This is a genomic window from Wohlfahrtiimonas sp. G9077 (assembly GCF_002252155.1).
Taxonomy (GTDB): Bacteria; Pseudomonadota; Gammaproteobacteria; order Cardiobacteriales; family Wohlfahrtiimonadaceae; genus Wohlfahrtiimonas.
Genome location: NZ_NEFD01000002.1, coordinates 173,015 through 230,149 on the forward strand (window position 1 = coordinate 173,015; position 57,135 = coordinate 230,149).

Consider the following 57,135-nt stretch of genomic DNA (forward strand, 5'->3'; position numbering starts at 1 on the left):
GTGATTGTGATGATCGCTTCGGTGGGATTTTCCACAGCATTGATGCTTTGTGTGATGCCAAGGCCAGAAAGCTCTGTTTGCTCATGAATGGGATTGAGATTGAGCACCGCTAAGAGTGGCGTTTTTGCAGCGTGGATTTCAACCGGAGCAAGATTTTTATCTTGATAAGCAATGTCTTCTGCGTTGGCTTGGGCAATGATGCTTGATAAGCAAAGTGTGAGCAATAAATATTTTTTCATGTCAGCTCCTTAGGCTTGGTCAATACAATATTGAAATGGATATGCTATAGTAAATACATATAATATTACTGTTTTATTTAATCAAAAACATAATATTATATTTTAAATGTTTTCTTGTCAGTATAGTATTGAAATTGAACAATCGATAACAATAAAAGGAGCTCGCATGAAAAAATTAGTCTTATTAACGGCTGCACTTTCCATCGTTGGTTTGGCAACGGCCAATGCCGAAACCCCTAAAGTTAAACCGAATAAACCTTTGTTTGAATGGACGTGTGCTGACTTTTTAGAAGTGAAAACAGATTATCGTCCTGTGGCGGTTGCTGTTGTGGACATGCTCAATAAACAGGGCAAAATTGAAGATGCCATTTTAGATTTAGAAGGCATTGAAAACATCTCTTCACAAGTGCGTACAGTGTGCGAGAGCGATCCTGATGTGCCATTTGCATTGACGCTCAAAGAGATTGCAGATTCCCAAGCAATCATGGCAGAGCGTCAAGCAAAAGAAGCAGCGCAAGCCCCCGCAAAATAATTGATCATTCTTAAATGCATGATGCCACACCTTCATCAGTCATTGATGAAGGTGTTTTTGTCTGTGCATCAAGAGGATGTTTTAAGGTGCTATACTCAAAGCATTGGCATTGACTTTATAAGGTGATTGTATGAAAAAATTTTCTCATCGTTTAGTGGCCACCGCACTTTTAGCGGCGAGTTTAACGGCAACTTTTTCCCATGCTTGTACGCGCGCAGTGTTTTTAGGTGACAATGATCGCATCATCACTGGTCGATCCATGGATTGGAAAGTGGATGTGGGCACCAATTTATGGATTTTGCCCAAAGGCATTCATCAACATGGGGGTGCAGGTCCGAACTCGATTGAATGGACATCGAAATATGGCAGCGTGATTGCCTCAGGTTTTGACATTGCCACCACAGATGGCGTCAATGAAAAGGGTTTGGTGGCCAATATGTTGTGGCTTGTGGAATCTGAATACCCAACGCCCACAGACGATAAAAAATTGCTCTCCATTTCCGCTTGGGCACAATATGTGCTCGATAACTTCGCCACCGTTGAAGAAGCCGTCAATGCATTGGCAAAAGAAGAGTTTATTGTGGTGACGGACAATGTGCCCGGTGAAGATCGTAAGGCAACGCTGCATCTCTCCATTTCAGATGCCACGGGCGACAGCGCCATCATTGAATACATCGAAGGCAAGCAAGTGATTCATCACAATCGTGCTTATCAAGTGATGACCAATTCTCCAACCTTTGAGAAACAATTGGCACTCAACACTTATTGGCAACAAATTGGCGGCACAGTGATGTTGCCGGGCACCAATCGTGCAGCGGATCGCTTTGCGCGTGCATCGTTTTACATCAATGCCATTCCCAAAGATCAAGACATGCGCACATCGGTTGCGAGCGTCTTTAGTGTAATCCGTAACGTTTCTGTGCCTTATGGCTTGAATACAGAAAATGAGCCAAACATCTCGTCGACCCGTTGGCGCTCTGTGGTGGATCAAAAATCATTGGTGTATTTCTTTGAATCAGCCTTAACGCCAAACACATTTTGGGTGGATTTAAAACAAGTGGATTTCAGTGAAGCAACGGGGAAAGTTAAAAAGTTGGATTTGGGGAAAAATCAAATGAATATCTTCTCAGGCGATGCCACGGGCGAGTTTAAAGATGCTAAACTTTTCAAATTTTTAGGCATCAATGAAGGACTCAAGCAGCATGATTAAACAGTGGTTATGCATTGCATTATGCAGTGTGAGCATTGCGGCGGCGGACATCAACATTCCGCCCGCTGCCCTCAATGAAATTGCGGGCAAAATTTATCGCAATGAAACGGGCGGCAAGCGTGAGAATTTAGTGGTTTGGAACAATGGAGAGAATTTTCCATCGCTTGGGATAGGGCATTTCATTTGGTACAAATACAATGAACCTGAGCGCTTTGAAGAGAGTTTTCCGGCGCTTGTGACATTTTATAAAACTAAAAACATCGAGCTGCCATGGATTTTACGCATGTATCGTTATGCACCTTGGAAAACGCAAGCCGAGTTTTTAAATGCAAAACACAATGATCCGGCCTTTAAGGATTTAGAAAACTTTTTGTACAACACGCAAGCGGTACAAATTGAGTTCATTGCCGAGCGCCTTAATGCATCATTGCCCAAAATTTTAGCGGCAACTTCGCAAAAAAAACGGGTTAAAGAGAATTTTAATCGCTTATTGAATACGCCAAGCGGCTTATATGCGCTCATTGATTACATCAATTTTAAAGGCGAAGGCATCAATCAAAATGAGCGTTATCAAGGACAAGGCTGGGGATTGTTGCAAGTGTTGGAAACCATGGATCCTAACGTTGCCCAAAAAGATTTGATGCAGAGCTTTAGAACGGCGGCGAAAACGGTCATGAGTAACCGCGTGAAAAATGCCCCTAAAGAGCGCAATGAAGAAAGATGGTTGGCCGGTTGGCACAATCGAATTGATACATATCAATGATTCTACTGTATAATTTCTGAATTATTCAGTACTACATTTTTGCATGGATCATTACACCTCTACTTTTTGTACACAAATTGCACCCATTTGGCGCATGATTCAGCAGCATTCGCGCATTGTCATCACAATGGTGATGCTGCCTTTGATTATTTTAGGCTACGGTTTGCCGTATTTATTGACCATTAACCTGCCAAAAAGTGCGCGGGTTGATGTAATTCAGGAACGTCCGCGCGCTTTAATGCAAGTGGACATGAGCCGCTTTTTTGGTTTAACGGGCGCGCTTCGCATGCTGCATGGGCATGATTTAGAGATTGCCCATAACACTTTAGATAACATCCAATATCGCCACTCATTGCGCCGCACAAAGCGCCAAATCATGACGCGCTATTTGGTCAATAATTATGGCATTGATGAGAAAAATGCCCGCATTTTAGTGCGAAGCGCCCAAAAAGCAGCATGGGCAAATCAGCTTGATTTAGAGTTTTTGCTTGCCATTATCTTTGTGGAATCCACGTATAATCCTGCTGCGAAAAGCAATAAAGGCGCCATTGGCCTCATGCAAGTGACGCCAAAGTGGCACTTAGATAAAATCAGCCAATATGGCGATGTGGATGTGTTGTATGACATTCCCACAAACATTGAGATTGGCACGGCGATTTTGGTGGAATATCTTAAAAAAGAGGGCAACATTCGGGCGGCACTCCATCGTTACAATGGCAGCAAAGATGATGCCACGTTTAAATATTCAAATCGTGTGTTTGATAAATATGTCGCCCTTAAAAAACGCACGTATCTAGAGAATGTGCGCCTGTTTCTTAACTTTGACATTGTGAAGTCGATGGACGCGTGTGCAATTGGCGATAGCGATCTGGTGTTGTGCCAGAGAGCGCCTGAAACATCGCGATGAAACTTGAGGCGGAACGATAACCCACTTTAAAGGCGATCTCCTCAATGGTTTCGCCTTGTTCAAGCAAAGCGGTGCCATGAATAAAACGCAACCGCTGACACCACTCATTAAAACTCATGCCAAGCTCCTTTTGAAAATGGCGCGCGAGCGTGCGCTCGGTGCTAAAGACTTTGTGTGCCCACTCTTTTAGGGTCAAACGATTGTCGGGGGATTGTTCTAGCGCCGTTAAAATGGGCTTTAACAGACGATGCTCTGAAGTTGGCAGATACGTGTGCCCAATCATGGCGCCTTGTAATTCATCAATCAAAACTTGGGCTTTGCGCTGATCTTGCGGCGTGGTTGGCATCTGTATTTTGGCATCAAAATAGTGATCGACAATGCCAAGGGCAATGTCACTGAATTTTAACAGGGAAGGGTGATCGGTTAAAAATTCAGAAGCTTGCATCGATAAATTGATGGCTCGAAAGCGCGTTGGCTGATGGCTATGGCAAGCGTGTGTACAAGCCGGCGGAATCCAAATGGCAAAGCCAGGCGGTGCAATGAAGCGCTCGCCTGCCACTTCAAGAGTGATGACACCACATTTGACGAAAATGATCTGTCCCCAATTGTGCTCATGCGGGAGATATTCACTCGCTTCATTGATGGCTTCGTCGGCAAGGGCAAGGAGTTGATCGGGGTGAAATTCAGTTGGGCGCATGCAGAGTTGTTTCATGGGTTTTGATGGATTGTCAGAAAAGTGGATCAAGATGTCTGATTACCATTATATACTTTATATCTGACAATCTATACTCTCAGACCCCGAATGAATGGAGGAAACTATGAATTGGGCTGCAATGCTGTATCCATTAGTTGCGGTAATGATCTGGGCGATGAATGCGGTCGTCAATAAATTGTCTGCGGGCGTCATTGAGCCTGCGGCCATCTCGTTTTATCGTTGGGTGTTGGCTTTTTTGATTCTGACACCTTTTTGTATTGTGGGCACATGGCGCAACTGGCAACAGTTAAAGCCATTGCTTTGGAAGTTTGCTGTGCTTGGTTTTCTTGGCATGGCGGTGTATCAATGCTTAGCGTATTACGCGGCGTACACCATTTCCGCCACGATGATTGGAATATTCCTTTCCTTGACACCACTACTCACCATCATTTTGAGTTTACTTATCCTACGTACGCCATTGACTGTCGGATTGTTGGTGGGTAGTGGGTTGTCTTTTTTTGGAATCACTTGGTTAATCAGCGGGGGCAACCCGGCCATTTTATTGGACATTGGCATTGGCAAAGGTGAATTGATGATGCTGATTGCCGCCTCTGCCTATGCGCTTTATGGCGTTTTGACAATGAAGTGGAAGATTCAAGCACAAGTATCGACATGGCAATCCCTCTATTGGCAGGTGATTTTTGGCGTGTTGATTTTAGTGCCGCTGTTTGTGATGACGGACAATGTTGCCATCACGCGTGAGAATGTGAATTTGATTTTATTTGCCGGCATTCCGGCTTCCATCATCGCTCCATTTTTATGGTTACAAGGTGTGGCGCGTTTAGGTGCGAGCAAAACATCGCTCTTTATGAACTTATCACCACTCTTTACGGCAATCATTTCGATTCTGTTTTTGCATGAAAACCTTGAGCCTTATCACATCATTGGCGGGGCGATCTGTTTGATCGGTGTGATCATTGCCCAACGTGTCAATAAAGTGGTGAGCTTAGAAACACTGCGTAAGCGCGCAAATAAAAAAGCTTTTGAGTAACTCAAAAGCTTTCTAAAACAGCAGTCACTGAGACTTTTATGCAATCGGCGCATCCGCAACATTGCAATGAGGATATTCAGTGGCTTTTTCTTTTTTGATTTTAAAGGGCGCGATCACTAAGATGGCGATCAACAATAAGCCTAAGTAACCGATCAATGGGTAGAAGTACGCCACTAAACCTGTAAAGCCTGCAAAGCTTGCCACAAAGCCCACTAAACCTGTCGCCCCTGCAAACATATATGAGCGCTTCGTTTGCATGGTGGTAAAGCGCGCCACAAATGCATAGTACATGGCAACGCCCGTGTTGTAGATCATGCCGAATAACACAATCGTCATCATGATGCCCAATGTTGGGGATAAATCTTGGATGATTTTTAATAAAGGTAAGCCCACATCTTTGACATCATGGATGTTTAAGAAGATGGCGTAATGAGCCACCACAATCAATGCACCGATCAATAAGCCACCGATTAAACCGCCCCATGTGGCAATTTTTTCGTTCTTTTCACTGCCGCCCATCACAAGTGCCATGCCTGCACCCACCGCGACGTTAAAGGAAACGTAGTTAATGGCAGCGATGAACCAGTTTGGCAATGAGCTTTTCACGGAGGTTGCCACAGGCTCTAACTCTTCAATGGTGGCGTGATGTGTAAATAAGCTATACACGCAGATGATGGCAAGCGCGATGATTAAAAATGGTGTGATCGCACCAATCAATGCAATCACGCGGTTGATTGGCAATAGAACTGTGGCAACCACCATGATGGTCATCAATAAGCTGCCTAACCAAGCGGGTATGTCATATTGTTGATTGAGCATGCTGCCTGCGCCGGCCACCATCACAACGCCCACACCAAAGAGTGTGAAGATGATGATGTAATCCACCGCTGTGCCTAAGAATTTACCGCTTAATTTGTAGATGGCTTCATCGTGCGAGGCTGTTTGTAAGCGGCTGCCCATTTTCATGAGCATCATGCCCAAATAGGCAAATAAACCTGTAGAGACGGCTGCACCAAATGTGCCCCATGTGCCAAAGCTTGTAAAATATTGCAAGATCTCTTGGCCAGATGCGAAGCCTGCACCAACGATCACGCCCACAAAGGCGAACGCCATTTGTATAATCTTAAACATGAAACTCTCCTCCAGTCGAATGATACAACCATTTATTATTTTGGTAGTTGTTTTGTAGATATTTAAAGCACATTTTTTTGTTCATTACAAATTTGTTGAGCTTTTCAAGCATCAATGCGCCATAAATAACCAGTATGCAACATACAATACAATGGATTTTTGAATTAATCTAGGGTTGAAACGATAATTTTGTAATATTTTTGTAGATCAATATTGATAAATAGATCAATGTATTTAGCGCTGTTTATGCAGTGAATAACGCTAAAACATTTTGATTTTGATGGAAAAATTCACAGTGCCAGATAAAAAAGCACAAAAGACAAAATATTCTCAAGCAAGCCTTGAATTTTGTAAAAATTTATAGGAATAATGAGGATCGATTTGAGATCGAGTTAATAATTAATGAATTACGATTAGGAAAAATACAGTATGTCAGCAACCAGCGAAACGACCATGGGCGCCCCCTCAGCGCGTCCGTTAAATAAAGAAGATTATAAAACATTGAGCTTAGCATCTCTTGGCGGAACTCTGGAATTCTATGATTTCGTCATTTATGCGCTCTATATTGAAACTGTGGTCAAAAAGCTGTTTCTGCCGGCAGATCTGCTCGGTACCGTTTGGGGTGATGTCTATGCATGGGGCGGTTTTGCCGCAGGTTACATTGCGCGTCCGATTGGTGGGATCATCATGGCGCACTTTGGGGACATTTTGGGCCGTAAAAAAATGTTCACATTGAGCGTTGCGATGATGGCATTGCCAACCTTTGTGATTGGTGTGATGCCAACGTATGAAACGATTGGTTTGATGGCGCCTGTGATTTTGATTTTAATGCGCATGTTCCAAGGTGCTGCCATCGGTGGTGAAATGCCGGGCGCTTGGGTATTCATTGCAGAGCATACGCCTAAAAATCGTTATGGTTTGGGCATTGGCGTGTTGACAAGTGGCATCACCGGCGGGATTTTACTCGGCTTTTTGATGTCCATCTTGATTGATGTTGTCTACACACGCGAGGAGATTTTAGATTACGCATGGCGCATTCCGTTCATCCTGGGTGGTTTGTTTGGCGTGTTGTCTGTCTATTTACGCCGTTATTTATCCGAAACGCCGATTTTCCAAGAGATGGCAGAACGCAAAGAGTTATCGAAAGAGATTCCTGTGGTCACCGTGATGAAAAAGCACAAATGGGCGTGCATCATTGTGGCATTACTCACTTGGTCATTGTCCACAACTGTGATGGTGGGTATTTTGATGACGCCAGTGAAAATTTTGGGCGGCATGTATCAATTGCCACCGATTGATGCGCGCATTACAGGCTGCATCATGGCATTGATGCTTACATTTGGCTGTATCTTGTTCGGTTATTTAGAAGATATGGTAAAAACGCGTGCGGTTTCCATCATCGCGTGGGGCGGCTTGGCGATTTCATCTTTTTGGTTCTACAGCATGTTGTCTGAAAAACCAACGGTTGAGATGATTTACATGGGCGCAGCCATTATGGGCTTATTCACAGGGGCGATTGCCATCACGCCAATCATTGCAACGCGTGCATTCCCTGCGAAAATCCGTTATTCCGGTTTATCTTTCTCTTATAACTTAGCCTATGCCGCCTTTAGTGCCATTACGCCAGCTTTGACCATTTGGTTATTGGGTCAAACCTCTTTAGGTGCAGCTTGGTACATTGGTTTTGTGGCGATCGTGGGCATTGTGGTCGCATTTTTGCCCCTTGCCTATAAAGGTTATCAAGAATAATCGATGATTTCACATGATAAAAGCGGCCTTGGCCGCTTTTTTTGTTTCTTATGTTTGCAATTTATCTTAAGCTGTCTTTTTAATATTAAAACATCATTATTAAATCATGAAAGAAAAAATAAATGATCAATCACTTTTATTGATCGATATTGAAAACTGCCCATCAAAAATTGAGGATTTGATTGAAGATTTTCAAATTTATCAGAAGGTTGTGATTTGTTATGCCCAAACAGGGGTTAAAATCCCGTTAGATTGGTTAATGGTCTTAAAAGATTGTGTGGCTAAAGATCGGCTTGAGCTTGTGAAAATGTCTGAAGTGGGCAATAACAGTGCAGATTTTGGCATCACATTTTTATTGGGGCGTTACTTTGATCAATTTGACCATTTTGTCATTTATTCCAATGACAAAGGGTTTGATGTGATCATTGAGTTGGTCAATCGAGCGGCGCATAAACAGGCTGAGAGAATCGGCAAGCAAGATACCGTTGCACCGGTGCCACCGGTGCGAGACATAGAGCCTAAAGTCATTAATATTAATTCTGAAGAATTACTGACCTTGCCACCTTTTAAACAGGCTGAGCAGGCAACTTTGGCCTATTTATCAAGGTTATTAATCAATGGTTCATGGCCGAGTAAATTACAGGGATTTTATAATTCTATCCGTACGCGTTTAAGATTCATGGCATGTGATGATCTCGCTCAAGACAAGCTTGCACATCAAATCATTGACTGCTTAATCAAAGCCAATGCAATCAGCGTGAATGATCAGCAAATTGTGTATCACAAGGGCAAGATTAAATCCTGGGTGGATGAAAATATTTGAGCCAATCTAATGGCTTAAAGAGTTGCATGTAACTTTTTTTGCTTCCCTTCCTAAAACTTTGGTAAGTTAATTTGATCGATCACACACATCAATAATACCGATCGAGTACCGAAGGAATGGAGGAAACATGAGTCGTTTATATTTACCGACAACGCATACCATGCGTTGTTTTCAGGTGTCGGCTAAGCATTTGAGTTTTACGTTAGCAGCACAAGAGCTGAATCTGACGCAAAGCGCCATCAGCAAGCAAGTGGCGCTGTTAGAGAGTAGTTTACAGGTGCAATTATTTGTTCGTCATCGCCAAAAGCTTGAGTTATCACCGGCGGGCAGCACCTATTTATCCCATGTGAACTCAATTTTAAGAAAAATTGAGGAGACCTCAAAAGAGATGCTCTCGTATGGCGTGTTTGAGGAGGTGATCCGCATTGCCTCTCATCCATCTTTGTGTGCCGCGTGGCTTGTCAGAGCGCTCAAAGGCTTTACGGCGCATTATGGCGATGTGCAGCTTGCCTTTTATGAACAAGTGATTCCGTATGATCCCTCTGATGTGGATGCCGATGTGGCATTTGTGTATGGTTATGGCGGTTGGCATGGCATGGAAGCGGTGGAGCTCTTTGATGAAGAGATGGTGCCGGTGTGCCATCCGGATGTTTTGGCAAACAATGCTGGGCAAGAGGAGATCGACATTTATTTTAAAACGCGCCTCATTGAGTGCCGCTCCCGTTTAAATACATGGGATCAATTTTTTGAACGCTTTAATCAGATTTATCCCAATGGTTATCGATCACTGTTGTTTGAGCGTTGGTCATCGTGCATCAGTGCCGCAAAAACAGGCTGTGGCATTGCGTTGGTGCCCAAAATTTTGGTGCAATCAGACTTAGACAATGGCTCATTGGTGGCAGCCTCGAGCCATCGTTTGACAGGCTTGGGTTCCTATTACATGGCGTATTTAAAGAGCCATTCGGCAGAGCCAAAAGTCAAAATGGTGCGCGATTGGGTGCTGAACTACTTAGGCAAGCCCAGCGAATTGGCGAAAATTTAACCGCTTTTTAAGAAAAAAACTCATCACCTCATTGCTAAATTTCGTTTTTCTTTATGGGATGCGCTCGTCATACTAAAGCTCTATCCCATAAGGAAAAAGCCCTATGCATGAAACGAAAATGCCGCGCACAGGTGGTGAAATATTGGTGGATCAACTGCTGATTCAAGGCATTGAGCAGGGCTTTTATGTGCTTGGTGATGCGCATGATCCACTTTTAGCACCCTTAGAAAGCGCAAACATTGAGCTCATCACGGCTTGGCAAACAAGCACCGCCTTAATGATGGCAGAAGCTTATGGGAAACTGTCATCGCATCCTGGCATTGCATTTGTCATGAGTGAGGCAATGGCGCAGGATGCCATCGATGGCATTCACATCGCGATGCAAGCAGCCACAGCGATGATCATATTGGTCAAAAGCGCGGCGCTCTCAGAAGGGCAAGCGGTGCTTTCAACGCTGCAGTGCCAAGTTAAATGGTCAGCCATCATTGAGGATGCCGCTGGCATTCCAAAGATCATCGGACGCGCATTTCATCAAGCGGTGACGGGGCGATCCGGGCCCGTTGTGATCGCCATTACGCATGATGCGCTCACAGAATGCATATCCATTGCCGATGGCATCGCCATCACGCCTGTAACGATTGCGCCTTCCATGAATGATTTAGCGCAGTTTGAACAGATGCTCAATTTTGCGCGTAACCCCATTTTAATTTTAGGTGGCAGTCAATGGCAGGCACAATCGGTGGCGCGCATTGAGCAATTTGCTGCCCGTTATGCATTGTCTACAGCGGTGGAAGCGCGCCGTCAAGTAATTTTTTCCTCGCGTCACGAAGCCTTTGTGGGTGAGATCACAGAATCTATGAATCCTGCATTGGCTAAACGGATTGCTCATGCTGACTTGGTCATATTATTGGGCGGCACCATGGATGAGCCATTGCTCAACGCGCCTGTGCCACTACAAACATTGATTCACATCCATCCAGACATTCAGGCGCTGAATGATGTTTATCATGCGGATTTGGCGATCAATGCAACGCCTGACGCATTCACGCAAGCATTGTTGAGCGTACGTTTGTACAACAATTGGCTCGACATTTTACAAAAAGATCGCGCGGATCATGCCGCGTGGCAGGTGAGTCATTCTGATCCTGGTCAATGGCTCAATGCATTGAGTGATGCTTTGCCGGATGATGTCATCGTCACGCATGGCATCGCTGCAGCTGTGGCAGCTAAAGCATGGCATCGAACGCGCCCGGTGCTTTGTGTGATGGATCAACATGATTTCGATGCATCTTCTGATGCATTGTTGAGCGCTCAGCACCATCATCTTGGCATTGTGCTGATGGTGGGGCAAACGATGACGCAAGATGAATTTTTCTCCGCATGGGCGGCTGCCGTTGAACAAGCAGCGCTTGGCACACCTGTGATCCTCCATTGTCTATTCACAGATCACGCTAAGTTGTCCATGCATTCTTTAAAGGAGGTGATGCACGCATTGTCCCAATGATAAGCGTTCCCCTTCGCTTATGATTGTCTCTGTTTTAAACGTTGTGATGACGTGTTGCCGAGGTTAATCCTCGGCTTTTTTTGTCCACAAAATGGTTAAAACAGCACAAAAAAAGGCCCAATCGAAATTGGGCAAAAGGGGTCGATGGATGTGGTGCGTCTAGCGAATGACTTTCAGGCATTGCCCTAAGTGATAGAGCGTGAAGCCCGATTCAATAAAGAGGGATTTGATGGGTGCATAGTTGCACTTTGATTGATCCACAGCTGAATAAAACGGCACAGGAATCGGCGCGGCTTTGGCATCTGTTAAGTGTTCTGCAAAGAGTTTGCCCATCAATGTGCCAGTTGTGATGCCGCGGCCATTGTAGCCAATGGCGGCGATCAAGCCTTGAGCAGGCTCAAAAATTTTCGGCGTATGGTTATCGGTAAAGCCAATGCGGCCGCACCAGCTGTATTCCCATGCCGTATTTTTTCCCAATTGTGGGAAATAGTGTTGCTGAATGCGATCGGCCCATGTTTTGAGGTACCATGCAGGTTTATTGATGGCTTTGCCCATGCTGCCTAAAATGAGGCGGCCATCTTTATCAAGGCGGATGCTGCTGAGCACCAAACGCGTATCCCATGAACCTTGCTTATAAGGCAGCACTGTTTTGCCGGCATCGCCCGTTAAAGGCTCGGACGCTACTTGATAGTAATAGCCGCTGTAAATGGATTGTCGGTAAGTGGCCAAATCGCCTTCTGCATAGGCATTGGTGGCGATGATCACTTTTTCTGCTGTGATGGTGTGATTGAGCGCTGTGACGCGCCATTGTCCGGGCGTTGTACAATTGACGGCAGAGACAGGGGAATTCTCATAAATCTTCACGCCAAGGGATGCTGCTGCCTTAGCCAAGCCTGTGGCATAAGCATATGGATTGATGGTGCCGGCGCGGTGATCGAGGAGTGCTGCCGGAATTTTTTGGCTGCCAGAATATTCAGCAATGCGATCGCCTTTTAATAACTCCACATTCACGCCGCGGCGCGTAAGCTGCTCATAACGATCTTCAATCTCGGCAATGCCTTGATTACTGTGCGCCATGTGCAACGTGCCAACTTCTTGCTGCTGGGCATCGATGCCATATTTATGGATGAGGGAGAACACAAGTTTTGGCGCATCGCCGAGCGCAGAAATGAGGCTTTCACCCATCTCTTTGCCGAGAATTTGCACCATGAAATCAGGTTTGTTCCATGTGCCTGCATTGACTAAACCGACATTGCGACCGCTGCCGCCATATGCCACATGATGGGCATCGAGCACCACGACTTTTTTGCCTTTTTCCGCCAAATGAATGGCTGCGGATAAACCGGTAAAGCCTGCACCCACAATGCACACATCTGCGGTGTCATCTTGATTGAGGGATGGAAAATTCACTTTATCTGATACCAATGTGCGCCAAAGATTTTCATGTTTGAGGGTCATATCGCCTCCTTAAAAGATTCAGTGCGAGGATGGATGAGGGCTTTGAGTTCTTCAATGAGATCATCATCGAGGGTGAGCTCGCCTGTTTGTAAGTTTTCATCGCGGGCAGTGAATCGTCGTTCGGAGGGCAATCGCACGCCGTGGTGGGTAAATTGGTTGAGGTAATCTTCAGCGCGTGCGCTTGCTTCACTGTATTCATCCCCAAGTAAAATGGTCGGATCAATGGCAATGATGAGCTCGCCGCCATAAGGCAATGCGGCGCCATTGGCCGATTGCTCTGAGCCTTGGCTCGTTAGATCATTAATTAAAGGGCCCGCCATCAACTCAATCATGGTGGCAAGGGCTGTGCCTTTGTGTTCGCCAAAGGTGCGCATGGCGCCTTTTAGAGCAGCATGAGGATCATTGGTGGGATTGCCATCAGCATCAATGGCAAAATGATCCGGTAAAGGTTGATTGTGTTCGGCTAAGAGCTGAATCTCGCCGCGTGCGGTGGCGCTGGTGGCAAAATCAAAAATATAAGGTCGATGGTGATCCGCGCGTGGCCAAGCAAAGGCAAAAGGATTGGTGCCAAGGAGCGGCGTTTTACCGCCACATGGGGCAACCCATGCATGGCTTGTGGTCATGCATAAACCCACAAGATTGGCTTTTGCGAGCATCTCAAGCTCCACCCACAATGCAGAAAAATGGATGCAATGGTTGATGGCAAGGAGCGCAATGCCAAATTCCTGCGCGCGCTCAATCAATAGCGGTATGCCCACATGATGACCATATTGCGCCGCTGCCATTTGGCAATCGATGCGAATGATCGCCCCTTTATTGTGGGTGACTTGCGGCACCGCTTGTGTGTTTAACATGCCTTTGTCTAAATTATCCATCAATGCGATCAAACGCCAAACCCCATGAGAATGGCATTCAGCAATTTGTGCGGCCATCAGATTATCGGTGATGGCATCGCGGTGCACGCGTGAGAATCCTCGACTGTCTAAGATCTCATGCACCAATGTTTGCAATTGATCAATAGAGATTTTCATGCTCTCCTCCTTGGTGATTAGTATGCTTTGGCTTTGTTGAAGCTCTTTTAATAAGCCCAGAGGGCACAAGAGATGGCCATGCCATCTCTTGGTGTCACGGTTTGAGATTAATCGAATTTCACGCCTTGCGCGAGTGGTAATTCACGTGAATAGTTGATGGTGTTCGTTTGACGGCGCATGTAACCTTTCCAAGAATCAGAACCAGATTCACGGCCGCCGCCTGTCTCTTTTTCACCACCAAATGCACCACCAATTTCAGCGCCACTGGTGCCAATATTGACGTTGGCAATGCCGCAATCGCTGCCGGCTGCGCTTTGGAAAAATTCCGCTTCGCGCACATCGTTGGTGAAGATGCAAGAGGATAAACCTTGTGGCACATCGTTGTTCATGGCCATCGCATCGCTGAAGTTTTCATATTCCATCACATAAAGAATTGGGGCAAAGGTTTCGGTTGCCACCACTTCATTTTGTGTGGGCATTTCCACAATGGCGGGTTTAACGTAGTAAGCATTGGGCATTTGATCGGCTAAGACGCGCTCGCCACCGTGGACAATGCCGCCTGTGGCTTTCGCATCGCTTAAGGCTTTTTGCATGGCGTTGAAGGAATCTTCATCCATCAGTGGCCCCACAAGATTTTGAGTGTCTAACGGCGAACCCACAGGAATGGTGCTGTAAGAGGCTTTGAGGCGCTCAAGCACTTGTGCTTTAACTGATTTATGAATGATCAGGCGGCGAAGCGTTGTGCAGCGCTGTCCTGCTGTGCCCACTGCACTGAAGACAATGGCGCGGACTGCTAAATCAAGATCTGCCGATTCTGTCAAAATCATGGCATTGTTGCCACCTAATTCTAAAATGGAGCGGCCAAAGCGTGCGGCGACTTTAGGTCCCACTTCACGACCCATGCGCGTGCTGCCTGTTGCGCTGACCAGTGCCACTTTGTGATTTTCCACCAATGCATTGCCGGCATCACGGGCGCCCACCACTAAACGGGCGATGTTTTTCGGTGCTTTACCAAAGCGCTCAAGGGCTTTTTCAAACACCGCTTGGCAGGCTAAAGCCGTCAATGGCGTTTTTTCTGAAGGTTTCCACACCACCGCATTACCACAAATGAGGGCAAGCGCTGTATTCCAAGACCAAACCGCCATCGGGAAGTTAAATGCAGTGATCACACCCACAACGCCTAGCGGATGCCAGGTTTCGCGCATGTGATGGCCCGGACGTTCTGAGGCGATCGTCAAACCATAAAGCTGACGCGATAAACCCACGGCAAAGTCACAGATGTCGATCATCTCTTGCACTTCGCCTAAGGCTTCAGACTGAATTTTACCAGCTTCCAATGTAATGACGGTGGCCAATGCTTCTTTGTGTTCGCGAAGTAATTCACCCAATACGCGCACCAATTCACCGCGGATGGGTGCAGGCACTGTGCGCCATTCTAAAAATGCATCGTGCGCTTCATCAATGATGGCATTTGTTTGTGTGGCATCAATGAAGGTAAGTTTTGCCAATGTTGAGCCATCAATTGGGCTACGAATGGCGTGATCGCCGCCATTTAACAATTCGTTGGACAGACCTAATTGGTTGAGTACAGAAATATTCATGGTAATCATCCTTTTTAATTCAATGGTTATGACGTGAGTGATTCTTATTGTGATTTGCCAAATGAAGGCATGAATCGATGCTACATCTAAGCCCATCGGCCTGACAAACGAACTAAATGCACAGCTTCATTCCTTTAAGGAATAGTTTTGGTGCCTAACGAAAATGGAAAAAAATTCATTACCTTCTGAATTCATATCTTTTGACACTTGTTGGTCATAAAAGCGACTATCAAGGCAACCCCATTGATACCGTTTTGTATAAAAACTGTATTCATAACAATGAGATGCTTGGCAGCATCCTGCAAAAAGTATCTGGGACACATCACTTAGGAGGATTGAAATGAAGAAGGTTTTAGAGGTTTTAATCGTGGCATTTGCCTATGCCAGTGTCGTTGTCGGAGCAGGAAATGCCTCAGGCATGGAGCCATTTTTTTACTACACATCTTTTGGCATTGAAGGCACCGCCGGCGTCATTTTAGCCACGGTGCTGTATGGTATTGTCGGTTATTTTGTCACCGGTTTAGGGCAGCGTTTACAGTCGAAAAACTATAAGGAAGCGGCCTATTTAGTGGGCGGTAAAGCCGTTGGTGGCTTTGTGGATGCATTGATCATCATCATGATGCTTGGCACCGGCATTATTATGCTTTCAGGCAGCGGTTCGCTCTTTCAGCAGCAATATAATATGCCCTTGTGGCAAGGCTCCCTCATCATGACATTATTGGTGGTGGGCACATTGATGCTGCGTTTACGTAAAATCATTTTGGTCATTGGCATGATCACGCCAATTTTAATTGGTTTATTGTCCATCGTGATTTATCAAGGTTTATCGAATCAAACAGAAAGCTTTGCAGAGCTCAATGATTATGTGATCGCTGTGGGTGACACATTGCCAGACACTTTGCCCAATTGGTGGGTGGCGGCCATTAACCATGTCACAATGATGACGGTGGCGGGTGTTGGCATGTCATTGGTGATTGGCGGGGAAGAGAAAGATCCAAAAGTGGCGCGTTGGGGCGGTGCATTGGGTGGTTTAATTATTGGCGGCGTATTGGCAATGGGGCACTTTGCACTCTTTGCACAGATCAAAACCATTGCGCCCACGGTGGATACTTTGGCACAAATGCCATCCTTACAAATCATGAATACATATGTACCTCACTTAAGTGGTTTATTGACGCTTGTGGCATTGGCCATGATTTATAGTACAGCGGTGAGCATGTTTTATGTGTTCATCTCGCGCTATGTGCCGATGGAAACGCCAAAATCACGTTGGATTGTATTGGGTGTATTGACGATGGGTTATGGCATCAGCTTTGTGGGCTTCATTCAGTTGATGGGTTACTTCTATCCGATCGCAGGTTATGTGGGCATTGTGTTGATCGCGTTGATTTTCTACGGTCCATTTAAAATTAAGAAATTGGAAGGCACAGGTTTGTTGGCAAAAGTTTCTTACAATTAATTCATGAATGATTTGAAATGAGCCTAAAAAAATCCCCCGCAATGCGGGGGATTTCTCATGGTGATCTATTTATTTTGCACAAACCCAATGGTGGTGCCTTTTGATTCTTTGAGTGTATTCTCTTTAACCAATTGCGTGACGATCTCTTCTGGCGTTGTGATGACACCCAATTTCGCTTGACGGGCAGAGATGGCAAAATCCCCCGGCGTCAAACGCGTCATTTTCTTAAACTCAGCCTCTAAATTCATGTCCACAGATTGAAAACCCAAATAGCGGCATTGTTCATTAAAGAGGAGCCAAGCTTGATCCGCTTTTAAGTAATCAAATTTCACTTTAAAGTCAAAACGGCGGAGCATCGCTTGATCAAGATGATCCATTAAGTTGGTGGTGGCGATGAAAATGCCGGAGAATTCTTCCATTTGCGTGAGCATCTCATTGACCATCGTAATCTCATAATTTTGCTGCGCAGAGCGGCGATCCCGTAAAAAGCTGTCCACTTCATCCATCAATAAAATGGCGCCGGTTGTGGTGGCTTCATAGAAGGCTTCGGCGATTTGCTTTTCCGTTTCCCCCACATATTTATCCATCAAGTCAGAAACTTTTTTGATGAGAAGAGGCTTATTCAAATAGTCCGCTAAATAGTGCGCAAATGCAGATTTACCGGTGCCAGAAGCACCATATAAACAGATGCGCGCTTCGTTGAACACTTTTAAGCGTTCTGCAAGGAGGGCTAAATTTGAATCCGTGTTGGTGAAGGCAGGATTATAAATGTCACTGAGCCCACCAATTTTGGCCACGCGAATTTCAGGGTTGCCTTGGGCTTTTAAGGTGCCATTGATGATTGTGGTGGCCGCTTCATCAAAGTTTTCTGCCACATCATCATAAATGGTGTTGAGCACTTTTGCGGTGCGATCAATGATGGCAGGCACCAACGCTTTAGACAGGGCAAGCGTATTTAATGTATTGGGGCTGAGTTTGCCTTTTAAGGCAGATTCAAGCATCGCTTTACGTTCAGATTTTGGCGGAGAAGCTAAATGGAAAGTAAAATCAAAACGGCGAATGATGGCAGGATCAATGTCATACGTATCATTACAGATCCAAATGGTGGGGATCTGATTGGTTTCTAAAATATGGTTGAACCACGCTTTAGAGAAATTTGGTAATCCATCTGCGCCTGCATCAAAAAAGACATCCTCAATTTCATCAAAAATGATCAGCGATTTTTGATTACAAAAGAAGTTTTGTGCCGCTAAATAGGCATATAAGCGTTGCTCGCCTTTTTCCACGCCTTCGCCATGAATGGATTCAGAGACAACTTCATATGCTGCCACTTGAAAATGCTCCACCAATGTGCGCGCAAGCTCTGTTTTACCTGTGCCAGGCTCACCATAAATGAGGATGTTGACGCCTTTTTGGTTGTGATCAAGCGCGTGCTGTAAATAGGGCACCAAAATATTGAGCTCAGTTTTTAAGTAGCCAAAATTGTCTAAAGACAAATCCGTGGGCTTACTTTTAGAGACCACATCTTTGAGGATGTTATAAGGCGTCGTTTCATGGGAGAACATCGCTTCAATGAAATTGCGGGACAACAAATCAATTTTGCCACGGAAAAAGAGCGAAGGACCATGATGCACGCGCATTAAACCTGTGCGGGCAAGGGCGCCATTTGAGGAGAGCGCCGCTTGAATCTCTTGCGGTGTTTTTTGCAATAAAAATGCCAAAATGCGATTGAGTTGATCTGAGCTGATTGCGCCAAGTTGATCTAACGCATTATTAAGCAAAGGCTCATTGTACGTGATGAGTGTGAACTCTAAGAGCGCACATTCCACATCCGATAAATGAATGAGGGCTTTGAGATTGTCTAAGTTGTGGGTCAGATCAAGATTGTAAGGCGTTGCAAACGTTGCCGGATCATTCAATAGTTTTTGTTGTTGATCACGCAAGGTTTTGAGGATGTCCGCACGGTTTAACGGCGGCTTACAATTGAGCCATTTATCTAAACCGATGGCGGTGGCCAGTTGATCATCACTGAAGAAATCTTTATGAATGAATTCACGATGCCCACCTAAATCTAAAATGGTGGTCAAAATCCAAGCATGCACAATTGGTGACAATTGTTGTGGATAGTCCAAAGCGGGCGTGGTAGTTTTTTTGGTTGTCATGTAACACTCGAAATTTTAATGAAGACTGATGCGTAACGCAAAAGCTGTAATCAATGGTGCAGCAGCAAGGGCGATCAAATCAAGGGCGGCGAATACGGCATAAAAACCAACCACAGAATGGCCTTCGATGATGCGTAATGTGGCTTGCACACCAAAAATTAAAACAGGTAAAAAGAGCGGCAAGGCGATGATGCTAAGGAGTAAACCTGCGCGCTTGAGTTGTAGGGTGAGTGCGGTGCAAATGGCGCCGATGCAGCTCAAGACAGGCGTGCCGATGAGCAGTAAAAATGTGGTTTCAAGGGCATCTGGCACCGAGAAATAGAGCATTAAGCCCAAAATAGGGGAAACAATGATGAGGGGCAGCGCCGTTAAACACCAATGGGCAACGATTTTAGCGAGCACCACAACCACAAGTGGCGAGCCTGAGATCATCAACTGTTCAAGGGAGCCATCATCATAATCACTTTTAAAAAGGCGATCCATAATGAGCATGTTTGAGAGCAGCGCGCCAATCCATAAAATGGCGGGCGAAACTTCATGGAGTACTTTTTGATTGTCTAACCCTAAACCGAGCGGAAAAAGACTCACCACAATCAAAAAGAAGATCATGGGGGTGAGCAATTCCGAGCGTTGGCGCATGCCTAATTGAAGGTCACGTTTGATGACCGCGGTAAAAACACTCATGAGGCTGATCTATTTCCTATAACTCTCTATCATTTCGTGCTTATTATACACACCTTCTGAAGGCGTTTGATGAGAAGTGAAGAGGATGGCGCCATTTTGTTGATGATGTTCAGTGATGGCATCTTCTAAAATCGCCACAGAGCGCTTATCTAAAGCGGTGAAGGGTTCATCTAAAATCCAGATGGCTTTTGGTTCAAGCCACAGGCGAGAGAGTGCAACGCGGCGGCGTTGTCCGGCCGATAAGTAGCGCATTGCACGGTTTTGCGTGGGGATTAATAAGGTTTCAAACACCGATAAAATTTCCGCCTCTGAGCGTTCAATGCCTTGGATTTTGAGCATTGCATCAATGTTTTCATAAGCGGTCAGATCATCTTTTAAGCCAAGGGCGTGCCCAACGTACAAAATATGACGATGATACGTATGGGCAAGCTCTTTGCGATTGAGGCCATTGAAGATGATTTCACCTTGATAGATGCTGTTTAAACCGGCAATCACGCGTAAAAATGTGGTTTTACCTGCACCATTTTCCCCTTCAATGTAGAGGCTGTCGCCATTTTTGAGGGTTAATGTGACCGGTGAGAACACTTTGCGATAATTGCGCGTTGCGCTCACTTGGTCAATCTGTAAGGTGAAATCATCAAACATTATGGGGCCACCGGTGAGGTTTTAGAGGTTTCACGGATTTGATCAAGCGTTAAAATAACGCTGGAATGCTCAGGTGCAATCGGCATTTTCACGCTTTCGATGTCACCGGCTTGACCAACGGCTTCAGAGCCTTGGCTTAAGCGCGCGCCCACAGTTAAATTTGGGGTGGCAAATAAGCTTGGATTACCGGCCATTAAGCGATCTTGATCAGTGATCTCAATGGTTAAAGGAAACGTTAAGCTGTTTGCTGAATCAATGGCTTTTGCGGCAAGCGGCATGCGTGAACCTTCTTGGGAAATGAAGAGGGTTAAACGTGCGCTCTCAGGCAATGTGCTTAAATCCACATCGGGCGCATTGACTTGCACTAAGTAACGGGCAGCGGTTTTGGCTTTGGCCGCATCGATGGTTTTTTGCATCACATCATTGATGGGGGAAGCTTCACTGCTTGGCATGAAGGTAATGGCACTTTCATAAGCACCTTTTGGCAATTCAACCACATCGGTGAGATACAGAATTTCATCGCCATCGACGGGTTTTAAGGTGCCAAATACAGCCAAATGCTCAAAGTTACGAATCGGCGTTGTGACAGCATCAAAGCGGTTAAAATCATTGAGCACCATTTGAGCAGGCACCGTTTGATTCGGGGCAATTAAACTTTCTTTAAAGGCAATCGGTGTGTTGTCTTCAAAGTCCATCATGTAAAGGGTCATGATGAGCGGGGATGTGATGTTTTGCCAATCAATTGGGGCATCGAGCGCCGTTTTGACATCAAAGTTACGCACTTGTGCAGTTTCCATCATGCCTTGCTCGATTGACGCAATGAATGTGTCCAAAGTTTTGAGCGCTTGCTCACCTTGCGGATTGCCTTTTGCGCTTTTGGCCAATAAGTCACGCATCTCTTTCCATTGGGCGATGGACTCTTTAAATTGTCCGCGCTCATAGAGGGCTTCTGCGTACAAAATGCGTAAATAAGTGTCGTTAGGATACATAGTGAAAAAGTGATCTAAGCGTTCAACCAAACGTTTAGGAATTTTCTTTTTCGCATTTTGTAGGTCGACTTCTAACACCGAAACATTGGCAATGTAATCATTTGGTGACAACGCCAAGACGCGGTTATAAGCATCGAGTGTGCCCGGTGTCCATTGTGCGCTGTAGGCAAGTTTACCCAACAGTTTTAAAAGTTTTGGATTGTCATGGGTTTGTTTTGCACTCATGTAAAAGAGCGTTGGGAACACATAACGCAAATCTTCAAACAATTCTGGTTTAGGTGGCTGCGGCTCCACTTCCACAATGCTTTTAAAGGTTTCTAATTCACTCTCTGGAATGCGATCTAACCAAGCTTGTAACTCAGGGGTGAGTTCACTGCGTTTTTGATCATACTCTTGCACATCTTGTGTGTAGGAATGCGCCCAAAAGCCGCCAATGGCCGCCACAGGAAAAATCAATGCCACCACAGAAATCGCGGTGCGCGCACCATTAGACAATTTGCTTTGATGCTTTTGTGTGAGCTTTAAGAGATCACGAGCCGCTTCTGCTTGTTGTTGATCATATTGTGTTTGCGTGATCACGCCATTGTCTAAACTCTTTTTCAAGCGCGCTTCGGTGGCCAAATAGTTTTTGGTATAGACATCTTGCAGCGTTGGCTCTGCGGCTGTTTTGGTTTGAAACAGCGGATAAAAGATGATGAGCATCGTCAAGACAAAGAGGATGATGGAAATAAAAATCATGGGTGCAAATCCTTTTTATTTAACAGCTCAGAAAGTTGCTGGGCTTCTGAAGGTGATAAGGGCTGAACAACTTCCTCGGTGGGCTTTTTACGGCGCGCAAAGACAATGATGAGCACAAGTAATAAAATCACCGCAGGGCCAAACCATAAAAACCAAGTGATGGGTTTGACAGGGGGCGTATACAGCACGAAATCACCGTAGCGATCCACCATAAAGGTTAGGATTTCACTGTCACTGCGGCCATCGTTGATCATTAAATAAACGCGATCTTTTAAATCTTTCGCAAGCGGCGCATCTGAATCGGCTAAGTTCTGATTTTGGCATTTCGGACAGCGTAAATCGGTGATTAAGTGATTAAAACGAGTCTCTTGCACTTTGTCAGAAAAGTTATACACATTGACATTGGCCAAGGTCAAACTGCTGATGAGCAGCAGCATCGATAACAATACTCTCATTACGATGGATCTCCTGTTTGCATGATCTCTTCATAGATGGCTTTCAGTTGCGTTTCCCAAATCTCAGGCAAAATTGCGCCCACGTGACGATAATGGATTACATTGTTTTGATCGATGAAGTAAGTTTCCGGTGCGCCATAAACGCCAAGCTCAATGCCAACGGCGCCGCTCATGTCCAAAAAGTTAAACAGATAAGGGTTGCCAAGTTCTTCGAGCCATTCATATGCTTTTTCAGGATCATCTTTATAATTGACGCCATAAATGCGCACGCCTTGATCTTTTAACACATTGAGGGTGGCATGTTCATCACGGCACGTTGGGCACCATGTCGCCCAAACATTGAGTAGGGCAGGGCCTTTGATGTCTTCATTGGTGATGATTTCTGCAATGTGCCCAGGTTCCACCAATTTACTGGCGCTGAACTCTGGCACAGGTTTGCCTTCACGCGTGGAGGGCAATTTGCTCGGATCATTGCCAAGGGTGATGAAGAAGAAGGCAAAGATCACAACCAATACGCTCACGGTGATGGCGATGATGACAGGCTTTTTCATACAATTCTCCTATTTTTCCGCACGTTCAGGACGGCGCAATGCCAACATGGCCAATAGCGCTGCAATCGAGATGATCACGCCGCCTAACCAAATCCAACGAATGAAAGGTTTGACATACAAGCGAATGGCCCAGCTTTGACCAGGGCGCTCTTCTGCCAATGCAATGTAGAGATCATCAAAGAGAGAAGCACGCAGTGCCACTTCACTGATGGGCATGCCGCTGGCTGCATAGATGCGTTTTTCAGGATGCATCATGCGTAAGAATTTGCCTTGGTAGCTCACAGAGAAGGTGCCTTTGGTGGCAAAGTAGTTCGGGCCTTTGATGTTTTCTAAATTCTCCAGCTTAAATTCATAGCCTTGCACCACTTCAGTTTGCCCAACTTTGAGTAAACGATCCGCTTCAACGCTGTAGTAACTGGTCATCGTAATGCCCACGATGGTGACCACAACACCTAAGTGACCTAAGTTCATGGCAACGCGGGACATGGACTGCGTAAAGAAGCCTTTAATGAAGCTTGCATTGCGGGGTTTGTGCATCGCAATTTCAGCCAAAATGCCGAAAAAGACCCAGTAACATAAAATGAGGCTCAATGTCACCATTGGATTGATGATTGGCATGCGATCAGCGTGGCCCGCGGGTAATAAACCATTGACATATAAAACATACGCAGCATTTGATAATGGGCCCATGATCACAGCGGCAATGGCCATGATGATCAGAGGCTTACGAATGCGGCTCAATTGATCTTTCTTGTAGCGCACAAGCGGCGTGATGCCAAGGATCACCAATAAAATCATCGCCAATGGATTGACGGTTTTATTAAAGAAGTTTGGCCCCACAGAGATTTTACCGATTTGCAGCATGTCCACGATGAGCGGATAAAGGGTGCCGAGCACCACAATAAAGCACACCACAGATAAGAAAATATTGTTGAGTAAAATGCCTGTTTCACGCGAAAAGAGCGCCACGTCATTGTGTTGACGAATGCGGCTTGAGCGCATGAGTAACAATGCAATCCCAAAGATCACAACGCAGGCTAAAATGATGAGGATGATGGCACCGCGACGAGGATCGGCAGCAAATGAATGCACCGAAGTCAACACGCCTGAGCGTACCAAGAATGTGCCCAATACACTCAATGAGAAGCAAAGGATCGCCATCAGCACAGACCAAACGGAGAAGACTTGGCGTTTTTCTGTAGTGATCAATGAGTGCAATAAAGCGGTGGATAAAATCCAAGGAATGAGGGATGCGTTTTCCACAGGATCCCAGAACCACCAGCCGCCCCAGCCCAATTCATAGTAAGCCCACCAGCTGCCAACGGTGATGCCGAGGGTTAAAAAGCCCCAAGCGGCCAATACCCAAGGGCGCAACCAACGCACCGTTGTGCGGTCAATGTAACCATTGATTAAAATGGCACAGACAAACGCATACGGAATGGCAAAGCCCACATAGCCCATATAGAGTAACGGTGGATGAATGATGAGCCCAACGTCTTGCAATAATGGATTTAAGTCGCGGCCATCAAAGACAATGCTGTTAATGGCGCGTTCAAATGGGTTGGATGTGAAGATCACAAAGGCGATGAAAGAGGCGATGATGGCGCCTAAAATCGCGAGCGTGGTGGCCGTCAATTCGATGGGTAATTTACGCATAAAGAAGATCGCCACAAACATCCATAAAGAGAGCGTGAAGACCCACAATAACATCGAACCTTCATGGCTACCCCAAATGGCCGTTAGGCGGAAAATGGCCGGCAGTTGCGTGTTTGAGTTACTAAAAACATACGCATAACTGAAGTCATTGGTATAAAACGCATAACCTAAACTCACAAACGAGGTGAGCAGCAGCACAAAGAGCCATAAGGTTAGCGGTTTGGCCGTTTGCATCAGTTTTGTGTTGTGTGTCACAAGTCCGATCAACGGCAGAAAGAGCAATAAAAGCGCTGTCGCGAGCGCAACGTAAAGTGTTAATTCACCAATGGGTAGCATGCTTATTCCTTCGGAGCGCCGGGGTGTCTAGAGTTTTCATCAATCACGATGCCTGATTTTTCAAGTGAAGCTTTCACTTCAGGTGGCATATAGGTTTCATCGTGTTTTGCAAGGATTTCTGTGGCGGTGAAGTGATGATTGTCATCTAATACACCTGTTGCAATCACGCCTTGACCTTCGCGGAATAAGTCTGGCAACATTTTGTCATAGGTGACATGCACGCGATCTTGACCATCCATGATGTCAAAGGCCACGTCAATCACTTCGTCACTTTTCACCAATGAGCCTGGTGCCACAAGTCCGCCAATGCGAATGGAACGATCTACAGGTGCTTTGCCTTCTTTAACTTCCACAGGCGAATAGTAATAGTTGAGTTCACTTCTTGATGCATAAATGAGTAAACCAATGGCGGCTAAGGTAATCACCACTAAACCCACCACAATGATGGCACGTTGTTTTTGCTTTGGCGTCATGAGTCAATCCCCTCTTGTTTCATAGTGTTGCGTAATTTTTTATTCTCGCTCAGTAGCGGAATCACAAGGCTGAGCAGACAGATCAAAAAGAATCCGTAGCTTAACCAGACGTAGAGACCATGCTTCCCCATTTGCAGAAATTCTGCAAAGCTCCCAAATGCAAATGTCATAGATACTCCGTGGGTTATTGATTTAAATAGTGCTTCATGAGTTTCTCTTTATAGATGAGGTTCACGCTCTTTTTGAGCACATACCCTGAAGTAAAGAGGCCATAAGCTAAGATCATTAAAATCAGTGGTAAAAACATCTCCATCTGAATCGACGGTCCGCCAGAGGCAAAGACTGTACTCTTTTGATGAAGCGAGTTAAAGAAAAAGACAGAAACTTTCACTAAAATGGCCACCGCAATGCCGATCACTGCAAGGATGGAGGTAAAAATATCTGCCGTTTGGCGATCTTCGATCGCATGGTCAAAGGCAATGTAGCCAATGTAGAAAAAGAGTAAGAGCAACTCTGAGGTTAAGCGAATGTCCCAAACCCACCAAGTGCCCCATGTGGGCGCGCCCCAAATGGCACCGGTGACCAAGGCGATAAGCGTACAGGTTGCGCCCACAACGGCAATGCTTCTGACCACTAACGTTAACAGTTTAACGCGCCAAATCAAAAAGCATAAACTCATCACCGCCATGGTGATGTATAGCGCAGTAGAGAGCATCGCGGCAGGCACATGAATGTAGATGATGCGAAAGCTGTTGCCTTGTTGATAATCAGCTGGGGCAAAGCCTAAGCCCAAAGTTAAACCCACAATGCCCAAGATTAAACTGAGCCATAAGCAATAAGGCGCAATGGCATTGGCCAATGGCACATAGTATTTATAGCTGGCATATTTTTTATACCAACTGACTTTTTTGGTGGTCACAGCCATAATTCACTCGATTTAAAAACATAATGCACAATTATAGCGAAGTTGCTAAATTTTGCAGTAGCTAAAAACGGATTCCCCGTCAATTTACAGAAGGTTTACAAATTAGTTTTGTGAGGGAAAATCCCAGATTTCAAAGGTAAATGGGTGGGCATGTTTTTCATCCATAGGATGATGTTCACGGCTCACTAAAGTGGCTGCGTCAAACGGTAAGTTGAGGATTTCAGGCAGTTGTGTATCCCCCATAATGTCTGCATCTACACGCGTGACATATAAACGATTCATCATCGGGATGGCTGCGCGATAAAGCTGGGCACCACCAATGATCATGATTTCAGGCGCATCATTAAAAGTTTCTATCGCTGTCATTAAATCTGTAAAGTAATGGACATTTTCTGGCAAATTTTCAGGGGCGCTTTGTGAGCTGATCACGATGTTTGGGCGTTTTGGCAATGGGCGGCCTAAAGATTCATAGGTTTTTCGTCCCATGATGATGGGTTTACCCACAGTGTTTTGTTTGAAAAATCCTAAGTCATCAGGCAAGTGCCAGGGCAAACGGTTGTTGATGCCAATGGTGCCATTATTGGCAATCGCCACGATTAAAGAGAGGGTTGAAGACGACATATGATCCTCATAAATGAATAGATGAGGCGCGATTATACTGAAAAATATGGTGCTGAACATGGTCAATTAGATTACAGTGCTTGCATTGACAGATGGTAGTGCAGGCAAAAAATCTTCAAATAAACATTGATTAATATTTAAAATCTTTTAAACTAAACACTGTTTTATTATTCTGCATGGTCAAATTTATGAGAACAATTTTAAGAGTCATTTTTAAGCTTTTCTTTAACATTCAAACAAAGCTCGACCCACAAGCATGTCAAACCCATGGCGTTGTGGTGTGTAACCATCAGTCCTTTTTAGATGGCGTGCTTCTAGGCGTCTTTTTACCGCAGCAGCCATTGTTTGTGATCAACACTGACATTGCCAATCGTTGGTATTTTAAACCCTTTTTAAAATTCATTGACCATGTAACCGTTGATCCTTTGCACCCGATGTCTGTTAAATTGCTGACAAAAGTGGTGGCCAGCGGCCGCACCATTGTGATCTTTCCAGAGGGGCGCATCACGTTGACAGGCAGCCTGATGAAGATTTACGAAGGGGCAGCCTTTGTGGCGAGTAAAGCAAAAGTGCCTTTGATTCCGGTGATGCTAGAGGGTGCAGAATACTCCTATTTCAGCCGCTTAAAAGGATTGGTGAAGCAGCGCCTATTTACGCCCATCGCCATTACGATGGGTGCACCGATTAATGTGCCAACGCCAGAGCATTTGCATGGCAAGGCGCGCCGCCAATATTTGGCAAAATACACCCATGAATTGATGATGGAGATGCGCATTGCGATTTTTGCGCCGACTTCCTTGTTTGACATGGTGCTACAATCGGCGCGTCGCTTTGGGATGGACACCATCTGTTTAGAAGACATTCAGCGTAAACCTGAATCTTATGGGCAGTTCATCACCAAGATTTTAGGCATCAGCCGCATTGTTGAGCGTTTGACAGAAAAAAATGAACATGTGGGCGTATTACTGCCCAATGCCAGCGGCTCAGTTGCAACGATTATGGCGCTCAATTTAACGGGTCGCGTTTCTGCATTATTGAATTACACCGCAGGCGTAGATGGTATGAATGCTGCGATCACAGCTGCGAATGTGAAAACCATTTTAACGTCACGCATCTTTTTAGAGAAAGGCAATTTGACACATTTAGTGGCAGCATTCCCTGAGATCCATTGGGTGTATGCAGAAGATTTACGTAAAGCAATTACAACCGAGGATAAACTTTGGGTGGTGAAAGCAAAACTCATGCCCAAGCGTTATTTGCCTGAACCTGACCCGGATGCAGAAGCTGTGATTTTATTCACATCAGGCTCTGAAGGTAAACCTAAAGGCGTTGTACATACCAACCGTTCATTATTGACGAATGTGGAGCAGCTCTTTACGGTGGCAGATTTCACCACAAAAGATATTTTCCTTTCAGCGTTACCGATTTTCCATGCTTTTGGTTTAACGGCAGGCACGCTTTTGGGTTTACGTTCGGGTTGCCGCATCTTTTTGTATCCATCGCCGCTTCATTATCGCGTCATTCCAGAGTTGGTGTATGACACGGGCGCAACGGTTCTCTTTGGCACCTCCACATTTTTACAAAATTATGCACGCTTTGCCAATCCGTATGATTTTCGCACATTGCGTTATGTGGTGGCAGGCGCCGAGCGCTTGTCTGAATCGGTGCGTGATGTGTGGTCAGAAAAGTTTGGCATCCGCATTTTAGAAGGTTATGGTGCGACTGAATGTTCCCCTGTGATCTCGATCAATGTGCCGATGAGTTATAAAGAGAACACCATTGGTAAAATTTTGCCAGGCATGCGCGCTCGTTTAGAAACCATAGATGGCATCGCAGAAGGCGGGCAATTGATCGTTCAAGGTGGCAATGTGATGAAAGGTTATCTCTTTTACAATGCGCCGAATCAATTGGTGCCAACGGAATATCAAGGTGAAAAAGGTTGGTACAACACGGGTGATGTGGTGGCCATGGATGAAGAAGGGTATTTAACCATCAAGGGGCGCGTCAAACGCTTTGCGAAGATTGCGGGTGAAATGGTGACATTAGAAACCACAGAGCGCCTGTTTAAATTGGCATATCCCGAGCATGATCATGCAGCTGTGGTACGCAAAGATGAGAGCAAAGGTGAGGCGATTGTCTTATTCACTACTGCGGATGAAATTGATCGCAAAACAGTGAGCACATTGGCAAAAGAGCTTGGTTTATCTGAATTATCAGTGGCGCGTGATGTGCGTTTTGTCAAAGAGATTGCCTTGCTTGGCTCAGGCAAGGTGGATTATGCTGCATTAAATCAACAGGTGATGGAAGAGAGCGTATGACAAAAGTGTCGGATCGTTTATTCAATCGGGGCGTATTGAGCGTTGTCAATGCGCAGTTTTTCTCAGCATTGGCGGACAATGCACTCTTTTTTGCCCTCCTAGAATTGCTCGACCATTTAGGTGCATTAAAAGAGAGCACGTATCTATTGCAAGCGTGCTTTTTAGCGGCATATATTTTGCTGGCTCCCTTTGTGGGATTATTTGCGGACAATCAGTCAAAATCCAGGGTGTTAATGCTGGGCAATGGTGCAAAATTGTTGGGTGTCGCGCTGTTATTCATGGGGGCATCACCATTTGTGGCATATGCCATTGTGGGCATTGGCGCGGCGATCTATTCACCTGCGAAATTTGGCATTTTAAGTGAATTGGTGACAACGCGTTTATTGGTTAAAGTCAATGGATTGGTGGAAGGTTCCACCATTTTAGCCATATTATTGGGCGCGTATGTGGGCGGCTTATTGGCAGAATGGAATATGACGATGGCTTTTTTATTTGCAGGCTTAATGTATGGCGTTGCCTTAATCTTTAATGTGTTCATTCCGAAAATTAAACGTGCGCGTCATGACAGCTTTACGCCTAGCGCATTGCTCAAAAGCTTTGGTGAGATTTTATGGTGCTTACTGAGAGATCCTGGCGCGCGTTTTGCCATTTTGGGCACCAGCCTATTTTGGGGCGCTGCCACCACGTTACGTTTATTGCTCAATGATTGGGTGCGCGAAGTGTTAGGCGGCGGCACAGAAATGGTGGCAGCTTTAAGTGCGATTGTCAGCATTGGCATTGTGGTGGGTGCACTGTTTGCAGCGCTTTTCATCACCATTGAGCGTTTGCGTTATTGCTTATGGGCAGGCTTGATGATGGGTATTTTGTGTGTGGTGTTCGCCCATCAAACTGAGATTGTGTGGGTGTATGCTTTGTTGATGTTGATTGGTGCAATGGGCGGTTTATTTGTGATTCCAATGAATGCCTTGCTGCAAACCCGCGGGCAATCTTTTAAAAGCACAGGCACTGCGATCGCTGTACAAAATTTTGCAGAAAACAGCGTCATGATCCTGATGATGTTGATCTTTGGTGCATTGGCAGCGTATCAAGTGCCCGTTCTTGCCTTGATGGTGAGTTTTGGCCTCTTTTTTATGTTCGGTGTTGTGGGGCTCTTTATCCATTTGCACCGCCATCGCACATGAAGCGCGCATTGAGTGCACTGCTTGCATTGAGCATGTGCGCGCCACTTTTAGCGGTGGAAGTGAATTTAGAGATCATTCATTATCCGGTTGTCATCGAAGATGGGCAATCAATCGATGATGCCATCTTAACGGCGGCTAAAGATGTGCCGAATTTAGCGCAATCATTGGTCAGTGATCAACATCATGCCGTGAGCAGTTATGTAGGTTCAGTCACACTTGCATCATTGGCGTATCATTATGAGGCGAGCAGTCAGCGCTGCGTATTGACGGATTTAGTGGTGTCATTAAATGGTGAGATGGTTTTACCCACGTTGTTCGCCGGTTCAAGTGAACAGCACGCGGCTTTCACACAAGAGTATCGCGCCCTTAAAGCCCATGAATGGCACCATCAAACGCTTTGGCAACAAGCGCTATTGTCCTATGAGGAGCGTTTGAAAGATTTGAATCTGGCCGATGATGAGATGTGCAGCGCATTATTTCATGAGATAAATCAAGAAATGGGCAAAACCTTAGCACAAATTGAGGCGGTGAATCTTGCCTATGATTGCGACAGCTATGGTGTGGCATTTGATCTTTCATTCTGTGAGCGTCACAGTGATGACGAAGGTGATTAATTTTTGTTATCATAGCCGCCGTATGCCGAATTATACTCAGAGGGTAAGATGACAATAAAAAGACAACAAGGCTCATTTCTGTTGGAGTTTTTAATCTCGCTGGCCATTTTTTCCATCGCATTGGTGGGGCTTGTGAAATTACAAAACAGAGCAGTCAAGGATCTTGGTGAAGTTCGCACAGAGATGGCAGTGCCCATTTTGATTGCCGATTTTACAGATCGCCTCAATTTACAGCCAAAAGACAATAATGTGTTAGATCCTGCGTCGGTTGCGGCACTGAAAAAGACGGCCAATGCATTATTAAAAGATGTGACAGTTAATGGCCCAATCATCACGATTATTGATTTAGATGATCCCGCCATTAAAACACCTTACACAGTGGTGCTTGATGATAGCCGTCGTGAACCGGAGCCTAATAAATAATGCGTATACTTCAAAAACAACAAGGATTCATCTTATACATTACGTTGATCATGTTGATCATTTTTGCCGTTATTGGTTTAGGACTGTATCAGCAAAACACCAGTGTCACTAGAAGTGTTCAGTATGTGAGCTTTAAGCAAGAAACGGAAGATCTTGCCATGCGTGCTTTGAATCAGATTGAAGAGACTCAAATCAGCGTAGACAATGCATGGAAAGAGTGCACAACAGAAACAGGTGTTTTGTGTGATGCCATTTCAGAAAATGCACTCAATAAAGCTGTGACAGAGATGCGAGAAGGTAAAGCGCCTTCAAAGATTGCTGATGGCGGAGAGTGGAAAAACCTCAAGATGAAAGGGGAGTTTTCTGGCAATGGACAAGTGTATTATGTGATCCAAAATTTGGGTTTAAATCCACAAGAAAAGCGTTATCGCATGTATCGCACCACAATCATTGCGCAAGTGCTCGATACATTCAGCGTGATCAGCTCAGTGATGGCAGCGCCGGCTCAACCTGCGAAAAAACCATAATGTGGATAAAAATTAACCCCTATGTGAGGGGTTAATTGTTTATTTAAAGAAAATTTTTGGCTCTTCGTGATTGCGCTTAAATAAGGTGATCACATTGCCAACGTGTTGAATCATCGTTGCGCCTAAGGCTTCTGTGATTTGTGCAGCAATGGCTTTTTTCGCATCGCGATCATCACCGGCAATACGAATTTTGATCAATTCATGGTATTCTATCGCACGTTCTGCTTCTGCTAAGAATGATTCTGTCACGCCTTTCTCGCCCATGATTAAAACTGGCTTCATGGAGTGAGCAAGACCTTTTAAAGAGTGAATGTGTTCTTTGGTTAATTTCATTTGAGTCATGAGTAACGATCCTAGTCAAAAAAAAGTGGAGGCAAGCTTATCGCAACCTCACAAAATCCAACAGCTTTTCTTAAGCTTAAGAATGCTTGCCGTGACATTTTTGGTTGCGGGCATAATCTTGGTGGCCATTTTACCATTCTTTTCTTTATCAAAACGAGATGAATTCATTCTATTAATTTTTTATGGATTGGTCAGTGGCGGTTTTTTAATGGCCAGGGCGCGTTCTTTTACATTAAAACAAAATAAAACCTCGAAACATTAATGAGATTGTTTCAACTGTTATTAGATGAAGGTTTTTCTAAAAAGCGCATTCATCAGCTGTTTAAAGGCGGCAAAGTCAGCATCAATGGTCAATGTGTGTTAGATGATGCCATTGAAGTTGATGGATTATTGCACACGGTGCACATTGATGGGCAGCCTTTATGCATTAAGCCGCATCACTATTATTTGATGAATAAAGCCAAAGGCGTGGTGTGTGCCGTGAAAGATGCAAATCATCCAACGGTGTGTGATCCATTGCCAAAGGGCGTGGTGCCAATCGGTCGCCTTGATCGCAATACAGAAGGTTTATTAATTTTAACGGACAATGGACAGCTTTGTTACCGCTTGCCATTGCCTGAGTATCACGTCACCAAACGCTATCGTGTGCAAGTCAATGGCACCTTGACGGAACAAATGGTGACACAATTTATGCAGGGCATTGAGTTTATCGGTGGGATCTGTTGTGTGCCTGCTAAACTTGATATTATAAGCAGTAGTGAAACGATGAGCGAAGCCTTTGTGACCTTAACAGAAGGCAAATTTCATCAAGTCAAAAAGATGTTTCTAGCCGTGGATCGTTATGTGCTAGAGCTTCAACGCATTGAGTATGGTCCACTTCGTTTGGGCCATGATTTACAACCGGGACAATTTCGGGCATTGACACTCAGCGAGGTCAAAATGCTCTGGGATTGTGCCCAATTGCAATATTAAAGTGAATAATTATGGGTAAAAAACGTACACCAAGCAGTTCAAGATGGCTTAAAGAGCATCATGATGATGAATATGTATTACGTGCACGCAAGGAAAACTGGCGTTCACGCGCGATCTATAAACTCTCTGAAATGGATGAGAAAGATCGCTTGTTTAAACCGGGCATGACGATTGTGGATTTAGGTGCGGCGCCTGGCAGTTGGTCACAATATGCGATGCATAAAGTGGGGCACAATGGTAAGGTTTTTGCCTTGGACATTTTGCCAATGAATCCTGTGGCAGGCGTGGATATCATCACCGGCGACTTTCGTGAAGAGAGCGTATTGCATGAATTAGAAGCTTTATTAGATGGCCGTAAAATTGATGTGGTGATCTCGGACATGGCGCCAAACACAAGCGGCATGAAAGGGGTGGATCAGCCACGCATGATGTATTTGTTAGATTTAGCCTTTGACTTCTCTTATCACCATTTAAAACCGGGCGGCGATTTCTTAATGAAAATCTTCCAAGGCGAAGGCTTTGAAGAGTATTTAAAGCAATTGCGTGAGAATTTTGACAAAGTCCTCACACGTAAGCCAAAAGCTTCACGTGCGCGCAGCTCAGAGATCTATTTATTAGCGCGTGGTTTTAAAGGCCGCAAAGAGTAACGCAGCCATTGAATTTAATATATTTAGCCCCATTCATGTGTCGATGGTGACTAAATTCAAGATATTCGGTATAGTTGCAGTTTGAAATTTATTCTCATAAACCACAATTTTTTAACTTAGCAAGAGGTTAATCTTTTGAAATATAACGGAAGAGATATCATTGTTTTGATCGTCGCAATACTTGGTGTATTGTTGGTGTTTCAAAACTTTGGCAGCACCCCAGGGCAAGGCATGGCGTATTCAGAGTTCTTGAATGCCATCGATGACGGGCGTGTGAAAGAAGTGACAATTGCAGGACCGGAAATCAATGGTACCTACAGCAGCGGTCAGCGTTTTACCACATATAATCCTGAAACCAATAATGGTATGTTGATCGATTTGTTGCGTGCAAAAGATGTAACGATCGTGGGTAAAGAGATGCGTTCACGCGGAATTTTGCTCTCCATTATCTTGAATTTATTGCCTGTATTGATTTTATTTGGCCTCATCATGTTCATGATGCGTCAATCAGGGGGCGGTGGTAAAAACCCGATGAGCTTTGGTAAATCTAAAGCGAAGATGCTCAACGCCGATGAAGTTAAAACCCGTTTTTCAGATGTTGCGGGCGCCGATGAAGCGAAGCAAGAAGTGGGCGAAGTGGTGGAATTCTTACGTGATCCCACGAAATTCCAACGCTTAGGCGGTAAAATGCCAAAAGGTATTTTGATGGTGGGCCCACCGGGTACCGGTAAAACGTTATTGGCCAAAGCCATTGCGGGTGAAGCGGGCGTACCATTTTTCACGATCTCAGGCTCTGACTTTATGGAGATGTTCGTGGGCGTGGGTGCAGCACGTGTGCGCGATATGTTTGAGCAAGCGAAAAAACACGCACCATGCATTATCTTCATCGATGAGATTGATGCGGTTGGTCGTCACCGTGGTTCAGGTTTAGGTGGCGGTCACGATGAACGCGAACAAACGTTGAACCAAATGTTGGTGGAAATGGATGGTTTTGGCGATAACTCAGGCATCATCATCATTGCGGCCACAAACCGCGTAGATGTCCTTGATCCTGCATTGTTGCGCCCAGGTCGTTTTGACCGTCAAGTGGTGGTGCCATTGCCTGACATTAAAGGCCGTGAAGCGATTTTAAAAGTGCATTTGCGTAAAGTGCCATTGGCATCTGATGTGGATGTATTGAGTTTAGCTAAAGGGACACCCGGTTTTTCAGGTGCGGATTTAGCGAACTTAGTCAACGAAGCTGCCTTGTTTGCTGCCCGTCAAAATAAAAATGATGTGGGCATGGATGACATGGAATCTGCGAAAGATAAAATCTTCATGGGGGCAGAGCGCCGCTCATTGATGATGACGGCAGATGAAATGCGTTTAACCGCCTATCATGAAGCGGGTCATGCCATTGTGGCGTATCGCTTGAAATCTGATCCTGTGTATAAAGTGACCATCATTCCACGCGGCCGTGCGTTGGGTGTGACATGGACATTGCCAGAAAATGACAGCGTGAGTAATTCACGTCAATGGCTCAACAACAAAATGGCGATGATCTTTGGCGGCCGCATTGCCGAAGAGCTCATTTTTGGTTATGACAAAGTGACCACCGGTGCCATGAGTGACATTCAGCACTCCACCAACATGGCGCGCAACATGGTGACAAAATGGGGTTTATCTGACAAGTTAGGTTTCCTATTTTATGCACCCGATGGTGATGGTGGCATGATGGGTCGCCCATCGCAAGGTCAAGACACCATGTCCAATGAAACGGCGTTATTGATCGATGAAGAAGTGCGTCGCATTGTGAACGAAAACTATGCCCGTGCGAAAAAAGTGTTAGAAGATGACATTGAGCGCTTACACCGTATGGCGAATGTGTTGTTAGATGTGGAAACCATCGATGCACAGCAAGTGGATGACATCATGCATGATCGCGAACTCAGTGATTCTTCATTAAACAGTAAGCCAAAAGATGATGGCGGTTCAGCCTCTGAGCCAACGCCACCGACTTTAGATTTCGTTTAATCTAAAAAGTGAAAAAGCGCCGAAAGGCGCTTTTTTTGTGCCACTAAATGGGCAAACTGTGGGTGAGTTTGACGGTATCCATCGGCACATCAGTTTTGACGCTTAAAATGGCTTTGATGGTGGTGAGTTTATTGGCATGAAAATGGCGATAGCTGTCCAAATCTTTCGTGACAATGCGAAGCCATGCATCACATTCACCGGCCATTAAGTGGCACTCGATGATCTCTGGCATGTCTTGAATGGCATCAATAAAGCTGTCAATGGTTTTGGCATCTTGTGCTTTAAACCACACGCGGGAAAATAAGGTTAAGCCCGCATCCACTTTAGCGCCATCAATGATGGCTACATAGCGCTTGATGACGCCCGCTTCTTGCAGTAACTTCACCCGGCGCAAACATGGGGAAGGCGACAATCCCACAAGTTTGGCAAGATCAGTATTCGCTAAGCTTGCATCCTTTTGTAATGCCCTTAAAATGCGGCGATCAATGCTGTCTAATTTTATCGGTGTCATGTGCTAATTTTTCATGAATTTTTGAAATAAAATTGCAAAATATCATTGATGGATGATAACTACAATCAAAAATTTCAACAATGAAAGACTACAATAGCAGCCGTTTTGTATTGGGGTGGAACTCATGGCTTTTGATAATGTGTTGTTGTTTGGAATCGCGGTTTTTCCTTTGGTGTGTACGCCAGGGCCGGATGTTTTATTCATTGCTTCTCAGGGTTTAACGGCAGGGAAGCGCGCGGTGATGATTGCCAATGCAGGGATTTTAACCGGTTATTGTGTGCATGCCATTTTAAGTGCCCTTGGCGTGGCGGCATTGGTGGCAGCCTCCCCGATTTTATTTAATGTGATCCGTTGGGTGGGCGTTGCATATTTACTATATTTAGCGGCATGTATGATCCGTTCTGCCATGAAGCGCGGGATTTTAGAGATTGCCAAAGATGCCAAAATCACGCAGCACCTTTTTCGTAAAGGCTTTTTAACGAGCTTTTTGAATCCGAAAGGTTTGCTCATTTATTTGGCGATTTTACCGAATTTTATTAAATCCTCAGAGCCTTATGCATTGCAAGCCTTAATGCTTGCGGGCATCTTCATTGTGAGCTGCGCCGTTGTTTATAGTTTAATTGGTTTAAGCTTAGCGAGCCTTGGCAATAAGGGCACGCCAAGCGATACGCGCCGCAGAGTTGTGGAAGGATTTTCAGGGAGTTTATTGTTAATTGCGGCAGGTTTCATTGCCATTAACTGATGCATTCAGTGTGTAAAAAAAAGCTGCAATTCTCAGGGTTGTGGCTTTTTTTTATGATTGACTTTCGAAAAAAGAGGCATAAAATACGAAACTTATTTTCCACTGAATACAGCGCACAAGGAAGAAAATGTTCTATCGCATTTTGATACCCCCAAAGATACCGCGACCGCGGGATCAGCATCGCTGTATCCTCCTCCTTTCTAACATTCGCTAGGCGACGCTAGATTAAATAGGTGAAGGAGGTGACTTAAAGACATACCCATAAGAAAAACAAACTTAAGTTACCTTCTCGCGCATCACACATGATGCAACATCTATTATCTAGGAGTCACCCGTGTTAGCTTTTATTGAGCGATACTTTGAACTAAAGCGCCACAATACATCCCTCAAGCAGGAACTCATCGCTGCTTTCACCACCTTCATTACGATGGTCTATATCGCGTTTGTGAACCCAAAAATCTTGGGCGCCGCCGGTATGGACACACAAGCTGTTTTTGTCACCACGGTGTTAATCACCGCCATTGCCTCTGTGTTGATGGGTGTGGTGGCAAAACTGCCGATTGCGCTTGCACCCGGTATGGGCATCAATGCTTACTTTGCTTATGTATTAGTGGGGTCAAATGGCCTCACTTGGCAAACAGGCATGACGCTCATTTTCCTAAGTGCCGTCTCTCTTTTTCTATTGTCGCTTTTTAAAATCCGTTATTGGATGGTTTCAAACATTCCTCATTCGCTGCGCATTGGCATCAGCGTGGGTTGTGGATTATTGATCACGTTGATTGGTCTACACAATGCCCACATCATTGTGGCCAATCCTGACACGATGGTGGCACTGGGTGATCCGAAAAGTTTGTCATTCATTTTGGGATCTTTAGGTTTCCTCATTGTGATTGCCTTAGCGCAGCGCAATGTGTATGCCTCTGTATTGATCTCCTTTGTGGTGATCACAGCCATTGCTTTAGTTGTAGATCCTGAGGTTTCTTATCATGGTTTAGTCAGCATGCCGCCGTCCATTGCGCCAGTTACCGGGCAATTGTCGTTTAAAGAGATCGCAAGTTTCTCGATGGTCGGCGTCATTGTGTCCGTCATGTTGATCAATCTATTTGAATCATCGGGCACGTTCATTGCCGTGACCACCAAAGCAGGTTTAGCTGATGACAAAGGACATTATCCGAATCAACAAAAATCCCTATTGATTGACAGCAGTGCTTCTGCCGTGGGCTCATACATGGGCACATCTGCGGTGACAGCATACATTGAAAGCGCCTCAGGCGTTGCGGTCGGTGGTCGCTCAGGTTTGATGTCTTTTGCAGTGGGCATTCTATTTTTGGCGCTCCTCTTTTTTTCACCCCTTGAGAAGATGATTCCCCTTTATGCCACCACAGGGGCATTGCTTTACATTGGCGTTTTGATGATCTCAGAGCTCTCTAAAATTGACTGGGATGATCTCACTGAAGCCACACCCTCTTTTGTCGCAGCTGTTGCGATGCCCTTTACTTTCACCATCACAGAAGGCATTGCCTTAGGTTTCATCACCTATGTGGTGCTGAAATTGGTGGCAGGAAAATTCAAAGACATTACGGTTTGTACCGGTTTAATGGCGCTCTTATTTTTGTTGCGCTACATTTTTTTATAAGTATTGATTGTTAGGAGTTCATAATGAGAAAAGAATCCATTCAAGAAATGATTGATGCAGGTGCTGCAAAAATCCCCGCAGATCGTGTCATTAAAAACGGTTTATTGGTGAATGTCACATCAAGCGAGATTTATCCCGCGGATGTGGCCATTTATAAAACACAAATTGTTGCCACTGGCAATGTGGATGCTTACATTGGGCAATCCACAGAAATCATCGATGCTAAAGGTAAATATTTGGTGCCAGGCTTAATTGATGGGCATTTGCACATTGAATGCAGCAAATTATCCATGACCAGTTTTGCTAAAGCGGTGGTTCCACATGGAACCACGAGCATTGTCTCTGGGCTTGATCAATATGTGGTGACCACAGGTTTAGAAGGCATCAAAGAGGTTTTGGCAGAAATTGATGCTTTGCCTTTGCATGTGTTTTGGGGTTTGCCATTTTTCACGCCTTATACATTGCCGCAAAGCAATGTGGCGTTCAATGTGACGGCAGAAGTGCACGAAACGGTACAAAAATGGCCAGAAGTGTATGGCGTTTGGGAAACTGTGTCCGAATTTGTGGAAAATAAGCATCCGGATGTGATGCGTGCTTTAGAGCTAGCACGTGACAATCGCTTGCCTATTTTTGGTTGTGCGCCCATGAATCGTGGGGAAAAGCTCAATTCAGTCTTATGCGCGGGCGTGCGTCTTGATCATGAAAGCTATAACCATGAAGAGATGATGGAAAAAGTGCGTAAAGGCATGTTTGTCATCATTCGTGAATCCTCCATTTCTCATTTTTTAGAAGAGAACATGAAGATCGTCACCCATTTAAATCCACGTGTGGCGCGCCGCGTGAGCTTTTGTACGGATGATGTGGTGGCTTCAGAAATTTTGGCCAATGGGCACATGGATAAATTGATCCGCATGGCCATTCAAAGCGGCGTTGATCCATTAACCGCCATTCAAATGGGGACATTAAACTCAGCCGAAGCGTATCGCATTGACCATTTAGTCGGTTCCATTAGCCCGGGGCGCTATGCTGATATTCTCTTGGTGGAAGATTTGGTGAAATTTGAGATCGATGGCGTGATTGCCAAAGGGGAAACAGTGGTCGCCGATGGCAAAATGAGCAAAACATTAACGCCGCCCGTGCGTAGCCCTCTCTTATTGAACACAATGAAGATGCAACCTGTTCAAGCTGCTGACATGTGTGTGCGCACAGAACTTGAGAGTGAACGCGTACATGCTTTATCGCTCGCTGTGGATTTTGATGTGCCCTTTGTGCGTAAAGCCCGCGATGTGGAATTGAATGTCGAAAATGGTATCGTCCTGCCAGACATTGAGCAAGATATATTATATGCCACGGTGATTGAGCGCTTTGGCATCACAAATGTGAAACCTGCAGTGGGTTTTGTCACAGGTTGGCAATTAAAGGCGGGTGCGATGGCAAGTTCATGTGCGCCTGATGACAATAATGTGGTGTGCATCGGTACAAACAGCGAAGACATGGCATTGGCCGTGAACCATTTGGCGAAAAATGGCGGCGGGCAAGTGATCGTGAAAGATGGCGAAATTTTAGGGTTTTTGCCCTTGCCGATTGCGGGCATTGTCTCAGATTTAGAACCTGAAGCGATGGCCAAAGAGGAAGAAAAACTCCTCATGCTCGCCCGTCAATTGGGTTGCAATTTACCGGATCCGCTCTTTTACATGTGTTGTTTACAAATTACGGCGATTCCAGATTTTGCCATTACAGATTTGGGCGTCATTGACTTTGCAGCCCAAGCGGTGACTGAACCTGTTTTAAAATGCAGCTGTAGCCATGGTCGCATCAAAGGTTAAGGAGGAGAATATGTTGGATAAAGAGAATCTCAATGCTGTGATTGACATGGCCGCTGGCCGTTTACCGGTGGATACGCTCATCATCAATTGTCAGGTGGTGGATGTGTATAACCAAGTGTTGATGGCAGGGCCTGTGGCCATTGGCAGCGGTAAAATTGTGGGCGTTGGTCATGAGTATGAGGCCAAAAACATTGTGGATGCCAAAGGTGGCATCGTGATGCCAGGGCTCATTGATGGACATGTGCACATTGAATCTTCCTCATTGACGCCGGCACAATTTGCGCGCACCATTTTACCGTTTGGCACCACAACCATCATTGCCGATCCACATGAAATTGCCAATGTTTGTGGTGTGAAGGGCATTCAATATATGCTCGATGCCAGTCGCCATTTACCGCTGCATGTAAAAATTCAGCTGCCATCTTGTGTGCCGGCAACGCCTTTTGAATCAGCAGGCGCTGTGTTAGAAGCAGAAGATCTTGAACCACTTTTTGCCGATGAAGGCATTTTAGGTTTAGGTGAAGTGATGGATTATCCAAGCGTCACGCACCATGAGGATAAAATGATGAACAAAATCATGATGGCAAAGCGTCACAATCGTGTGATTGATGGTCACAGTCCCGGCATGAAGGGATTGGATTTAACCGCTTATGTGGCAGCGGGCATCATGACCGATCATGAGTGTTCAGACACAGAAGGCATGTTAAAGCGCTTAACCATGGGGCAATACATTTTGTTGCGTGAAGGCTCAACGTGTAAGGATTTGTTGAATCTATTGCCTGCTGTGACGCCAAACAATGCGCGCCGCTGCGTTTTTTGTACCGATGACCGTGAGCCTGATGATATTTTAACCACAGGCCACATCAATAAAAGTCTGCGTTTAGCGGTGGAATATGGGGTCGATCCTTTATTGGCGGTGACGATGGCGACCCTCAATGGCGCAGAATGTTTCCGTTTATATGATAAAGGGGCGATTGCACCGGGCAAAGATGCCGATTTATTGATCGTCAATAACCTGACAGAATTTGCGCCGCGCCATGTGTTTTCAATGGGGCAAGAAGTGGCGCGCGATGGCAAAATGTTAGTGGAGTTGCCAGAATATCATTGTGAAGAGGTGCTCAATACCATCAACATTGCCCCCATTTGTGAGACAGATTTTACGTTGCCCTTAACGAGTGATCAAGTGCGTGCCATCGGCGTGATTCCTAAAAGTGTGGTGACCAAAAATCTCACATTGACGGTTGCACGCGATGCAGCCGGGCATTTTCAAGCTGATCTCAATCCTGGGCTCAATAAATTGGCTGTGATCGAGCGCCATCATGCCACCGGCAATATTGGCCTTGGCATTTTGTCCGGTTATGGGCTCAAAAATGGGGCGATTGCCATTTCTGTGGCACATGATTCCCATAATATTGTGGTGGTTGGGGACAATGATGCGGATATGCTGTGTGCGGTTAAAGACATCGAAGCGATGGGCGGCGGTTTTTCTTTAGTACAAAATGGGGAAGTGTTGGCGCATTTACCTTTGCCGATTGGTGGCTTGATGACGCATCAAAGTGCCGAAGAAGTTGCACGCATCATCGATCATCTGATTCATACAGCGCGTGAGCGGTTTGCATTGCCGGATGCATTTCATCCTTTGATGACGCTTGTCTTTATGACGCTGCCGGTGATTCCGGAAATTAAACTCACCGTCAATGGCTTGTTTGATGTTAAAGCCTTTGAGCTTGTGGATGTGTCCACATCTGTTTAGGTGCAAAAAAATCCATCAAAAGCGCTATCGGTGACCATTGATTTCATGGATAATCAATGGTCATTTTTATCGGAATTAAAGTCATGAAATTATTTAAAATCAGTGGTTTAATGTTGTCGATCACGCTTGTGTTGGGTGGATATGCCTCGGCCGTCGCACTGACTGAGTGTGCAAGTCTTAAAGCTGCGGCTGATGCTGGCAATGCAGCCGATCAAGTGCGTTATGGGCAGTGCCTTGCAGATAATACGCCTCGTGAATATGTGGAGTGTGACGCCGATACATTGTGCAGTCATGCGGATTATCGGGCAGGGGAGCAGTGGTTCAGTGTCGCGGCTCAGCAAAACAATGCAGAAGGGTGGATGGGTTTGGCACATGCACACTTTCAGCAAGCCGAAGGCATGGATGACGCATATCAAGCGGGCATGGCAGCACTACAAGCCGCGATGGCTTTAGGCTCGACACAAGCGGTGTATGAGTGGGCGCGCGTGCAATATTTTAACGGGGAGACTCAGCTTTCTAAAGAAGCGGCTGATGCTATGATCACTGCCTTAACACAAGCGGCACAGGCTGGGAACTATAATGCCGAGCGCATGCTTGGCATCATTTATGCAGAAGGGAAAATTGTGTCAAAGGATATGCATCAAGCTGATACTTTGTTCGAATCCTCCGCTAAAATGGGCGGCGCCCCTGCAATTGATCGCTTAATGGCACTCTTTGCATGGAGCCCGGATTGGTATTACCTCAATCCTTTAAATGATGGCAGTGAGATGGATGAGGGGCGTTTTTATACGTGGCTTGAGCGGGCAGCCGAAGCGGGTAATGTTGATGCATTAGAGCGTTTATTGACAGAAACCACTACGATCAATGGCACAATCCGAAGCGTTGCCCCGAAACATCAAGCATTGTTGGCTGCGCATTTAGCCAATATAGTGAACAGCAGTGATCCTTCAGCATTGATGAAAACGTATGAAGCATTGAGTGGTTATGTCTTCAGTCAAAATGATGTGGCAATGCAGCAGCAAATGTTGGGCATTGTGGAGAAGGCAGCGAATCTCAATCATGATCCCGCCCTTTATCATTTAGGCGGATTATATGAAATGGGCACAATTGTGTCGCAAAATGCAGACAAAGCACATGCGCTGTATGAACGCATTCAGTCCCCAGAGTGGCAATACAATGTGGCGATTGACGCTTTAATGATTGATGATCCCACCATGCAGCAACAAGGATTGATGTTTTTGAAAAAAGCCGCCGCTGGGCGGTATCCACGAGCTATGATGCGCTTATCAAGATATTACATTAATGGTGAAGGCGTGGCGCAAGATCTGAAACAAGCGCTACATTTGCAGGAAGGGGTTGCAACATCAGACGATGTCACTGTTAAGCATGAGTTGTTGTCTTTCTATTTAGATCAAGAATATGGGGATCATTTTGATGCAGAAAAGGGCATCTATTTTGCCAAACTCATGCAATGTGATCTTGAGGATGATGCATGGTATTGTTATCCATATTATGTGTTTTTGCGTGATCATTAGGGCTTGGGCTTAAAATTACGTAAAATCATCGTCAATATTTAAGGAGAGAGAAATGCAAAATTTCACCGTTGATCAACGTTTAAACAGCGCTGAAGCTTTATTGCATGAAGAGAAATATCTTGATGCCATTGCACTATTGAGTGATTTAGAGACTGAATTTCCCTTTGATTCTGCACGCCGTTACATGTTGCTTGGCATGGCGCATGCGAAAGCTCATGATGCAGAATCTGCCTTTGTGGCCTGGTGCATGATCGAGATGAGTTGGAGTTTACCCATTTATGCGGTGGCTCAGCTTTATCTTGGGGATTTGGCCGAATCTGCGGGCGATTTAGAGGGTGCAGAATATTATTGGCAAACGATTGCCCTTGAATGGGATGCCACTTGTTATGCTCGCGCACAGCTCAATTTAGGCGAGCTTGCACTTGATCGCGGTCATGAGGCTGAGGCGATTCACCATTGGCAATCAATTGATGCCGCGTGGGATCGCAATTGTTATGCCAAAGCGCTTTTCCATTTAAGTGAGTTAGAAGAGCAGCGCGGCAATTTGGAAAAAGCAGAACAATATTGGCGCGCGATTGATCGAAACGATGATGCCGAATCCTTTGCTTGGGCTCAACTCTATTTGGCAGATTTGGCAAAATCAAAGGATCAGATGGCAGAAGCTGTGCGCCATTGGCAGGCCATTGCCCTTGAGGATCAAGCATGGTGCTTTGGGCAGGCACAATTGAATTTAGGTAAACATTATCAAGCAGAAGGTGATTTAGCGGCCGCGCAGGCACATTTAAGCAGCATCCAACCTGAATGGAACGATACGGCGCATGCATGGGCTGAGCTCTATTTAAAACAATCAGCGCAAAATTAAGGTGAGCTTTGCGCCGCCCCATTCGCTGTCACTGACTTTAATGGTGCCTTGATGGGATTTGGCAATGAGTTCCACATAGGCAAGCCCAAGGCCATGGCCGCCGGTTTCTCGTGTGCGGCTGTTGTCTAAACGGGAAAATGGGCGAAAAATCTCATCATAAGCCTCTTTTGGGATGCCTGCACCATCATCACTGACGGCGATGTGTAATTCATCGTCCACCGTGAAGATGGCGAGTTTCACGCGGCTTGATGTGTATTTAAAGGCATTGAGCAGTAAATTATTGACCGCTAATGTGGCCAATTTCGTGTCGAGCATAAAGGACACATCTTCAATGGCAAGCGTCACTTGTACATGGCTTGGCTTCATGGGGATTAAGGCATCGCACAGTTGATGCGCCCATGTGACAATGTCCACCGATTGTTTTTTCGGTAACACATCTTGCTGCTGCATTTTAAAAAAGTTGAGGCTCGTATTGATGAGGGCTTCAAGCTCCTCTAAATCATGATGAATGCCCGGCAATTGACGGTTAAAGCTCTCTTTGCTCTCGGATTCTGCCATCATGGTGAGGCCAAAACGCAGGCGCGCAATCGGCGTACGCAGTTCATGCGCCATGGCATGGAAAATGATTTTACTGTTGCGCACCTGCTGATCTAAGCGATCTGCCATGGTGTTGACCACCTCGGTTAAGGTTTTAAAGAGCCAACTGTGTGCTTTGGGTGCTCTGGCAGAGAGATCGCCAATGGTGAGCTGAGCAGCAGTTGCCCGTAGACGCATGGCATCGCGCCATAATGGCAGCAGCGCCATGAACAACAAACAGACAAAGATCAAGGCGCTGACCACAGAACAGACCAAAATAAAAATGAGCAGGGCAGAAGTGTCGGCATCTAAAATGTCATTATTGGCAAGGGGGCCGATTTGCAGCAATTGTGCATTGGGGCCGTAACGAAGATAGAGCGTATTTAAGCGATCATCATAGGCTAAATTGTCCCCATTAAACTGGGCTAAAATCTCCGCAGGCAGCGCTGTATCTGTTGGCAAAATCTCCACATTAAAGTTAAAGCGGCTGGCAATGGTATCGACGACGGCTTGATCATGTGCCGCATCACCGGTGAATTGCTCGGCCAGTAATCGAGCGCTTTCACCCAACATTTTTTGATAAAATTCATAATCCTCACTGAGCCCTGTCCATTCAGGCGGCAGTGCCACAAAAATATGGAGAGCACCATAGACGATCACGCTTTGTGCCACAAGCATGATGAGCAAATACAAAATGATGCGTGATGTGAGGGATGGCTGCTGAGAATATTGTTGTGATTTGCCCATGCGATCCTTATGAAATGGTTAATTGTCTAGGGTAAAAAGGTAACCTTTTCCGCGCACGGTTTTGATCCATGTGGGATTGTCAGGATCTTCTTGAAGCTTTTTGCGCACGCGGGAGATTTTTGCATCAATGGAGCGATCATCGCCATCAAAAGTGATGCCGCGTAAATCATTGAGTAAATCATCGCGCGTTAAAATGGTGCCGGCGTGGCTGGCGAGTAACCACAATAGATCAAATTCTGCGGTGGTGAAATCTAACTCATTCTCTTTTAATTGTACGGTGCGATTGTTGCCATCGATGGTTAAATCACCAAACACTAAACGTTGCGGATGATTGGGCGCTTGGCGGCGCAATAACACTCGAATGCGCGCCAATAAGCGGCGGGGCTCAACGGGTTTGGTTAAATAGTCATCGGCGCCAAGTTCAAGGCCAATGATTTCATCAATGTTATCTTCGCTGGCGGTTAAAATTAAGATGGGCTTTGTGTAAAAAGGGCGAATGTCGCGGCAGATGTCAAAGCCTGATTTACCTGGCAGCAATACATCTAAAATCACCAAGTCAGGGGATAAATTTAAAATGGTGGCTTGTGCGGTGTCACCGCGCGCGTGGCACGTGACTGTAAAGCCATGCATTTGTAAGTACTCGCTGGTCAAAGCAGCAAGCCGTGTATCATCTTCAATAATGAGGATATGTTTGGACATAATGTTTCTCTTGCGATGATTTATCGTCGTGTTATCCATTGAGTATAGCACATCAAATTCGCCCTTTAAGGGATCAATGGTTACACAAACTACACAGAACAATCACAACAGCCGGCTGATTTTTTAGGATAATACAGCACAATTATTATTCAATAGGACCATTATTTGTGACAATCAGCAGTATTTTTTTGTGTGACTTTGATGGCACCATTAGCCTCAAAGATGTCACCGACACATTGATCGAATATTTTGGGCAAGATGGCTGCGATGCGCTAGAAGATGCGTGGGAAGCGGGCATGATTGGCTCACTTGAGTGCATGCAAGGACAAATTGCTTTATTAAAAGCCGATGAAGCTGCCCTCAATGCTTGTTTAGATACCATCGAGATTGATCCCACATTTGTGGATTTTTTAAATGCGATGGCAAAGGCTAATGTGCCGGTTGCGATTGTCAGTGATGGTTTAGATTATGCCATTGAGTACATTTTAAAACGCCACGGCATTACCAATGTACCGATTATGGCCAATCACTTGGTGTATGATGGGGATGAATCTTGGCACTTAGAATTCCCTTACGCCACCACATTTTGTAAAAAACAGAGCGGCAACTGTAAATGTCATCAAGCGGACATTTTGTATCAAACATATGATCAAGTGTTGTATGTGGGCGATGGCACATCCGACTTTTGTGTCTCCCATGTGATCGATTTTATCTATGCCAAAGGTAAACTCATCCATTATTGCGATAAACATGGATTGGCGCATCATGCCATTGTTGAGTTTGCAGACATTTTGCCCCATGTCGCACCGCTGCTAAAATGATTGAACATCAATACAAATAGATAAAGAGAAAAGAGAGTAGAAGTATGATTGAAGATGTGAGCTTTATGCTCGAAGGTGATCGCAAGATTGGCGTTTTATTGATTCATGGATTAACGGGAACGCCCAATGAAATGCGCATCATTGCCAAAGGACTCAATAAAGCGGGCTTTACGGTGTATGCAATGCAGCTGGCTGGCCATTGCGGCACAGAGGCCGATTTGTGTCAAACCACATGGCAAGATTGGTATCAAAGTGTTGAAGCGGCCGCAGAGCGTTTGAATCAAGAAGTGGATCACTTCTTTGTGGCCGGTTTATCTATGGGTGCTGTTTTATCATTAAAATTGGCAGAAATGCGCCCTGATTTGGTCAAAGGCGTGATGGCCTATGCCACCACGTTTCGTTACGACGGCTGGAGTTTGCCATTTTATGCCAAGCACCTATTTTTCCTTTTAACATGGTTTAAAAAATTGGGCATTTGTCAGGACAAAGCCTTTTTTGAAGAGCCGCCTTACGGTTTAAAAGATGAAAAAATCCGTAAAGTGGTTTCCGACAGTATGTTAGGCGGTGATGCGGCATCGGCAGGTTTAGCGAGCAATCCGTATCCTGCATTGGCAGAAATGCAGTGGCTTGCCAGAGATGTGCGTAAAAATCTTGCTAAAGTTACGGCGCCATGCCTCATTATGCATTCAAGCAATGATGACATTGCCAACATCAATACCAATGCCCGCGTGATTGAAAAAAATGTCAGCGGCCCAACGGTATTTATCCCGCTTGATGACAGTTATCACCTCATCACCATTGATCGAGAGCGCAAAGTGGTGATTGAGCATTCAGTGGACTTTGTGGAACGAGTGGTGCAAGGAGAACTATGACCGGATTGATCTTTGTTTTATGGATCGCAAATGTTGCCTTTGATACGTTAGGGCAGATTGCTTTTAAATATGCTGCAACCATCGAGACGAAAAATGACACCATGGCGAGCTATTGGCAAGGATTATTGCGTCAAAAGTGGCTGTGGATTGGTGTCATTGCTTATATTATTGAGTTCTTTTTGTGGTTGGCATTTTTAACCTTGGTGCCATTGTCAAAAGGCGTGCTGCTTGCGGCGATGAACATCATTACCATCATGATTGCAGGGCGCTTATTGTTCAATGAAAAACTGATTGCGCTGCGTGTGATTGGCATTGCCTTTATCACAGCGGGCGTAGCCATTGTGGGGATCTTTTAATGAAAAAATTCTATTTGATTGGTTTTGGCATTTTGTTGATTTTTGACACATTGGGGCAAACGAGTTTTAAATTGGCGGCAACGGCCGCAGAACCCTTAGCCATGAGCATGGATTGGGTGGTGCGTGTCTTTACGAATGTTTGGGTGTATGTGGCGATTTTTGGTTACATTGTCACCTTTTTGGCATGGATGACTCTACTTCGCCATGCGCCGGTTGGGCCGGCATTTGCCGCAGCTCATATGGAAGTGGTGACGGTGATGATTGTCTCCATTTGGCTCTTTAATGATCACATCACCTTTGGGCGCTTTTTAGGCGCTTTATTGATTGTGGTGGGCATCATCTGTTTGGCCTTTGCCGAAAAACAGGCAATGGCGCTAGAGGCCGCTGAAAAAGCAAAAGCCTCTGCCAATTAAGGCATTAAGCGATCTAAAATGCTTTGGTTAAAGGCATTTTGGGTTGCTTGCCAGGCAGTTAATTTTTCTAACGCAATGGGCGCTTGTTGATCTAAACGGCTTAAGAAGCGTTTCCAACCGGTTTGATAAGTGTATTCAGAAACATCGCCCGTGACATCCGATCCGATTAAGCGGGGCTTGATGGCATCAATCACCGCCATGATGTGGCGCGCTTCTAAAATCCCTTGATCCCAATTTGTTTGCACCACTTGATCACTTAAAGCATCTTTATCAATGGAGAGATAAACAGGGCGCGCACTGTGTGTTTGGGTTTGTAAAAACGCTGCGATCAAATCATCACTCGTATCAAAGGATCGAAAGGCATGTTTAAGCCCCATTACAGTTGCCCAGTGCGTATTGACCTTCATGGACCAATAAGTGAGTTTATTACCATACAGTGGGCGCAGATGATTTTCCCACGAGTGGGCAAGGCCAATGTCATTTGATGTGATGCCAAGCACATGAATGTGATGAACTTGCGGCAATTTGGCAATGTGCGCCACCCATGAGCCACAATGAATACCAAAGGGAAAGCGCATGTTATCAGGATGATTGTCAAAGATCACCACATCAAATGGCTCATCAGCGGGCATGCGCTCAATCAGCAGTGTGCTGATGTGATGATAATCCCCGCTGCCCATAAACACCGTGCCATAATGGGATGGCAAAATGCGTGTTAAATAGTGATTCAATTGTTGATATGTTTTCAGGCTTGAGCCAAAGCGGATGGCTTCTTGCCAGTTGGATAAATCAATTGTTGTGGCTTGATCTAACGATACGCTGTGATCAAAGTCGAGAATCAAAGGTGTTTTCATGCATTCTCCTGATTGAGTTGATCTAAGGTTTTTTGATCACTCTCAAAATAGCGGCTCAGGCGGCTCAAAATGGCACGCAACATGGGATTTTTAATGTACACAGCATGTTCTGTGAAGGTGAATTTCGCCCCAAGATACGCTTTGATCTGCGGATCGGTCCAACCTGCAATGTAATGGGTCAATTGATGCTTTGCTGCATAATCTAAATTATAAAACCAACTGAGATAATACAGATTGTGTTCACGGGCAGCGGGATAAACAAAGCCCACATATTTATCCACCAAGCGCTGATTGAGCACATAACAGATGTTGTAACCAATCAATTGATCCTTGTGATGATAGGTGAAAATGAGGCCGCCACTTTGATCATCTTGCAAAATGGTTTTGAAAAATTCACGGCTCAATTGATCAAAATGGATCTCGCTTTGATTAAAAACATTGAGATACAGATCATAATATTCATTGAGAATGGCGTCTTCTTGAAAGATGGCATCGCCTGTTTTGATTTGACGGATCTCAATGTCCGCCAAACTTTTGAGTTTGCGGCGCATGTCTTTTCTGCGGGATTTAGAGAGGCGCGCGATGTATTCTTCTGAGTTTTTAAAATCAATCGGCACCCATGCTAAGGCTTGGCCAGAGAGTGTGATGAAATTTTCTGCCATCAATGCGGCTTTTAATTCAGCGGCTTTTTGATTGGCCTCATCACTCAATAAGGGCGATTGATTCGGAATGTCTTTGACAATGGTGAGTGCGGTTTTTTGACCATACGCAGCACGAATGGCACGAGCGGTTTGTGTGGCATCGTCATCATTGATTAAGCAATACTCAGACACTGTGGTGCCAATAAACGTGGTTTGCCACGTCAGTGCGCGGTGGATCAGCTTTTGGAGTGGCAGGCGCGCAATTTTTTCAAGGGCATCGGCCTCAAGCGTGGTCAATAGATTAAAGGGTGCGCGAAAGGCAGGCACATTGGGCACGTCCGTTTGCACCACAAAATGGTAGGGCGGAGATTGCTCAAAGGCTCTGATGAGTGAATCAGGTTCTAATTGTGTGAGGTACTGCACTGTCATCCCCCTTGTTGATGGTTCTACAATGCAAATGGATCATAAGTGACTTATGATCCATCTGAAACGCGTCAATGATTAGCTATTTTTAGCGCGTGTTAATAATTGATCTAATAAGGCTAAACCTTGATCAATCTCTTCAGTTGAAATGTGAAGGGATGGCGCTAAGGTGATGACGTTTTTATAGTAACCGCCCACATCGAGCACTAAGCCCATTTTTTTGCCATTCCAATCTAAATCACCGGCTAAACCAATGTCCACCATTTTATCTAACAATGGTTTGTTTGGTGTAAAGCCATCTTCTGTACAGATTTCTGCACGAAGCGCTAAACCTAAGCCATCGACATCACCAATCTCTTTGTGACGTTTTTGAAGATCACGCAAACCTTCTAAGAAATGCTCCCCTTTCTTCATCACCATGGTTTCATAGTCAGTTTCTTGGGTCATTTTCATCACTTCTAAACCAAGAGCAGTGCCAAGTGGGTTAGAGGCAAAGGTTGAGTGAGTGGAGCCTGGAGGGAAAACATCTGGGTTGATGAGTTCTTCGCGTGCCCATAAGCCGCCCAGTGGATTTAAACCATTGGTTAAGGCTTTGGCAAATACCAATACATCTGGCGTCACATCAAAGTGCTCGATTGCCCATAATTTACCTGTGCGGTAAAAGCCCATTTGAATTTCATCCACCACCAATAAAATGCCGTATTGATCCAAGACTTTTTTCAAGCCTTTAAAGAAGTTGCGTGGTGGAATCACATAACCGCCGGTGCCTTGAATGGCTTCAACGTAAAATGCAGCATATTCTGCTTCTTTAACTTTAGGGTCCCAAACGCCGTTGTATTCTGTTTCAAAGAGGCGCGCAAAATCATTCACACAATGTTCGCCATACTCTTCTGCCGTCATGCCTTTCGGGCGACGGAATGGATAAGGGAATGGGATGAATTGTGCACGTTCACCAAAGTGACCATAGCGGCGGCGATAACGATAGCTCGATGTGATGGAAGAAGCGCCCAATGTACGGCCGTGATAGCCGCCTTCAAAGGCAAACATTAAGCTTTTACCATTTGTGGCGTTGCGCACCAATTTTAAGGAATCTTCAATACATTGAGAGCCGCCCACGTTAAAGTGTACGCGGCCTTCTTTACCAAATTTGCGTTCCATATCGGTGGCAATGGCTTTGGCCAATTCGATTTTCGTTGGGTGCAAATATTGGCTGGCCATTTGTGGCAATGTATCGATTTGGTGTTTTAACACATTGTCTAAACGTTCGTTTTTATAGCCAAAGTTAACGGCGGAATACCACATTTGAAGGTCAAGGTATTGAACGTCATTGGCATCATATAAATAGCTGCCGTTACAATCTGTGAAGATTTTTGGGGGATTGACATAGTGAACGGTGTCACCAAATGAGCAATATTTAGCTTCATCTTTCAGTAATTGTTGTTCATCGATAGAATGTTTTTCCATGTGCAAAGCTCCATGTTGTCAATGAATGAAATGTTGTTATTGTTGCCAATTGTTGTTCTAAAAACCGCACCATTATCAGAAATCTGATGCGGTTTGTGTATTATGATTGTGTGTGACTTTTGTAACATGAGCCCAAAATTGAGTTAAAACTCATAGGCAATGCCCAGTTGAAATGAGTATAAATCGCTTTTATCCACCATTGGACTGTGGCGAATGTTTTTATGTAAATGATCATAGCGGCCGGTGGCCATGATTTCCCATTTCGGCGTCACTTGATAGCTTAAGTTGAGCTCTAAATAGGGATTGACACCTTGTTTGCTGGTGTATTCAGGCAAGCCAGAACGCATTGATTCACTGTGATTGATGCCGTAGTAATAGTTGTTGTAACGCTTGTTGTGCCACTCAAGGCCAATCACAGGCATTACAGTTAAGTCTTGCATGGTCAATGCCGCTGAATAATTGATGGCAAATGTGGTGCCTTTATTGCGCCCAAGCAGATCCGTGTTAAGGGTTGCGCCAAAGCCGCCAAAATCTGTGATCAATGTGTAATCAAGGGTGGCCATCACGCTCTCTTTGCGGCGATTGAGCTGTTTGATGCGCCAATCATCGCTGTCTTTTGGCTTAAAGCCCGTTTGATCATAGAGTGCACCGAGCGTCAATTGCTGCGTGTCTGAATGGAGAATGTAAACGCCCGCTTCTAAACCATCGATGTAGAACACAGGACTTTCATAGTTGATGTAAGGCTGTACGCTGTTGTCATGATCGATGCCTTTATAGGGGGAACGGTCAATTTCGCCTAAGACCCCCAGTTTAAATGAATCTGCAAGGGCAACGCTGCCGATGCTGCCAATGAGCGCAATTGTGCATAAACGAGAAAGTAACATAATCATTATTCCATTAAAGTGATGAAAATGATGGGTTATGGTTATTGTACTGAATTTTCTCTCTCTTCGCTAAACTCATCGACAATCATCATGTTTGGCAGCTGCAAAAAAGCATCGGGAAACAGATACTGCCCTTGAAAAGGCCCAACATCAATTGATTGCCAAGTGAGCTTGAGCTCAGGTTTTAGGCTGATTAAGGGTTGCTCAATGAGCGTGGTGCAATAGAGATTCTCTTCGGTGCGTGCTTTTAGAACATAGGGTGCGCCGATTTGATCTTTAATGTGTTTGCTTAATTGCGCACGTTCAGAGATGGATAAAAAGGCAGGGCGCACGATCACATAATCTTTGGCCATGTGCGTGGCCAAAAAATCTGTCAGTGGCGTTGTGATCACTTGATTAGGATGCAGCGGATCATCATCGGTGGTGGAATGTGTGACCATGATCGGCTCAAGATCGGTGATGATGCCGATGTGAGAAAACCTACCGCCACTTAATTTTTGGATGATCAGGCTATCAACATGATTACCGGTGCGCAGCACAATGTCCCCAAGGGCAAGTGTTTTCGCACTGACGCTTGGGCATAAAAAAAGTGCTGTGAGGCTCACAACACTGATTTTAATCCATGATGCAATGATCATCTTAAAGTGCGATTTTCCAGCCTTTTGCTGTTTTCACTGTCGTCATGTCGCCAGCGTCTTCTTCACCTTTTTTGAATGTCACAACAAAATTCACAGTGGCACGTGATTTATCGTCATTAAGATATTTCACATCTTTGATGTCAATTTTAGAGATGCCGCCTTGTGCTTCGCTGTTTGCTTTAGCTTCAGCCGCTGCCATGCCCATTTTACCGACGATCATTTGTTGAACCATAGGATCTTCGCCATCTTTACCTAAATCTAATGCTTTAACCATCGCTTCAGCATCGCCTTTATAGGTGCTTTCGATGAAATGCTTGGTAATGCCTTCAGGAGAATCACTGTCTGAACAGGCAACAATGAAGAATGAAAATAAGATAACCAAAGGATATAAAAGGATTTTTCTCATGCTTTAATACTCGTTATGTATAAAATAAATGACTGAATGCGCATCATATCACGATTGTTAATTTTATATGCAGCAAATATATCGCTATTCTGTTAAATGGTATATACTTAATGGTTTGTTAAATAGTCAATCCGTGGAGTTTTGAATGGTTGTTATTACCCTGCCAGATGGTAGTCAAAGAGAGTACCCAAATCCTGTTTCAGGTTTTGATATTGTAGAAAGTATTGGCCCAGGTCTTGCAAAAGCCGCTGTGGCAATGGTTGTTGACGGTACCCAAAAAGATCTCTCCACGGTAATAACGGGAAACGCAACGGTCAAAATTCTCACGCCGAAAGATGAGGAAGGTTTAGATGTTGTTCGTCACACATTAGCGGCGCAAGTTTTAGCGCGTGCCGTGAAAACCTTGTATCCAGATGCATTGCTGGCCATTGGCCCAACCATCGACAACGGTTTTTATTACGACATCGATTTTAAAGCGCCCATCACGCCTGAAGATTTACCCGCCATTGAAGCAAAAATGCGCGAAATCATCAAAGAAGGTTTAGATGTGACGCGTGAAATGCATCCACGTGCAAAAGCGATTGAATACTTTGCAGCACGCGGTGAAACATACAAAGTGGACATCATTACACGCGCCCCTGAAGATCAAACAGAGATCTCATTGTATCGTCAAGGCGACAATGGGGAAGATGTCTTTACCGATTTATGTGTGGGTCCTCATTTACCGAGCATCAAAAAAGCAAACATTGCCTTTAAATTGATGAACGTTGCCGGTGCTTATTGGCGCGGTGACTCAAACAACAAAATGCTCACGCGCATTTATGCGGTGGCATTTGCCTCTGAGAAAGAGTTAAAAGCACATTTGGCCTTCTTAGAAGAAGTTTCTAAGCGTGATCATCGCCGCATTGGTAAAGCACAAGAGTTGTTCCATTTACAAGAAGAAGCGCCTGGCATGGTGTTTTGGCATCCAAATGGTTGGCAGCTTTGGCAGATCATCGAGCAATACATGCGCGAGCGCCAAAAAGAAGAAGGCTATTTAGAAATTAAAACCCCAATGGTTGTGGATCGTTCATTGTGGGAAAAATCGGGTCACTGGGAAAACTATCGTGAAAACATGTTCACGACGGCTTCTGAAAACCGCGATTATGCAGTGAAACCGATGAACTGCCCATGTCACGTTCAAGTGTTTAACCATGGTTTGCACTCGTATCGTGATTTACCTTTGCGTTTGGCTGAGTTTGGCTCATGTCATCGCAATGAACCATCGGGTGCCCTTCACGGCATCATGCGCGTGCGCGGCTTTGTGCAAGATGATGCGCACATTTTCTGTCGCATTGATCAAGTGGTGAGCGAAGTAGAGAACTTCCACCGTTTTGCCATGAGTGTGTATGATCGCTTTGGCTTTGAAAACATTGCCATCAAATTGAGCCTTCGCCCTGAAGAGCGCGCTGGTTCTGATGAAGTGTGGGACAAAGCAGAAGAGGGTTTACGTGTTGCATTGAGTGCAGCCGGCGTTGAGTGGGAAGAGTTGCCTGGTGAAGGCGCATTCTACGGCCCGAAAGTTGAATACCACATCAAAGATGCCATCGGCCGTTCTTGGCAAGTGGGCACAATTCAGTTAGACTTTGTATTACCAGAACGTTTAGACGCAGAATTTGTAGATGAAGATAATACGCGCAAACGTCCTGTTATGCTTCACAGAGCAATTTTAGGCTCATTTGAACGCTTCATTGGCATTTTAATTGAGCATCATGCAGGATCTTTCCCATTCTGGTTAGCGCCTGTCCAAGCATTTGTGGCAGGGATCACAAGTCATCAAGACGACTACGTCAAAGAGATTGAAGCGAAGCTCAAAAAAGCGAACATCCGTACGAAAATTGACTTGAGAAATGAAAAGATTGGATATAAAATCCGTGAAGCTACGATTGGTCGAATCCCTTACCTTTTAGTTGTTGGTAAGCGTGAGGCAGAAGAAGGCTTAGTGTCCGTGAGAACTCGCGAAGGCGAAGA

Annotated in this window: 57 protein-coding genes (2 of these 57 only partly in view); 30 read left to right on the plus strand and 27 right to left on the minus strand. The window is 45.2% G+C overall.

Annotated features, from left to right (window positions below):
- On the minus strand, window positions 1–239 hold the 5' portion of the coding sequence (locus B9T20_RS04095) for a hypothetical protein (RefSeq protein ID WP_094489932.1). It extends 157 nt beyond the left edge of the window; only the first 239 of its 396 coding nucleotides appear in the window; the start codon lies at window positions 237–239; its stop codon lies beyond the left edge, outside the window.
- Between the two features lie 166 nt (window positions 240–405).
- On the opposite strand from B9T20_RS04095, the gene hdeA reads away from it, so the two are divergent.
- The 4 genes from hdeA (at window position 406) to B9T20_RS04115 (ending at window position 3,651) form a co-directional block, all read left to right on the plus strand.
- Window positions 406–771, plus strand: coding sequence for an acid-activated periplasmic chaperone HdeA (gene hdeA, locus B9T20_RS04100; protein ID WP_094489933.1), 366 nt, complete (start codon window positions 406–408; stop codon window positions 769–771).
- Between the two features lie 130 nt (window positions 772–901).
- On the plus strand, window positions 902–1,981 hold the full coding sequence (locus B9T20_RS04105) for a linear amide C-N hydrolase (protein ID WP_094489934.1): 1,080 nt from the start codon (window positions 902–904) through the stop codon (window positions 1,979–1,981).
- Complete coding sequence (locus B9T20_RS04110) at window positions 1,974–2,744, plus strand: hypothetical protein (RefSeq protein WP_094489935.1); 771 nt, start codon at window positions 1,974–1,976, stop codon at window positions 2,742–2,744. Before B9T20_RS04105 ends, B9T20_RS04110 begins: the two co-directional genes overlap by 8 nt.
- A 43-nt stretch (window positions 2,745–2,787) precedes the next feature.
- The gene (locus B9T20_RS04115) at window positions 2,788–3,651 is read left to right on the plus strand and encodes a lytic transglycosylase domain-containing protein (RefSeq protein ID WP_094489936.1); all 864 of its coding nucleotides are present in this window, start codon (window positions 2,788–2,790) and stop codon (window positions 3,649–3,651) included.
- Here B9T20_RS04115 and B9T20_RS04120 read toward each other — a convergent pair.
- Window positions 3,560–4,363 (minus strand): AraC family transcriptional regulator, encoded by an 804-nt coding sequence (locus B9T20_RS04120; protein WP_148138447.1) that lies wholly within the window; start codon window positions 4,361–4,363, stop codon window positions 3,560–3,562. The genes B9T20_RS04115 and B9T20_RS04120 overlap by 92 nt on opposite strands.
- Before the next feature lie 106 nt (window positions 4,364–4,469).
- Here B9T20_RS04120 and B9T20_RS04125 point away from each other — a divergent pair, with 106 nt between their 5' ends.
- A complete protein-coding gene (locus B9T20_RS04125) occupies window positions 4,470–5,396 on the plus strand; it encodes a DMT family transporter (protein ID WP_094489938.1) in 927 nt (308 codons plus the stop codon).
- A 36-nt stretch (window positions 5,397–5,432) separates the two neighbouring features.
- On the opposite strand, the gene B9T20_RS04130 is transcribed toward B9T20_RS04125, so the two are convergent.
- Window positions 5,433–6,527, minus strand: a complete 1,095-nt coding sequence (locus B9T20_RS04130; RefSeq protein ID WP_094489939.1) for a hypothetical protein — start codon at window positions 6,525–6,527, stop codon at window positions 5,433–5,435.
- A gap of 429 nt (window positions 6,528–6,956) precedes the next feature.
- Between B9T20_RS04130 and B9T20_RS04135 the strand changes: the two genes are divergently transcribed.
- The 4 genes from B9T20_RS04135 to B9T20_RS04150 all read left to right on the plus strand — a co-directional run bounded on the left by B9T20_RS04135 (window position 6,957) and on the right by B9T20_RS04150 (window position 11,645).
- A complete protein-coding gene (locus B9T20_RS04135; RefSeq protein ID WP_094489940.1) occupies window positions 6,957–8,276 on the plus strand; it encodes an MFS transporter in 1,320 nt (439 codons plus the stop codon).
- 106 nt (window positions 8,277–8,382) lie between these two features.
- A complete protein-coding gene (locus tag B9T20_RS04140; RefSeq protein WP_094489941.1) occupies window positions 8,383–9,099 on the plus strand; it encodes a PIN domain-containing protein in 717 nt (238 codons plus the stop codon).
- Window positions 9,100–9,226: 127 nt separating this feature from the next.
- Entirely contained in the window at window positions 9,227–10,141 is a 915-nt protein-coding gene (locus B9T20_RS04145; protein ID WP_094489942.1) for a LysR family transcriptional regulator, read from the plus strand.
- A 103-nt stretch (window positions 10,142–10,244) separates the two neighbouring features.
- Entirely contained in the window at window positions 10,245–11,645 is a 1,401-nt protein-coding gene (locus B9T20_RS04150) for a thiamine pyrophosphate-binding protein (protein WP_094489943.1), read from the plus strand.
- A 159-nt stretch (window positions 11,646–11,804) separates the two neighbouring features.
- On the opposite strand, the gene B9T20_RS04155 is transcribed toward B9T20_RS04150, so the two are convergent.
- From B9T20_RS04155 to B9T20_RS04165, 3 genes are all read right to left on the minus strand, one after another.
- Entirely contained in the window at window positions 11,805–13,103 is a 1,299-nt protein-coding gene (locus B9T20_RS04155) for an FAD-binding oxidoreductase (protein ID WP_094489944.1), read from the minus strand.
- Window positions 13,100–14,134 carry an Ldh family oxidoreductase gene (locus B9T20_RS04160; protein ID WP_094489945.1) on the minus strand — a complete coding sequence of 345 codons (1,035 nt, stop codon included), beginning with the start codon at window positions 14,132–14,134 and terminating at the stop codon, window positions 13,100–13,102. The genes B9T20_RS04155 and B9T20_RS04160 overlap by 4 nt, the downstream gene beginning before the upstream one ends.
- Window positions 14,135–14,241: 107 nt before the next feature.
- A complete protein-coding gene (locus B9T20_RS04165; protein WP_094489946.1) occupies window positions 14,242–15,735 on the minus strand; it encodes an aldehyde dehydrogenase family protein in 1,494 nt (497 codons plus the stop codon).
- Between the two features lie 340 nt (window positions 15,736–16,075).
- Between B9T20_RS04165 and B9T20_RS04170 the strand changes: the two genes are divergently transcribed.
- Window positions 16,076–17,194: a hypothetical protein gene (locus B9T20_RS04170; protein WP_094489947.1), complete on the plus strand. Its 1,119-nt coding sequence runs from the start codon at window positions 16,076–16,078 to the stop codon at window positions 17,192–17,194.
- Between the two features lie 65 nt (window positions 17,195–17,259).
- Here the strand turns inward: B9T20_RS04170 and B9T20_RS04175 are convergent, their stop codons facing one another.
- The 11 genes from B9T20_RS04175 to B9T20_RS04225 form a co-directional block, all read right to left on the minus strand.
- Window positions 17,260–19,356, minus strand: a complete 2,097-nt coding sequence (locus tag B9T20_RS04175; RefSeq protein WP_094489948.1) for an ATP-binding protein — start codon at window positions 19,354–19,356, stop codon at window positions 17,260–17,262.
- A 15-nt stretch (window positions 19,357–19,371) separates the two neighbouring features.
- Window positions 19,372–20,040: a heme exporter protein CcmB gene (ccmB, locus tag B9T20_RS04180; RefSeq protein ID WP_008315474.1), complete on the minus strand. Its 669-nt coding sequence runs from the start codon at window positions 20,038–20,040 to the stop codon at window positions 19,372–19,374.
- A gap of 9 nt (window positions 20,041–20,049) precedes the next feature.
- Window positions 20,050–20,685, minus strand: a complete 636-nt coding sequence (gene ccmA, locus B9T20_RS04185) for a cytochrome c biogenesis heme-transporting ATPase CcmA (RefSeq protein ID WP_094489949.1) — start codon at window positions 20,683–20,685, stop codon at window positions 20,050–20,052.
- Window positions 20,685–22,412: a c-type cytochrome biogenesis protein CcmI gene (ccmI, locus tag B9T20_RS04190; protein ID WP_094489950.1), complete on the minus strand. Its 1,728-nt coding sequence runs from the start codon at window positions 22,410–22,412 to the stop codon at window positions 20,685–20,687. Before ccmI ends, ccmA begins: the two co-directional genes overlap by 1 nt.
- A complete protein-coding gene (locus tag B9T20_RS04195) occupies window positions 22,409–22,867 on the minus strand; it encodes a cytochrome c-type biogenesis protein (protein ID WP_094489951.1) in 459 nt (152 codons plus the stop codon). The genes ccmI and B9T20_RS04195 overlap by 4 nt, the downstream gene beginning before the upstream one ends.
- Window positions 22,867–23,418 carry a DsbE family thiol:disulfide interchange protein gene (locus B9T20_RS04200; RefSeq protein ID WP_094489952.1) on the minus strand — a complete coding sequence of 184 codons (552 nt, stop codon included), beginning with the start codon at window positions 23,416–23,418 and terminating at the stop codon, window positions 22,867–22,869. The genes B9T20_RS04195 and B9T20_RS04200 overlap by 1 nt, the downstream gene beginning before the upstream one ends.
- A 9-nt stretch (window positions 23,419–23,427) precedes the next feature.
- Window positions 23,428–25,410, minus strand: coding sequence for a heme lyase CcmF/NrfE family subunit (locus tag B9T20_RS04205; protein WP_094489953.1), 1,983 nt, complete (start codon window positions 25,408–25,410; stop codon window positions 23,428–23,430).
- Between the two features lie 2 nt (window positions 25,411–25,412).
- Window positions 25,413–25,883 (minus strand): cytochrome c maturation protein CcmE, encoded by a 471-nt coding sequence (ccmE, locus tag B9T20_RS04210; RefSeq protein WP_008315465.1) that lies wholly within the window; start codon window positions 25,881–25,883, stop codon window positions 25,413–25,415.
- A complete protein-coding gene (ccmD, locus tag B9T20_RS04215; RefSeq protein ID WP_008315464.1) occupies window positions 25,880–26,053 on the minus strand; it encodes a heme exporter protein CcmD in 174 nt (57 codons plus the stop codon). Before ccmD ends, ccmE begins: the two co-directional genes overlap by 4 nt.
- Window positions 26,054–26,067: 14 nt before the next feature.
- Complete coding sequence (ccmC, locus tag B9T20_RS04220) at window positions 26,068–26,808, minus strand: heme ABC transporter permease CcmC (RefSeq protein ID WP_008315463.1); 741 nt, start codon at window positions 26,806–26,808, stop codon at window positions 26,068–26,070.
- 102 nt (window positions 26,809–26,910) lie between these two features.
- Entirely contained in the window at window positions 26,911–27,429 is a 519-nt protein-coding gene (locus B9T20_RS04225) for a dihydrofolate reductase (protein ID WP_094489954.1), read from the minus strand.
- Window positions 27,430–27,617: 188 nt separating this feature from the next.
- On the opposite strand from B9T20_RS04225, the gene aas reads away from it, so the two are divergent.
- From aas to B9T20_RS04250, 5 genes are read left to right on the plus strand one after another with little or no spacing between them, the layout of a single operon-like run.
- The gene (gene aas / locus B9T20_RS04230) at window positions 27,618–29,747 is read left to right on the plus strand and encodes a bifunctional acyl-ACP--phospholipid O-acyltransferase/long-chain-fatty-acid--ACP ligase (RefSeq protein ID WP_094489955.1); all 2,130 of its coding nucleotides are present in this window, start codon (window positions 27,618–27,620) and stop codon (window positions 29,745–29,747) included.
- Window positions 29,744–30,928: a lysophospholipid transporter LplT gene (lplT, locus tag B9T20_RS04235; RefSeq protein WP_094489956.1), complete on the plus strand. Its 1,185-nt coding sequence runs from the start codon at window positions 29,744–29,746 to the stop codon at window positions 30,926–30,928. Before aas ends, lplT begins: the two co-directional genes overlap by 4 nt.
- Window positions 30,929–30,936: 8 nt before the next feature.
- Window positions 30,937–31,542: a DUF922 domain-containing protein gene (locus tag B9T20_RS04240; RefSeq protein ID WP_233491568.1), complete on the plus strand. Its 606-nt coding sequence runs from the start codon at window positions 30,937–30,939 to the stop codon at window positions 31,540–31,542.
- 48 nt (window positions 31,543–31,590) lie between these two features.
- Entirely contained in the window at window positions 31,591–31,965 is a 375-nt protein-coding gene (locus B9T20_RS04245) for a hypothetical protein (RefSeq protein ID WP_233491571.1), read from the plus strand.
- Window positions 31,965–32,492: a hypothetical protein gene (locus tag B9T20_RS04250; protein ID WP_094489958.1), complete on the plus strand. Its 528-nt coding sequence runs from the start codon at window positions 31,965–31,967 to the stop codon at window positions 32,490–32,492. The genes B9T20_RS04245 and B9T20_RS04250 overlap by 1 nt, the downstream gene beginning before the upstream one ends.
- 39 nt (window positions 32,493–32,531) lie before the next feature.
- Here B9T20_RS04250 and B9T20_RS04255 read toward each other — a convergent pair whose 3' ends face one another.
- Window positions 32,532–32,834, minus strand: coding sequence for a YhbY family RNA-binding protein (locus B9T20_RS04255; protein WP_094489959.1), 303 nt, complete (start codon window positions 32,832–32,834; stop codon window positions 32,532–32,534).
- Between B9T20_RS04255 and B9T20_RS04260 the strand changes: the two genes are divergently transcribed.
- The 4 genes from B9T20_RS04260 to ftsH all read left to right on the plus strand — a co-directional run bounded on the left by B9T20_RS04260 (window position 32,833) and on the right by ftsH (window position 36,466).
- A complete protein-coding gene (locus tag B9T20_RS04260) occupies window positions 32,833–33,096 on the plus strand; it encodes a hypothetical protein (protein WP_018122737.1) in 264 nt (87 codons plus the stop codon). The genes B9T20_RS04255 and B9T20_RS04260 overlap by 2 nt on opposite strands.
- Entirely contained in the window at window positions 33,096–33,806 is a 711-nt protein-coding gene (locus B9T20_RS04265; RefSeq protein WP_094489960.1) for a pseudouridine synthase, read from the plus strand. The genes B9T20_RS04260 and B9T20_RS04265 overlap by 1 nt, the downstream gene beginning before the upstream one ends.
- 11 nt (window positions 33,807–33,817) lie before the next feature.
- Window positions 33,818–34,453 (plus strand): 23S rRNA (uridine(2552)-2'-O)-methyltransferase RlmE, encoded by a 636-nt coding sequence (gene rlmE / locus B9T20_RS04270; protein ID WP_008315452.1) that lies wholly within the window; start codon window positions 33,818–33,820, stop codon window positions 34,451–34,453.
- A 165-nt stretch (window positions 34,454–34,618) separates the two neighbouring features.
- Window positions 34,619–36,466 carry an ATP-dependent zinc metalloprotease FtsH gene (gene ftsH, locus B9T20_RS04275; RefSeq protein ID WP_233491573.1) on the plus strand — a complete coding sequence of 616 codons (1,848 nt, stop codon included), beginning with the start codon at window positions 34,619–34,621 and terminating at the stop codon, window positions 36,464–36,466.
- 43 nt (window positions 36,467–36,509) lie between these two features.
- On the opposite strand, the gene B9T20_RS04280 is transcribed toward ftsH, so the two are convergent.
- A complete protein-coding gene (locus B9T20_RS04280; protein WP_008315449.1) occupies window positions 36,510–36,977 on the minus strand; it encodes an Lrp/AsnC family transcriptional regulator in 468 nt (155 codons plus the stop codon).
- Between the two features lie 124 nt (window positions 36,978–37,101).
- On the opposite strand from B9T20_RS04280, the gene B9T20_RS04285 reads away from it, so the two are divergent.
- The 6 genes from B9T20_RS04285 to B9T20_RS04310 all read left to right on the plus strand — a co-directional run bounded on the left by B9T20_RS04285 (window position 37,102) and on the right by B9T20_RS04310 (window position 45,331).
- On the plus strand, window positions 37,102–37,719 hold the full coding sequence (locus B9T20_RS04285; RefSeq protein ID WP_094489962.1) for a LysE family translocator: 618 nt from the start codon (window positions 37,102–37,104) through the stop codon (window positions 37,717–37,719).
- Window positions 37,720–38,053: 334 nt separating this feature from the next.
- Window positions 38,054–39,355 (plus strand): NCS2 family permease, encoded by a 1,302-nt coding sequence (locus B9T20_RS04290; protein WP_094489963.1) that lies wholly within the window; start codon window positions 38,054–38,056, stop codon window positions 39,353–39,355.
- A gap of 23 nt (window positions 39,356–39,378) precedes the next feature.
- Complete coding sequence (locus B9T20_RS04295) at window positions 39,379–41,181, plus strand: adenine deaminase C-terminal domain-containing protein (RefSeq protein ID WP_094489964.1); 1,803 nt, start codon at window positions 39,379–39,381, stop codon at window positions 41,179–41,181.
- 10 nt (window positions 41,182–41,191) lie between these two features.
- Window positions 41,192–42,934: an adenine deaminase gene (gene ade / locus B9T20_RS04300; RefSeq protein WP_094489965.1), complete on the plus strand. Its 1,743-nt coding sequence runs from the start codon at window positions 41,192–41,194 to the stop codon at window positions 42,932–42,934.
- Between the two features lie 83 nt (window positions 42,935–43,017).
- Window positions 43,018–44,469, plus strand: a complete 1,452-nt coding sequence (locus B9T20_RS04305; protein ID WP_094490060.1) for a tetratricopeptide repeat protein — start codon at window positions 43,018–43,020, stop codon at window positions 44,467–44,469.
- A gap of 52 nt (window positions 44,470–44,521) precedes the next feature.
- Window positions 44,522–45,331, plus strand: coding sequence for a hypothetical protein (locus tag B9T20_RS04310; protein ID WP_094489966.1), 810 nt, complete (start codon window positions 44,522–44,524; stop codon window positions 45,329–45,331).
- Here the strand turns inward: B9T20_RS04310 and B9T20_RS04315 are convergent.
- Together B9T20_RS04315 and B9T20_RS04320 are read right to left on the minus strand one after the other, a co-directional pair.
- A complete protein-coding gene (locus B9T20_RS04315; RefSeq protein ID WP_094489967.1) occupies window positions 45,317–46,654 on the minus strand; it encodes an ATP-binding protein in 1,338 nt (445 codons plus the stop codon). The genes B9T20_RS04310 and B9T20_RS04315 overlap by 15 nt on opposite strands.
- An 18-nt stretch (window positions 46,655–46,672) precedes the next feature.
- Window positions 46,673–47,353 carry a winged helix-turn-helix domain-containing protein gene (locus tag B9T20_RS04320; RefSeq protein WP_094489968.1) on the minus strand — a complete coding sequence of 227 codons (681 nt, stop codon included), beginning with the start codon at window positions 47,351–47,353 and terminating at the stop codon, window positions 46,673–46,675.
- Window positions 47,354–47,520: 167 nt separating this feature from the next.
- On the opposite strand from B9T20_RS04320, the gene B9T20_RS04325 reads away from it, so the two are divergent.
- Genes B9T20_RS04325 through B9T20_RS04340 form a run of 4 tightly spaced genes read left to right on the plus strand, consistent with a single transcriptional unit; the run spans window position 47,521 to window position 49,815 of the window.
- A complete protein-coding gene (locus B9T20_RS04325; protein WP_094489969.1) occupies window positions 47,521–48,174 on the plus strand; it encodes an MtnX-like HAD-IB family phosphatase in 654 nt (217 codons plus the stop codon).
- A 44-nt stretch (window positions 48,175–48,218) separates the two neighbouring features.
- Entirely contained in the window at window positions 48,219–49,046 is an 828-nt protein-coding gene (locus tag B9T20_RS04330) for a carboxylesterase (RefSeq protein WP_094489970.1), read from the plus strand.
- Entirely contained in the window at window positions 49,043–49,402 is a 360-nt protein-coding gene (locus tag B9T20_RS04335) for an EamA family transporter (RefSeq protein ID WP_094489971.1), read from the plus strand. Before B9T20_RS04330 ends, B9T20_RS04335 begins: the two co-directional genes overlap by 4 nt.
- Entirely contained in the window at window positions 49,402–49,815 is a 414-nt protein-coding gene (locus tag B9T20_RS04340) for a multidrug efflux SMR transporter (RefSeq protein ID WP_094489972.1), read from the plus strand. The genes B9T20_RS04335 and B9T20_RS04340 overlap by 1 nt, the downstream gene beginning before the upstream one ends.
- Here B9T20_RS04340 and B9T20_RS04345 read toward each other — a convergent pair.
- The 6 genes from B9T20_RS04345 to B9T20_RS04370 form a co-directional block, all read right to left on the minus strand.
- Window positions 49,812–50,669, minus strand: coding sequence for an arginase family protein (locus B9T20_RS04345; RefSeq protein WP_094489973.1), 858 nt, complete (start codon window positions 50,667–50,669; stop codon window positions 49,812–49,814). The two genes, B9T20_RS04340 and B9T20_RS04345, sit on opposite strands and share 4 nt — an antisense overlap.
- On the minus strand, window positions 50,666–51,739 hold the full coding sequence (locus B9T20_RS04350; RefSeq protein WP_094489974.1) for a GNAT family N-acetyltransferase: 1,074 nt from the start codon (window positions 51,737–51,739) through the stop codon (window positions 50,666–50,668). Before B9T20_RS04350 ends, B9T20_RS04345 begins: the two co-directional genes overlap by 4 nt.
- 72 nt (window positions 51,740–51,811) lie before the next feature.
- Window positions 51,812–53,197: an aspartate aminotransferase family protein gene (locus B9T20_RS04355; protein WP_008315427.1), complete on the minus strand. Its 1,386-nt coding sequence runs from the start codon at window positions 53,195–53,197 to the stop codon at window positions 51,812–51,814.
- 143 nt (window positions 53,198–53,340) lie between these two features.
- Window positions 53,341–54,081 carry a MipA/OmpV family protein gene (locus B9T20_RS04360; RefSeq protein WP_094489975.1) on the minus strand — a complete coding sequence of 247 codons (741 nt, stop codon included), beginning with the start codon at window positions 54,079–54,081 and terminating at the stop codon, window positions 53,341–53,343.
- Window positions 54,082–54,122: 41 nt separating this feature from the next.
- Window positions 54,123–54,719 (minus strand): YiiX/YebB-like N1pC/P60 family cysteine hydrolase, encoded by a 597-nt coding sequence (locus B9T20_RS04365; RefSeq protein WP_094489976.1) that lies wholly within the window; start codon window positions 54,717–54,719, stop codon window positions 54,123–54,125.
- A gap of 1 nt (window position 54,720) precedes the next feature.
- Entirely contained in the window at window positions 54,721–55,125 is a 405-nt protein-coding gene (locus B9T20_RS04370) for a DUF4878 domain-containing protein (RefSeq protein WP_094489977.1), read from the minus strand.
- Between the two features lie 145 nt (window positions 55,126–55,270).
- On the opposite strand from B9T20_RS04370, the gene thrS reads away from it, so the two are divergent.
- Window positions 55,271–57,135, plus strand: the 5' portion of a protein-coding gene (gene thrS / locus B9T20_RS04375; protein WP_094489978.1) for a threonine--tRNA ligase. 52 nt of this gene lie beyond the right edge of the window; 1,865 of the gene's 1,917 nt are visible here — the first part of the coding sequence; the start codon lies at window positions 55,271–55,273; its stop codon lies off the right edge, out of view.

What these genes read in the sequence shown, in the direction of transcription:
- B9T20_RS04245 (WP_233491571.1), top strand. Translation starts at nt 31,591, where the DNA reads ATGACAATAAAAAGACAACAAGGCTCATTTCTGTTGGAGTTTTTAATC.
- B9T20_RS04250 (WP_094489958.1), top strand. Translation starts at nt 31,965, where the DNA reads ATGCGTATACTTCAAAAACAACAAGGATTCATCTTATACATTACGTTG.
- B9T20_RS04360 (WP_094489975.1), bottom strand. Translation starts at nt 54,081, where the DNA reads ATGTTACTTTCTCGTTTATGCACAATTGCGCTCATTGGCAGCATCGGC.
- B9T20_RS04295 (WP_094489964.1), top strand. Translation starts at nt 39,379, where the DNA reads ATGAGAAAAGAATCCATTCAAGAAATGATTGATGCAGGTGCTGCAAAA.
- B9T20_RS04260 (WP_018122737.1), top strand. Translation starts at nt 32,833, where the DNA reads ATGAGTAACGATCCTAGTCAAAAAAAAGTGGAGGCAAGCTTATCGCAA.
- B9T20_RS04265 (WP_094489960.1), top strand. Translation starts at nt 33,096, where the DNA reads ATGAGATTGTTTCAACTGTTATTAGATGAAGGTTTTTCTAAAAAGCGC.
- B9T20_RS04345 (WP_094489973.1), bottom strand. Translation starts at nt 50,669, where the DNA reads ATGAAAACACCTTTGATTCTCGACTTTGATCACAGCGTATCGTTAGAT.
- B9T20_RS04160 (WP_094489945.1), bottom strand. Translation starts at nt 14,134, where the DNA reads ATGAAAATCTCTATTGATCAATTGCAAACATTGGTGCATGAGATCTTA.
- B9T20_RS04320 (WP_094489968.1), bottom strand. Translation starts at nt 47,353, where the DNA reads ATGTCCAAACATATCCTCATTATTGAAGATGATACACGGCTTGCTGCT.
- B9T20_RS04115 (WP_094489936.1), top strand. Translation starts at nt 2,788, where the DNA reads ATGGATCATTACACCTCTACTTTTTGTACACAAATTGCACCCATTTGG.
- B9T20_RS04370 (WP_094489977.1), bottom strand. Translation starts at nt 55,125, where the DNA reads ATGAGAAAAATCCTTTTATATCCTTTGGTTATCTTATTTTCATTCTTC.
- B9T20_RS04355 (WP_008315427.1), bottom strand. Translation starts at nt 53,197, where the DNA reads ATGGAAAAACATTCTATCGATGAACAACAATTACTGAAAGATGAAGCT.
- B9T20_RS04280 (WP_008315449.1), bottom strand. Translation starts at nt 36,977, where the DNA reads ATGACACCGATAAAATTAGACAGCATTGATCGCCGCATTTTAAGGGCA.
- B9T20_RS04120 (WP_148138447.1), bottom strand. Translation starts at nt 4,363, where the DNA reads ATGAAACAACTCTGCATGCGCCCAACTGAATTTCACCCCGATCAACTC.
- B9T20_RS04205 (WP_094489953.1), bottom strand. Translation starts at nt 25,410, where the DNA reads ATGCTACCCATTGGTGAATTAACACTTTACGTTGCGCTCGCGACAGCG.
- B9T20_RS04285 (WP_094489962.1), top strand. Translation starts at nt 37,102, where the DNA reads ATGGCTTTTGATAATGTGTTGTTGTTTGGAATCGCGGTTTTTCCTTTG.
- lplT (WP_094489956.1), top strand. Translation starts at nt 29,744, where the DNA reads ATGACAAAAGTGTCGGATCGTTTATTCAATCGGGGCGTATTGAGCGTT.
- B9T20_RS04335 (WP_094489971.1), top strand. Translation starts at nt 49,043, where the DNA reads ATGACCGGATTGATCTTTGTTTTATGGATCGCAAATGTTGCCTTTGAT.
- B9T20_RS04200 (WP_094489952.1), bottom strand. Translation starts at nt 23,418, where the DNA reads ATGAAAAAGCCTGTCATCATCGCCATCACCGTGAGCGTATTGGTTGTG.
- B9T20_RS04170 (WP_094489947.1), top strand. Translation starts at nt 16,076, where the DNA reads ATGAAGAAGGTTTTAGAGGTTTTAATCGTGGCATTTGCCTATGCCAGT.
- B9T20_RS04125 (WP_094489938.1), top strand. Translation starts at nt 4,470, where the DNA reads ATGAATTGGGCTGCAATGCTGTATCCATTAGTTGCGGTAATGATCTGG.
- ccmB (WP_008315474.1), bottom strand. Translation starts at nt 20,040, where the DNA reads ATGAGTGTTTTTACCGCGGTCATCAAACGTGACCTTCAATTAGGCATG.
- B9T20_RS04130 (WP_094489939.1), bottom strand. Translation starts at nt 6,527, where the DNA reads ATGTTTAAGATTATACAAATGGCGTTCGCCTTTGTGGGCGTGATCGTT.
- B9T20_RS04155 (WP_094489944.1), bottom strand. Translation starts at nt 13,103, where the DNA reads ATGACCCTCAAACATGAAAATCTTTGGCGCACATTGGTATCAGATAAA.
- B9T20_RS04305 (WP_094490060.1), top strand. Translation starts at nt 43,018, where the DNA reads ATGAAATTATTTAAAATCAGTGGTTTAATGTTGTCGATCACGCTTGTG.
- aas (WP_094489955.1), top strand. Translation starts at nt 27,618, where the DNA reads ATGAGAACAATTTTAAGAGTCATTTTTAAGCTTTTCTTTAACATTCAA.
- B9T20_RS04145 (WP_094489942.1), top strand. Translation starts at nt 9,227, where the DNA reads ATGAGTCGTTTATATTTACCGACAACGCATACCATGCGTTGTTTTCAG.
- ccmI (WP_094489950.1), bottom strand. Translation starts at nt 22,412, where the DNA reads ATGATTTTTATTTCCATCATCCTCTTTGTCTTGACGATGCTCATCATC.
- B9T20_RS04365 (WP_094489976.1), bottom strand. Translation starts at nt 54,719, where the DNA reads ATGATCATTGCATCATGGATTAAAATCAGTGTTGTGAGCCTCACAGCA.
- ccmA (WP_094489949.1), bottom strand. Translation starts at nt 20,685, where the DNA reads ATGTTTGATGATTTCACCTTACAGATTGACCAAGTGAGCGCAACGCGC.
- B9T20_RS04225 (WP_094489954.1), bottom strand. Translation starts at nt 27,429, where the DNA reads ATGTCGTCTTCAACCCTCTCTTTAATCGTGGCGATTGCCAATAATGGC.
- B9T20_RS04140 (WP_094489941.1), top strand. Translation starts at nt 8,383, where the DNA reads ATGAAAGAAAAAATAAATGATCAATCACTTTTATTGATCGATATTGAA.
- B9T20_RS04330 (WP_094489970.1), top strand. Translation starts at nt 48,219, where the DNA reads ATGATTGAAGATGTGAGCTTTATGCTCGAAGGTGATCGCAAGATTGGC.
- B9T20_RS04135 (WP_094489940.1), top strand. Translation starts at nt 6,957, where the DNA reads ATGTCAGCAACCAGCGAAACGACCATGGGCGCCCCCTCAGCGCGTCCG.
- B9T20_RS04105 (WP_094489934.1), top strand. Translation starts at nt 902, where the DNA reads ATGAAAAAATTTTCTCATCGTTTAGTGGCCACCGCACTTTTAGCGGCG.
- ccmC (WP_008315463.1), bottom strand. Translation starts at nt 26,808, where the DNA reads ATGGCTGTGACCACCAAAAAAGTCAGTTGGTATAAAAAATATGCCAGC.
- B9T20_RS04165 (WP_094489946.1), bottom strand. Translation starts at nt 15,735, where the DNA reads ATGAATATTTCTGTACTCAACCAATTAGGTCTGTCCAACGAATTGTTA.
- ccmE (WP_008315465.1), bottom strand. Translation starts at nt 25,883, where the DNA reads ATGACGCCAAAGCAAAAACAACGTGCCATCATTGTGGTGGGTTTAGTG.
- B9T20_RS04150 (WP_094489943.1), top strand. Translation starts at nt 10,245, where the DNA reads ATGCATGAAACGAAAATGCCGCGCACAGGTGGTGAAATATTGGTGGAT.
- B9T20_RS04315 (WP_094489967.1), bottom strand. Translation starts at nt 46,654, where the DNA reads ATGGGCAAATCACAACAATATTCTCAGCAGCCATCCCTCACATCACGC.
- B9T20_RS04195 (WP_094489951.1), bottom strand. Translation starts at nt 22,867, where the DNA reads ATGAGAGTATTGTTATCGATGCTGCTGCTCATCAGCAGTTTGACCTTG.
- B9T20_RS04175 (WP_094489948.1), bottom strand. Translation starts at nt 19,356, where the DNA reads ATGACAACCAAAAAAACTACCACGCCCGCTTTGGACTATCCACAACAA.
- B9T20_RS04340 (WP_094489972.1), top strand. Translation starts at nt 49,402, where the DNA reads ATGAAAAAATTCTATTTGATTGGTTTTGGCATTTTGTTGATTTTTGAC.
- B9T20_RS04310 (WP_094489966.1), top strand. Translation starts at nt 44,522, where the DNA reads ATGCAAAATTTCACCGTTGATCAACGTTTAAACAGCGCTGAAGCTTTA.
- B9T20_RS04110 (WP_094489935.1), top strand. Translation starts at nt 1,974, where the DNA reads ATGATTAAACAGTGGTTATGCATTGCATTATGCAGTGTGAGCATTGCG.
- rlmE (WP_008315452.1), top strand. Translation starts at nt 33,818, where the DNA reads ATGGGTAAAAAACGTACACCAAGCAGTTCAAGATGGCTTAAAGAGCAT.
- ccmD (WP_008315464.1), bottom strand. Translation starts at nt 26,053, where the DNA reads ATGACATTTGCATTTGGGAGCTTTGCAGAATTTCTGCAAATGGGGAAG.
- ade (WP_094489965.1), top strand. Translation starts at nt 41,192, where the DNA reads ATGTTGGATAAAGAGAATCTCAATGCTGTGATTGACATGGCCGCTGGC.
- B9T20_RS04350 (WP_094489974.1), bottom strand. Translation starts at nt 51,739, where the DNA reads ATGACAGTGCAGTACCTCACACAATTAGAACCTGATTCACTCATCAGA.
- hdeA (WP_094489933.1), top strand. Translation starts at nt 406, where the DNA reads ATGAAAAAATTAGTCTTATTAACGGCTGCACTTTCCATCGTTGGTTTG.
- B9T20_RS04255 (WP_094489959.1), bottom strand. Translation starts at nt 32,834, where the DNA reads ATGACTCAAATGAAATTAACCAAAGAACACATTCACTCTTTAAAAGGT.